The sequence below is a fragment of the Fontibacillus phaseoli genome, assembly GCF_003337355.1.
GTDB classification, from domain to species: Bacteria; Bacillota; Bacilli; order Paenibacillales; family Paenibacillaceae; genus Fontibacillus; species Fontibacillus phaseoli.
In genome coordinates, this window is sequence record NZ_QPJW01000016.1 from 1 (window position 1) to 57,671 (window position 57,671).

A 57,671-nucleotide genomic window follows, 5' to 3' on the forward strand; every position below is an offset into this window, starting at 1 on the left:
AAGACCCCTTGAAGACGACGAGGTTGATAGGCCTGAGGTGGAAGTGCAGCAATGTATGGAGCTGACAGGTACTAATCGGTCGAGGGCTTATCCAATAACTAACACGCAAATTCACGTTTCGTATCCAGTTTTCAGGTGATCAAAACATCTGAACTAAGCTGCATGCCTTTTATAAGGTTTGATATTTTCTCGCAGCGATTTCGAGAAGCGAAAGCTTCGAAAAATCATGTTTGGTGGCGATGGCGGAGGGGTTCCACGCGTACCCATCCCGAACACGACCGTTAAGCCCTCCAGCGCCGATGGTACTTGGACCGAAGGGTCCTGGGAGAGTAGGACGCCGCCAAGCAACGAAGAAAGAGCACCACCGATAACCTCGGTGGTGCTCTTTTGTTATATAAGGTGTCAACAGGTGCCAACTTAACTGGAAAACCTACAGCTAATTTCGAAGAATTAGCTCTTTTGAGACAATTAACTGGAAAACCTGTAGCTAATTCGGAGGGTTTGAGCCATTTTAGAGGAAAAGCGCAAAATTAGATGGAGGTTTTCCATCTAACTTACTCTGGCAGCCGATCTAGGCAAAATTAACTGTAGGAAATCCAGTTAATTAGGCAGATACAAGTGAATTGGTCAGGAGCACGAGAGTTACTCCGAGCTGTGCGTATCGGACAGTACTATACTATACGAAGTAGACAGAGGCGTATCAATTTAGCCAGAAAGGATATTACGGTGCAAAAGGCCACGCCACGCAATGTCCTCAGATGTTTTACATGCAATCCATTCAGTTCAGGGCACGTAGTCGCTTTTATTCGATTTAGATGTTTTGTAGGCGCCCGGAGTTACCACTTGCTATTCAAATGCCCGCCAGACCAGATGCACTAAGTTATCACTCGATCTTAGGTTCATAGTGCTTAGCAGTGACGGCGTGTGATCAGCCGCTTTAGGCGCTCCTCAAGGCGTCCAGGAAGGTCCGAAGGAAGGTTCATGGAACTCCTAAACTCCCTAATCTGATTTGGAGCAATTTATATAAAGTGGCTGACTATAATTTATGAGCATACAGGATCCAGGTAAAGAGCAATATTTGCAAATTGTCACTTCACTTAATGATTGAGGAAGGAGATTGTAGGGTCCTGCATCTTAGATTTGGTTAAAAAATAGTTAAGGAAACGTTAAATCTAAAGGAAAATAAAGAAGAAATTGTAAGGATAAATGTAAACCATTTCTGTCCTGGATTGGTTACAATAGGTTTTGTTACATTACGGTGTATTCGTTGGCTGATCATTAATTTTCAATTTTAATTAAAGCAGAACATCAGTGGAGGAAATCATATGAACCTGAAGATAAGCTTTAGTGCGGGAATTTTAGCGGCAGGACTGTTTTTTGGCGGAGGATGGCTACCGGCGGAATCAAGTTATGTAGCAAGTGGTAAAACGCAACATTCGGTAAGCAATTCGGTAACTTTGCAATTTAACGGGAAGGCGGTACAACTGCAGGGGTTGCTCATGGAAGGGAACACTTGGATTCCTATTGCTTTTTTGAGGGATAATCTTAAGCTGCCGTTTCATTACAATGAACAGAGTAAGACCTATTCTATTGGCCAGGGATACCAAACATTGAATGTATCCATTTATGAGGGAGGCATTACTTCTTATGTGAATGATTATTTTCTATGGGAACAGCAGGCAAAGAACATAAATGGGCGCATATATATTCCTTTTCAATGGGTAAAAAATTATCTAGGCTATGATGGGGAGTGGATTTCTTCAACAAAAGTCTTAAATGTGGTTAAAAGCAAAGAAAACGAACTCACCATTAGTACAGAGGGCTATGATAAGGACAATAATCAAGTCTCTATTCACATCGATTATCCGAAGCTGAGCGGATCGGGAAATTTGGAAGCTGAAAAAGCTATGAACGAGATATTGAAGAAGGACGCCAAGTTGTTTCATGACAGTATCGATAAACGGTTAAACGAACTCGGAGCCGTAGAAGAGGGCAATATGCCATACGAGTTTAAAGGGTCTTACCTTGTGACGTATAATCAAAACGGGGTGCTAAGCCTTGTTACGGAACAATACGAATATTTGGGCGGCGCTCATGGCATGAATATTCGCAAAGGGTATATTTTTTCATTAAAAGACGGGAAGTTGTTGAGCTTGGGAGATTTACTCGGTGAAAATAAGGATTACCTCAAACTGCTGAATAAAAAGCTAAGCGGCAAGCTGAATGCATTGCCGGGGTATTTTGGCGGATTTAAAGGGTTGGGGGATCAGCCTGACTTCTATTTGCAGCCCGGAGGGTTGCGGTTTTTCTTCCAACTGTATGAATATACGCCTTATGCCGCAGGTTTTCCCGAGTTTACGATCGGCTTCAATGAATTATTGCCTAAAGGCAGCAGTCCATTCCAAGCTTTTAAATAAGAGTAATACACTATGAATATAAAAGATTAAGGAGCTATTAAAAGGAATGTAACCTTTTTGTCACCGACAGGCTCAAAACTACCGTTATAATTAAGTGTGGTATCTTTATATAGGTTTTAAGGCCTATCCGCGTTCTATATCAGGAATTGACATCTAGGGATAATAAACGGCGAGAATATAGGTTGGGTAAGGAGGAATACAGCATGCGGCAAAGAGGAATAGGACATTCCTTGTGCTTCATGGGGGTAGTCTTCATGATGTTGTTCATCATTGTAGGCTGTGCTGCTTCTGAGCCTTCCTGGACGACATTTGTCGGTTCAGCGGTAGAGAAGAGTTTCCCTGTTCCTAAAGAAGCAAAGCGAACGGAAACGGCGATGAACAATTCAAAAATGGATTACGTGCATTACTCCTTGTCCGGTCTCCGTGAGAGCGATAGCGTGCCGGAGGCTTACCAGAAGGCTATTACGGAATGGGGCTGGACGGAGAAGAAAGAGGAAAGCGCGGGAACAACCCGGGTTTTCAATAAGGACAAATTGGTTGTACTGCTTACGATCCATGATAATGCCTTCACCGTGTTAGTTCCCAAAATGGAGGAGAAGGCCGTAATTCAAGGTTTGGAGAGCCCATAGTTTTCATAGGATGCCCTCTGCAAGACAAGCACAAGTAAATGTAAAACAGCATATGCCAATGAATCCTTCGAGTAAGGAATCAAAATAGCCTGTCACTTGCAAATATTGCAAGTAACAGGCTATTTTAGTTTCGAAGAAGATGTTAAGCAGAATTGTTGAATCGATATGTAGGGTAAGTTAAGGCATGTAATAAGAGGTATCTTGTTCATTAAACTTGATCATGCCATTTTTGGGTTGTTTTCTTAGACCGGCTAGAATAAAAAATCTTGGAGTAAGGAACCACAAATGCCACAATATTAATGAAATGACGAAGGATACGGGCGACCAGGGAATCAGAATCGCGATAATGCAGCAGCCGATCCAGGCAGCATGAAGATGTACGCTTCGAAACGTACTGTAGCTGACGAATTGATCGGGCAAGTAGCCGATCCAAGGGAGTCGACGGGTAAATCGCCAGCGCTTGCGGTAAGAGTGGCTGATAATAATAAGTACGGACCGGGAAATGACAAAGTGGATCCATAGCACGAGCGGAATCGCGAGCAGGAAAAAGAAAATACTGGTCCAAGAAATAAACACCATCTCTGCAATAAGCCAGATAAATGGGAGTACTAAAAAGCTGTGGATCAACGGTTTCGGCAAGACGATTTTTTTAAGCAGTTTATAGTGGTAAAACGTCGCATTATTTCCGGATTCGGCAGGCATATGAGACTGTATTCCTCCTTGGCTAACGTTGGCGTGAAATGCTTTATTGAAAGAACACCCTGATTACTATATCGGATAAAAGAAAGATTTTTTAAGATATCCGCCGTACAAACACGGAGAGCTTGGAAGCGGCATATATATAAAGTAGGAAAGTGACTATGAAAAGGTTTAAATTAATAGAATCTGTGTCATACTGGTAGTAAAACACACGAGGTGGGATCGTAAATGGATGAACTTACCGAAAACACATGTATTATCTGCGGGGAACCGAAGTCTGAAGGCATTCATATCGTTTCGGAATTCATATGCGACGCTTGCGAGTCGGAAATGGTACACACGGATGTTCAGGAGGATAAATATCATTTTTTTATTCATCGCATGAGGCAGATTTGGGTAGAAAAAAATGCATAAACACGTATGGTGAGGGACCTGATCTATAAATTGGCGGGTCCTTTTATGTTGCCCTTCATAGTTGGAAAGCGTTACAATGAAGCGAAAGACAAGATATCTAAACAAGCCGGAAGGATTTGGATATAGATTGAATGCAGAAAAAGGAGTGAAGGGAAACGAAAAGGCTCCCTTATATGAAGCTTTGCTGCAATACAAGGCGCGGGGAGATGTTTCTTTCCATGTGCCGGGGCATAAGAACGGCATGTCCCATAGGGGGGACCTGGGCGGTGAATTGGCCCAGGTTATGAAGATCGACGTGACGGAAATTACCGGCACGGACGATTTGCACCATCCGGAGGGCGTCATTCGCGAGGCGCAGCAACTCGCAGCGGATGCGTATGGCGCGGAGGAGTCGTTCTTTTTGGTTGGCGGCAGTACCGCCGGCAACCTGGCACTGATTCTGAGCGTGTGCACCGCTCCAGGTGATGTGCTGCTCGTGCAGCGGAACGTGCATAAATCCGTGATCCACGGATTAATGTTGGCGCACGCGCACGCGGTATTCTTGGCGCCGCTGCACGACCCCGGCAGCGGCTTAGCGACCATCCCGTCGGAGGAGACGGTGCGCGAAGCCCTGCGCCGGTATCCCGGCGCCAAGGGGCTGCTCGTCACGCACCCAAATTACTACGGGATGGGAGCCCCGCTATGGCCGCTGGCCACGCTCTGCCACGCGCACGGCGTGCCGCTGCTCGTGGACGAGGCGCACGGCGCCCACTTCGGGCTGCACCCGGCGCTGCCGGAGAGCGCCCTGCAGGCCGGCGCCGACGGCGTCGTGCAGTCCACGCACAAGATGCTGACCGCGCTCACCATGGGCGCGATGCTGCATGTGCAGGGCGGCCTGCTCGACCGCGGCCTGCTGCGGCAGCGGCTGGCGATGGTGCAGAGCTCCAGCCCGTCGTATCCGATCATGGCTTCGCTCGATTTGAGCCGCAGCCTGCTGCAGTCCCGTGGGCCGGCCTTTTTTGAAAGTGCTCTGGCCGCCGTCGGGCAACTGCGCCTCGGTTTGCGACAGCTCCCGCGCTTCGGCCTGCTGACACCGGGCGCACGCGGAGAAGGATCTGCATATGCTATACAAGATCCCTTTAAAGCCGTACTGTATGATGCGACAGGCCGTTGGAGTGGCTACGAGCTGCAGGAGAGGCTGGAAGCGGCCGGCTGCGTTCCTGAAATGAGCGATGAACGCCATGTGGTGTTAGCGCTGAGTCCGGCAACGACGGAAGGGGATATCGGCCGCTTGCTGCGAGCGTTGAAGCAAATGGATTCAGAAAGCGAGGTTTCCCCGGGCCCGGGCAGACCACCAAACCCGCAAAGTAAATTTTCCACGTGGAACATCGATGCGGTTTCAACACCCGTGACCTTCGGTCTCCGCCCTATCATGCCGGAGGACAAGGAGTCGGTTTCACTAGAAAGCAGCGCAGGCCGTTTGGCAGCGGAGATGATTATTCCTTATCCACCGGGCATTCCGCTCTTATATCCGGGCGAAGAGATCAACGAACGCGTTATGGAGCAGTTGTTGGCGCTTCGTCAGGCCCAGGCTAAATGTCAGGGAGCTGCCGATCCCACCTTGAATACCATACAAGTGATAAAGCATAGGAAAGAAAGCAGGGAACGTGTTGAACGCTAAAAGACGAGGGTTATTCATTACATTAGAAGGCGGAGACGGATCGGGAAAGACTTCGATCATCGATGAATTGGGACGAGAGCTGGAAGCGCGCGGGATTCCTTATATCACCACCCGGGAACCGGGAGGTATCCAGATTGCCGAAAGTATTCGCGAGATCATTTTGAATCCGGCGAATACCGAAATGGACGGACGGACGGAGGCTCTCTTATATGCAGCTGCACGCAGACAACATATAGCGGAGAAAGTAGAACCCGCTTTGGCGAAGGGAATTACCGTACTGTGCGACCGTTTTATCGATAGCAGTTTGGCCTACCAAGGGTATGCCCGGGGACTGGGCATAGATGAAGTGCTGTCGATCAATCTGTTCGCCACCGCCGGGAGGTTTCCGGACCTGACCTTTTATATGGATATTGATCCTGAAACCGGACTTTCGCGCATAGCGGCGGGACAGGGCAGGGAAATTAACCGCCTTGATCTTGAGGATCTCTCGTTTCACCATAAGGTAAGGGATGGCTATGCGATCGTCGCAGCCATGTATCCGGAGCGAATCCAGAAGGTGGACGCTTCCAGAACAAAACAAGAGGTAACGGCCGATATTAGAAACCGGCTTGCCGCGGCATTAAAGGATTTTGGACTATGAATGTCAAATAATAAAGAAGTGGTTAAAAATCTATAAGGTAGCTCAAAGGTTATCTTAGGAGTAAACGCTCATTTAAAAAATCGAGGAGGGGCTGCAAATGAAACTGATCGTTGCGATTGTTCAGGATAAGGACAGCAACCGGTTGTCTACCGCACTGGTAAAGGAAAATTTCCGGGCGACCAAATTGGCTAGTACCGGGGGCTTTTTGCGGGCTGGTAACACGACGTTTATGATCGGGGTTGACGACAACCAGGTTGAACCGCTCCTGACTGTTATCCGTAATAGTTGTAAAGTGCGTGAACAGTTGGTTACTCCGGTGACGCCGATGAGCGGCACTACAGATTCGTATTTACCGCTTCCGGTGGAGGTTCAGGTAGGCGGAGCTACCGTATTCGTCCTGCCGGTTGACCGGTTTGAACATTTTTAGGACATTTATATAACAAGATTAATGAAAGAACGGCGGTGATAGCTGTGAAAATAGATCCGGGGTACAGACCGCTGAAAAGCGGTTTGGGAGTGAATGAAAATGCGGCCAAGCCGGTGCAGGCCAAAAGCTTTTCCGATGTCATGCAGCACCATGGCGAACAGGCTACCAAAGAGGAGTTGAATCGGAGATTTAAGGAGATTCAGCTTCAGGGTGACCGGCTGGCCCATTCCATGACCGTCCGGGAACTGAAGGCATACCGCCTGTTGGTCAAAAGATTTCTGGAAGATACCGTTCGCCGCGGGGTTACCATTAAGGAATCCAGGGGTTGGGATCGCCGGGGACGCGGCAAGCGCTATAAGCTGCTGGACGAGGTGGATGCCGCCCTGCTCGCAATGGCGGATGAGTTGTTGGAGACGGAACAGGGGAAGATAGAGCTGTTGCAAAAAATCGGCGAGATTCGGGGCATGCTGATTAATATTTGCTTCTAGCGCCGAACCGTGTATCCCTCCGTATACAGGCATCTTCCGGAAATGTCTTGGAAGAAAGGTAGAAATCGACTATGTCTTTTAAGGAAATTATAGGGCAGGAGGCAGCGAAGCAGCTGTTGCAAAGCGGCCTCCGCCAACATCGCATATCCCATGCCTATATCTTCAGCGGGCCACCGGGAAGCGGGCAGAAAGAGATGGCTATGGCCTTTGTCCAGGCCTTGTACTGTACCGCTGAGGGCGACGATGCCTGTGGCGAATGCCTGGAGTGCCGGAAAGTGTTGCACGGCAATCACCCGGACCTGCATCAAATATCTCCTGACGGAGCTACCATTAAAATTGACCAAATCCGTGATTTGCAGCGGATTTTTTCGTACCGTTCGGAGAGCGGGAACCCAAAGGCTTACATTATTGATCAAGCGGATAAAATGACCGTGCAAGCGGCAAACAGCCTGCTGAAATTTCTGGAAGAGCCTCCATCTCCCGCAGTCGCAATTTTACTTTCCGACAATGGGCGGGCTTTGCTGCCTACTATTCAATCAAGGGCTCAGTGGGTATCGTTTTTGCCGCTGGATCCGGAAGTGATGCTGCAGATGTTAACCGGCGAAGGCTTTCCGGTAGCCCTGTCCCGGCCGGCCGTTCATGTGGCCGCCGGACTGGAGGCATGCCGCGAACTGTTGCGTCAGAATTGGTTTGCAGAAATTAGAAACGTAGTGTTACAATTAGGGAAGGATACCGCTGGCCGTGGCGGCTCTCCTATCGTTACAGCGCAGCAAATTGTATTCAAAACAGGGTTAGGCGAGCATTTGGACATGCTGTTTGACCTTTTCCATTTGTGGTTCAAAGACATGATCCATGCGCTCTATCATAGACATGATCACATCGTTTTCATAGATGAGCTGGATTTTATCGTTAAGCATGCTTTTTCACGCAGCGCGGAGCAGTGGATTGATGCGATGGCGCTTGCGGCAGAGAGCAAGAAGAAACTCCGTCAGCATATGAACGGCCAACTCTGTCTCGAACAGTTCCTGATCGGCATCGGCGGGTAACCGTGATGTCTCAGGCCGAAGTCAAGGCTTCGGGCAGATGAACTTCTCCCGTGCAAGAACATGGGTTTTAAGGAGTCACCAGGTTTTTATAGGTATACAAGGGGGTAAGTTTTTGTACACTGTAGTAGGCGTCCGTTTTAAAAAAGCGGGCAAAATATATTACTTCGATCCGCTGGAGCTTCCTGTTGAGAAGGACCAAAGCGTTATTGTTGAAACGGCGCGCGGGATTGAGTACGGGAAAGTAGTCGTTGGCAAGAAGCAGGTCGGGGAGAACGATGTTGTGCTCCCGCTGAAAAAGGTAATCCGTATTGCCGACGAGTCCGATGCCCGTGTTGTGGAGGAGAACAAGTTTGCGGCAAAAAACGCTTTTGCCACATGTTTAAATAAAATTAAAGACCATGATTTAAAAATGAAGCTGGTTGACGTGGAATTCACGTTTGACCGAAACAAAATCATTTTTTACTTTACGGCAGAGGGTCGGGTCGATTTTCGCGAACTGGTTAAGGATTTGGCCAGTATTTTCCGGACACGGATCGAACTTCGGCAAATCGGCGTCAGGGATGAAGCCAAGATGCTTGGCGGGATCGGTCCCTGTGGACGGGTGCTTTGTTGCTCTTCCTGGCTTGGCGATTTTGAACCGGTGTCGATCAAGATGGCGAAGGACCAGAGCTTATCGCTGAATCCGACCAAAATTTCGGGACTGTGCGGCCGGTTAATGTGCTGCTTGAAATTTGAGCATGATAACTACGAAAGCTCAAAGGAGGAGCTTCCTTCGGTAGGCAAGATGGTTGTCACATCGCTGGGAGACGGGAAAGTGGTTGGTCTGAACGCCGGAGCACGTACGGTTCATGTGCAATTGTTTGAAGTCGGCAAAGTCAAAGAGCTTCCGCTCGACGATGTCGTTTTGAAATAAAAGTTGTTCAAGAAAGACTTTAGAGATGACTCTGGGGTGGGTACTTGGAGAATAAAGATATATTCAACCATATGCAAGCGTTGGAAACACAAATGGGTAAGGTTCACGGCCAATTTAGCACGCTTATGCTGGAGGTCAAGAGGCTGTTAGAAGAAAATCAGCAGCTTCGCCTGGAGAACGAGAAGATGCGCAAAATTCTGAAAGGGGAAAACGCTGAAGGCAAGCCGCCTTTGAGGGCCCCTGTTCAGCCCGCTCCTTTGCTGCTTGAAGGGAATGAAGCCATCGATATCGTTGGGGAAGGTTACGATAATCTGGCGCGTTTGTATCATGAAGGTTTCCATATCTGCAATGTCTATTACGGGCATTTGCGGACGGAAGGCGACTGTTTGTTCTGTTTGTCTTTTTTGAATAAATAACAAACCGTAGGGAGTTTTCCTACGGTTTTTTTTAAGAAATGATACATGGATTGATGCCTATCCTTTCACAGAACGGAAGATCAAATTTGAAGAATAAAGTAAAGATTCAAGAACAAGAGCGGGTGGATGACCTGTTGACCCATGAGCTGGGAATTATCCAGAGCGATGAAGTATTCAGCTTCTCGATGGATGCGGTTTTGCTGGCGCGCTTCGCGTCTGTGCCGAAATACGGTAAAATTCTCGATTTGTGCACCGGAAACGGTGTCATTCCACTGCTGCTTTCCACCCGGACAAAGGCAAAAATCGATGGTATTGAAATACAACCCCGTTTGGCCGATATGGCCCGCCGTAGTGTGGAGATGAATGGGCTTCAAGACCAACTCGCGATTCTTGAGGGAGATCTGCGAGAGCTGGTCAAGAAGACGGGACATGGCGTTTACGACGCGATCACGGTAAATCCTCCGTATATGCCGCTAACCGGCGGGGATTTGAAGATAAATGAGCATCAGGCGATTGCCCGTCATGAGATCCACTGTAGCTTGGAGGAGGTTATTGCTGCGTCCATGAGGCTGGTTCGGCCGGGGGGGAAAGTGTATATGGTACATAAACCGCAACGGCTTGGGGAAATCCTGACCCTGTTCCGCCAATATCGAATGGAGCCCAAAGGGATTCGCTTTGTTCACCCGCGAGCGGGAGCCGAAGCCAATATGGTACTGATCGAGGCGCTGCGTGACGGCAAGCCGGATGTGCGGGTACTGCCTCCGCTGATCGTGTATGATGATCAAGGGAACTACTGTCAGGAAATCATGAACATCTATTATGGACCAAAAGAGGGAAGCGCATGAGTCTAACCATTCAGAAAAGTTTTGAGAAACAGCCGGACGGAGCCTCCGGCAAATTGTATCTTGTCGCTACTCCGATCGGAAATCTGGAGGATATGACGTATCGGGCGGTTCGTACGTTGCAGGAAGCAGACATTATTGCAGCAGAGGACACACGGCAGACCCGCAAACTATTGACGCACTTCGAAATTTCCCCGGGTCAATTGCTCAGTTACCATGAGCATAACAAGACCGCAAGCGGGCCCGAATTAATACGACTTATAATAGAAGGAAAAAATTTGGCCCTAGTCAGCGATGCCGGTTTGCCAGCCATTTCCGATCCCGGCAGTGACCTCGTGAAACTTGCTGTAGAGGCAGGGATTTCAGTCATACCGATCCCTGGAGCTAACGCTGCATTGTCGGCACTCATCGTATCGGGGCTGCCTACCGAGCGGTTTCAATTCATCGGGTTTTTGCCTAGAGAAAATAAAGACAGAGATCATCTGCTTGCCTCGCTGCAAGATGAAGAAAACACACTGCTTATGTATGAATCCCCGCATCGGATAATCAAAACGCTGGAATCGTTGCAGCAAGCCTGGGGAGACCGTAAGGTCGTGCTCGCGCGGGAACTGACGAAACGATATGAGGAAATGGCCAGGGGAACGTTAAGCGAGTGTCTGGGCTGGCTTCAAGAACACCCGCCGCTGGGTGAATATTGCTTGGTTGTTGCCGGGGCTAATCCGGAAGACGTCAAGGAGCGAAGAGATGCCTGGTGGCAATCCTTATCCGTGGAGGAGCATGTGCTTCACTATGAAGAACAAGAAGGAGTTTCCCGTAAAGAGGCGATGAAAAAGGCAGCCGGGGACCGGGGCGTGTCAAAACGGGACATTTATAAAATTATTGCTGTCGATTAACTTAGCGGAAAAAGGCAAAAAAGGGGCCTTCACAGGCTGGGTTCAAGCCTGGAAGGCACCAAGGAGATATGAAAAAGGTTAGAATTAACAGTTTTCGATAAAACTATTATATACTATATTTCTTAATTTGTCACAGGGGTAGGAAGCTCAGTGATACATTCGTGACAAACAATTTTGCCTTTGAAGTAAGTAACGTTCTCCGCATTACCGCAGAAGATACAAGCAGGCTCATATTTTTTCAGCATGATGCGTTCACCATCGACATAAATTTCGAGGGCATCCTTTTCACCAATGCCGAGAGTGCGGCGCAATTCGATAGGAATTACTACACGTCCTAATTCGTCTACTTTTCTTACAATACCTGTTGATTTCATCATAACCGATGATAGCCCCTCTCGCTATAATTTAAAAATGTCATTATTCGACAAACTTCTATCTTTTATGATATTTATAATACCAACCATTGCCAAAACAGTCAACCTATTTATGGTAGAGTTCATTATTATTTCTAATTTTAATTATTGGTGGAACATGATACAACGGTAATTTTGCTGATTTTTTGCCCTTTTTTACGATTCGACATGTTGGAAATGCCTTTAATGACAGGGTTCGACATTATTCGACATTATCCTACTATATCAGTCACAATCTCTCTTTATTCTGCAAAAACAATTTGTAATTAATGAAAGGAGACATCGTCATGCATCTTCAATTGCGGGAAGAAAAAGTTTTTAAAGATCCGGTTCACAATTATGTTCATGTACAGGATGAAATTATCTGGGCTTTGATTAATACCCCCGAATTCCAACGATTGCGGCGAATCCGCCAGCTTGGAACTTCTTATTTAACTTTTCATGGAGCCGAACACAGCCGTTTTTCCCATTCACTTGGTGTATATGAAATTACCCGGCGCATTATTTCTCAATTCGAACGTGCAGATTATGCCGACTGGCCGCAGGAGGAGAGATTGGTTGCTCTTTGTGCAGCCTTGCTTCACGATCTGGGGCACGGTCCGTTTTCCCATTCGATAGAGCAGGCATTTCAAATGCACCATGAGGATTGGACCTGCAAAATTGTGCTTGGAAATACGGAAGTAGGCGCCGTGCTGCGGCGGCTGGGTGAAGATTTTCCGGCAAAAGTGGCAGCTGTCATTCGCAAGGATTATGAACATCCTATCGTGGTAAGTTTGGTCTCCAGTCCGCTCGATGCGGACCGGATGGATTATTTGCTGCGGGACGCTTATTTTACCGGGGTGAATTACGGAACCATCGACATGGATCGCATTTTACGGATGCTCAGACCGTTCCAGGGACGGATTGTGGTGAAGGAATCGGGCATGCATGCGGTGGAGGACTACTTAATGTCCAGATACCAAATGTACTGGCAGGTATATTTTCATCCGGTCACGCGGAGTTCGGAAATTATTTTACGGCAAATCTTCCGCCGGGCGAAGGAACTTCATGCGGGCGGTTACCGTTTTGCTTTTCTTCCGGATCCGCTGCCGGGGCTGTTTAACCGGGATTTGACGGTAGAGGAATACCTGCTTCTTGATGAGGCATTAGTACAAACCGCCTTCATGCAATGGAGAAAAGAACCCGATGGACTGTTAAGTGATCTATGCACCCGTTTTTTAGACAGGAAATTGTATAAATATGTAGAAGTAGAAGTGCTTGATTTGGAAATGATCGACGACATTCGCAGCGCTTTCGAGGCGGCGGGACTCCACCCGGAATATGATCTGGAAATTGATTTTCCAACCGATCTGCCTTATGATGTGTTTCGTCCGGACGGGGAGTTTCAGGACAAGCAGATCCTTCTGCTGGACCGTCAGGAACATTTGCGGGAAATTTCCGAGGTTTCGGATATTGTCCGCTCGATTAGCGGATTGCACCGCGGAAAATATCATTTGTACTATCCCGACAATAAATTGGCGTCGGTGATTCACCGGCTGCCGGCAAATATTGCTGAACTATTTGAACAGGGACAATAAACAGGCACCCAAGGAGGCACAGATATGGAGCTATTTGATACGCACACGCATATGGATGCGCCGCAGTTTGACGGCGACCGGGAGGAAGCGATTCAACGCGCATTGGATCAAGGGGTAACACGGATGATTAACATCGGCTTTAACCGTGAAACGATCCCGACCACCATGAAGCTGGCGGAGTCGCATGACTTCATTTACGCGGCGGTGGGATGGCATCCTCAGGATGCGATCACGATGAAGGAAGAGGATTTGGACTGGATTGCAGAACTTTGCAAGCATGAGAAGGTAGTGGCTATCGGCGAAATCGGGCTGGATTACTATTGGGACACGTCGCCAAAAGAGGTTCAGCATGAAGTGTTCAGAAAACAAATCCGTCTTGCGCGGAAGCTCGGAATGCCGATTTCCATCCATAACCGGGAGGCGCATGAAGATGTGGTTCGCATTCTCCGGGAGGAAAAGGCTAACGAAGTTGGAGGCGTTATGCACTCCTATTCAGGGAGCTGGGAAATTGCCAAAATGTGTCTGGATTTGGGATTCCATTTGTCGTTTGGCGGACCGATCACATTTAAAAATGCAAAACAACCCAAAGAAGTGTTATTCAAGACACCAATGGACCGATTATTGATCGAAACTGACTCCCCGTATTTAACTCCTCATCCATTTCGAGGAAAGCGAAACGAAACGGGACATGTCACTTTAGTCGCAGAGGCTGCAGCCGAACTAAAGGGGGTTTCGGTCGAAGAAATCGCCGAAATTACTACCCGAAATGCACTGGAACGATTTGGAATTCATTGAAATCGGGAGAAAAAGCGGTGAAAAAAAGAGCATTCGCGAAAGATTAATGCTTTTTAACCAAATACACCGAGTTTATTACATTTTTTTAACCATTTATTAAAATAAACGTGGTTGATTCGTCCTTTACAACATGCATCGAAACAGGATAGAATCTTTTCAGTAATCGATTTGGGGTCGTTCATGTGTAGATGACGATTCCGGTTACATGGTTCCATGAACCAGTCTCGCTTAATCTCCAATTCTGGAGAACGGGGGAACCAAATACGTAAACCGGAAATACCGGTTTTGGCGTAATTGATTTCTTTTTGGGTCATTGGGGTGAATTCGAAGGTCATTGCGCCATGAGCGAATGATTGAGAAAGGGCGGCTCTCTGCGTCCTAACCCGACAGCTAACTCCGTAAGCGTACAAAGAGAGGGCAAACTCGTGCATCCTATTACTTCAAGAAACTCGGAAGCCACGAAAGAGAGCCTCTTACTCTTTCTTTTAGGCTTCTTTTGTTTTGAATAAACGTAATAGGGTCATCATACTGTTTTAAACAGGAGGTGACTAGCCGGGCAGACTGGGGCAGGATGCGAAGTGCAGCTCAATTTTGTGCATTTCGTAAAAATGAAATGTAGTCACGTCATACATATCACGAATCGACCTAGACGGCGGGACTATGTAAGGAGGACGGAAGAAATGGGCATTTTCCGCAAAAAGGAATCCCATGAATCACGCTCATCCAGCATGTCTTACGCAATGCGGTGGAAACAAGAACATTTACGTCAAATAGCGGTCATCGGAATTTTGGCCATCGCGGTAGTTCTCATCATCCTGATTTGGTTTTACAGCCAAAACAATAAAAAGATTTACTTGGTTGTTGACGGGCAGAGTCAAAAGACCGTAACCCGTCATTCGCTGGTCAATCAAGGGCTGGAACAGAGGTCCATGGCTTTCGGATCTGAGGATGCGATATTTCAGTCGCTCGCCAGTTCCGTCAAAGACGGAAACCGGATGGTCGTTGTGCGGGCGGTCCCGGTGAAGGTTAGCGTGGACGGCACAATGAAAACACATTTTACGACTCAAGACCGCGTGCATGAAGCGATCGAAGAGCTTGGCGTTGCTTTGGGCAAAGAAGATAAGATTACTCCGGCTTTGGACAGCAAAGTGGCAGCCAACCTGGACATTAAGGTCGTCCGCGTCACCAAGCATAATATCCAGACCAAAGAGAGCGTACCTTTCACGGTTGTGAAAACCTCGGACAATAACCTGCTCAAGGGAAAAACCAAGGTCTTGTCGCAAGGAAACGAAGGGATAGTAGTCCATAACATCGAAAAAGTGTATGAAGACGGAAGCTTCGTGTCGAAGCGCTGGCTCGGTAAAGAGGTTGAAAAGAAAGCCTCTCCTAAAGTGATCGCTGTAGGAACGAAGAAACCGACAGTTGTTGCATCCGCAAGCATATCCCGCAGCGCAAATGCGGTAAATATCAGCGGGCTTGCGACGAAAGGCGGCGTCTCGTTTAAATATAAAAAAGTACTTAAGAACGTGACCCTGACGGCGTATTCCTCGGAGGAAGACGGGATCGGCACGCGAACGGCTTCCGGCACCCGAGTGACGGAAGGCAGAACGATCGCAGTCGACAAGAGCGTCGTTCCGTTGGGTTGGTGGGTCTATATCGAGGGCATCGGCTTCCGCAAGGCTGAAGATACCGGCGGTGCCATTAAGGGCAACAAGATGGACGTGTATTACGACTCTCTGAAATCGGCCGAAAATTTCGGCCGGAAGAAAGGGCGGACCGTATACGTCATCGGCCCAACCAAACCGGAGTTGAACTAACCGGCTGCGTTTACTTTGCGCAGGGAATGATATACTATTAGGATGATGAATAAGACACGGAAAAGAAGAGGAGAATTCCTCTTCTTTTTGTTGTGATACGACCATTTTATTTTGAAAGGTATGGGGTACATGATCAAGGAGGTCATTGTGGTGGAGGGCCGTGACGACACCGTAGCGGTGAAACGGGCGGTGGACGCCGACACCATTGAGACCGGGGGATCGGCGATCAATGAGACGACGCTACGGAAAATCGCGCTCGCGATGGAGCGGCGGGGAGTCATTATTTTCACCGATCCCGACCACGCCGGAGAACGCATCCGCAAAATCGTCGCGAGCCGGGTCCCCGGCTGCAAGCATGCTTTCCTGAACGAGGCCGATGCGACGAAGGGCGATGACATCGGGGTGGAGAACGCCTCACCGGAGGCGATCCGGGAGGCGCTCTCCCGCGTCCGCAGCGAGGTCCCTTTTGAGGCCGACGGAGGTCAGAATCTGATCGACTGGGAGGACTTGATCGCGGCGGGGTTGATCGTTCACCCGGAGGCGTCCGCACGACGGCGGTTCATGGGCGAACGGCTTGGAATAGGGTATTGTAACGGCAAGCAGTTTCATAAGCGGTTGGCCATCTTCCGGATCAGCCGTGAAGAGTTTACGGCCGCGCTGGCTCAATTGGAGAACGAAAGAGGCGAATAACCGATGACCATGAGAGAAGATGTGTCTACACCGCGCCGGACGAAAGAGATTATCCAGCGGCACGGATTTTCATTTAAAAAAAGCCTCGGTCAGAACTTTCTGATCGATCAGAACATCCTTGGCAAAATTGTCGACGCAGCCGGGTTGGATCCCTCCAAAGGGGCGCTGGAGATCGGACCCGGAATCGGAGCCTTGACGGAGAAGCTGGCGCAAACGGCCGGCCATGTGACCGCCGTGGAAATCGATCAGCGCCTCCTGCCTATTTTGGAAGAGGTGCTGGAGCCCTATCCTAATGTACATGTCATTCACGGAGATGTGCTTAAGCTTGATCTGCAGGCTCTATTCGCGTCGGAATTCATCGGGTGCAGCGGCGTTAGCGTGGTGGCCAATTTGCCTTACTACGTCACTACGCCGATCTTGATGAATCTGTTGGAAGCCGGACTTCCTTTGGAGAACATTGTCGTTATGATCCAGAAGGAAGTAGCAGAGCGCATGGCAGCCTCCCCGGGGGGAAAGGAATACGGCAGCCTGAGCATCGCCGTCCAGTATTATAGTAAGCCCGAACTGGTCTGCACCGTGCCTCATAGCGTCTTTATTCCACAGCCTAATGTGGAATCGGCGGTCATCCGTCTGAAGGTGCGCAGCACGCCACCGGTTTCGGTGAAGGATGAAGCCTTTTTCTTCGAAGTAGTACAGGCTTCTTTTGCTCAAAGACGCAAGACGATTTCAAATAATCTCAAGAGCCGGTTTTTCCCGGGGGAAGGCCGGGAACGGCTGGAGTCTCTGCTGGACGATGCCGGAATTGTACCTTCCCGCCGCGCGGAAACGTTAAGCCTGGAGGAATTCGCGGAACTGAGCAATACGCTGCTGGCAGCAGGAATTACTAAATAGACGCTTGTAACCAATCCCTATATTCGCCCATACGATGGGATAGAGGTGATTGATTTGAGTAATTTGGGAGACTTGGTCGTCCGCAAATCTTACGGAGGGGATGTTACTTTCCGGATTGAGAACATCGTGCGGGAGCAGGCCATTATCAAAGGAACGGAATTCCGGCTGCTGGCCGATGCGCCTTTGACCGATCTGGTTAAGGTAAGTCCGAACGCCCCGGGTGAAAAAACGCAGCGAGCACGAATCAAGGCTACCGAATCGCTGCAGAGGTTAGAGAAGGACCGGCTTGAACTGGCGGAACGCAATCAGTCCGCTTTGGGGCGGGAGTTCCATAATCCGGGGGAGACATCCTTTTTTGAAGTTCCGGGTAAGGTGCTTCATTTGGACGGGGATGAGCGATATTTACAGAAAAGCCTCAGCCTGTACGAGAAACTGCGCGTACCCGCTCATGGCTATTACGTGAACGAATCCGCGATGGCAAACGCCTTGTACCGTTTGTTGCCAAGCATCCAGCCGGATATTGTTGTGCTGACCGGTCATGACGGCGTACTGAAGAATCGCCCGTCGGGCGATTTGTACAATTTATCCAGTTATAAAAATTCCAAGCACTTTGTGGAGGCCGTCCAGGCTGCACGGAAGTACGAACGCAATTTTGATGCGCTTACCATCGTTGCTGGCGCGTGCCAGTCTCATTTCGAAGCTTTGTTGCAGGCGGGTGCCAATTTCGCGAGTTCCCCTGCCAGGGTGCTGATACACGCTCTGGACCCGGTCTACATCGCCGCCAAAGCTTCTTTGACGTCCATTCGGGAGACGATACACATTACGGACGTCCTGGGCCATACGATAAGCGGCACGCAGGGAGTGGGCGGAATTGAAACGCGGGGCAGCTACCGGATTGGCCTGCCGAAACTGATGGATTTGTCCGCTTTGAAAGTGGTTCCGTCCATGTAATTTCACAATTCAGGGTGCTTGAGAAGAGTGTCGAAAAAAAACCGTTGACAACCGTTTTTTGCTGCTGATATAATAATCTGTTTTGACTTGACAGGTGACTCCCTTTCTTGTATAATGGACAAAGAAGGAAGGTGGTCACAGGCAATGGCTAAAAATGCGCTGTCAGAAATTAAACACAGTCTCGACGCTCACGTTGGACAGAAGATTATGCTGCGTGCAAACGGAGGTCGCCGAAAGACCGTCGAACGCACCGGTGTATTGGAGGAGACCTATCCTTCGGTCTTTATCGTGAAGTTGGATGAAGAGCAGCAAACCTTTAAGCGTGTGTCTTACAGTTATGCCGATATACTTACCGAATCCGTTGAAGTCATGGTTTGCGACGATAACAACGAAATGCGGCTGTCGTATATTAAACCGTGAATATCATGACGTTGCAGTAAACGGCCTTTGCGTTGAAGCGCAAGGGCCGGTTTTTATTTATAATACGGCGTGCGTGTAGCGTGGACATGGTTCGGCGTATGAACGCCGAAGGAAAGGCGCATACTATGCTTGTTCTTCATCCATGACTTCCTAAAGGAGGAATGGCACATGTCACGCAGAAGACGGAGCGTCATGTCCGAAGATTTGAAAGTCGAGTTGGCGAAGGATCTGGGTTTCTATGATACCGTTCGTAAGGAAGGCTGGGGCGGGATCAAGGCGAAGGATGCGGGAAACATGGTCAAAAGAGCGATCGAGCTTGCTGAGCGGGCCGCATCGAAGCAACCTTAGGCTTGAGGCAACAGGAACAAACAGACTCCCCATAAAGTGGGGAGTCTGTTTGTTTTTGTATAAAGATCAAGTAATATAAAGGGAAGCGGAAGAAGGAATGTCTTCCGTGCATAGACGAACCCTGGAGTTTTTTTTATAATATGTAAGTTAAGACGGATTGAATTTAGCGATACTGAAAGTGGGTGAGCGTCTTGAAAATTTACGAAAAAGCGCCGGCGAAAATTAATCTGATGCTCGATGTTTTACATAAAAGGCCGGACGGCTACCACGAAGTGGAAATGATCATGACGATGGTTGATCTGGCAGACCGGCTGGAAATGAGCGCTCTCCCGCGGGATACGATTATCATCTCAAGTCAGGCCGGATATATTCCGCTTGATGAGAAAAACCTGGCTTTCCAGGCCGCCAAGCTGATTAAGGAACGTTACGACGTTCGCAGCGGTGTATATATTCATTTGGACAAAAAGATTCCCGTTGCCGCCGGACTAGCCGGGGGCAGCAGTGACGCGGCGGCGACGCTCCGCGGATTAAACCGGCTTTGGGGCCTCGGCATCTCGGACGAGGAACTGATGAAGCTTGGTGCGGAGCTCGGCTCGGATGTACCGTTTTGCGTTACGGGGGGAACGGCGCTGGCAACGGGCCGCGGTGAATTGCTGACTCCACTCCAGAATCCGCCCCAGTGCTGGGTGATTCTTGCAAAACTACCGATCAACGTGTCTACCGCAGAAATCTACGGACGGCTTAGAAGCGAAGAAATCCAAAAGCATCCTTCCGCGGCCAAAATGCAAGAGGCTTTGGAACAGGGATCCTTTACCGCCGTTTGTTCGGAGCTCGGGAATGTATTGGAGGACGTTACGCTTCAGCTCTATCCCGATGTCGCACATCTGAAAGAAACGATGATCCGGCTAGGTGCCGATGGCGTTCTGATGTCGGGTAGCGGGCCTACCGTATTCGGACTGGTATCCAAAGAATCGAAGGTTCCCCGGATTTATAATGGGCTGCGCGGATTCTGCAAAGAAGTGTACGCGGTCCGGTTATTAACCTGATCCTAAAGATTGGATTACTTCGAAATTATGTTGTTTATAATAGACAAGCTTGAACAGAGACGTACAAAAATGATATATTTTGATTAAAATATTCGGATTTAGCGAGGGGTACTTCGTGAAAAAACTAAAGAGAAGCGCTCGTTTAGTGGAAATGACGCAGTTTCTGTTGGCTCGTCCGCATCAGTTGATACCGCTCACCACATTTGCACAGCGATACGGAGCTGCCAAGTCTTCCATCAGCGAGGATTTGGCGATTATAAAAGAAGTATTTGAAGATGAGGGAACCGGGGAGCTGCAAACCCTGGCTGGCGCGGCTGGCGGGGTGAAGTACATTCCTAAGATGGGTCGGGAGCAGGCGCTTCATTTCATAGAGCAGTTGTGTGAAAAGCTGGCGGAACCAAACCGGATTTTGCCTGGCGGATATTTGTACATGTCCGACCTGCTCGGCTTGCCGGGCCTGATGAACGAAGCGGGCAAGCTGTTTGCGACCGCTTTTGCCGGCCGGGATATTGATTGCGTCATGACGGTGGAGACGAAAGGGATTCCGTTAGCCTATGCTACCGGGGCGGAACTGAATCTGCCGGTCGTTCTTGTGCGCCGGGACCATCAGGTCACGGAGGGCTCAGCGGTTAGTATTAACTATGTTTCCGGCTCGCATAAAAGCCTGCACACTATGTCTTTGTCGCGGCGTGCGCTGAAAGAGAAGTCAAAAGTGCTGATCGTGGACGACTTCATGAAAGCCGGAGGGACGATTCAAGGAATGGTCGATTTGCTCGCCGAGTTTAACGCCGTGGTTGCCGGAGTCGGCGTGTTGGTGGAATCGGGCGAGGTTGAAACGGAGCAGCGGCTGCTTCGGGATTATGTATCGCTGGCAACTTTAAGAGCGGTAGATGCCAAGGGAAAAGAGATTTCCGTAGAACCGGGGAATTATTTTTCCAGGAAATAGAACTGTAGACCTTGTCGATTGTCTGTAAAACGAACAGAGTTTGCGACGAAACGTGTCGAAAAGCCTATCTATTCAAAAAAATTCCTGATTTTAGGTCATTTTGTTCATGAAAAAAAAAGGATTTCCGTAAGCTATGTGGAATATTACACCAAGTCTCTGATGGAAAAAGGTGGTGAACACATATGCAAATTACGGATGTAAGACTCCGCCGAGTCAGCTCTGAGGGCAGAATGAAAGCGATCGCATCCATTACCATCGATAACGAATTTGTTGTTCATGACATTCGCGTAATCGACGGGAATAATGGAATGTTCGTGGCTATGCCGAGTAAGCGTACTCCTGACGGGGAATTCCGGGACATTGCGCATCCGATCTCTTCGGGTACACGCGAGAAGATCCAAGCCGCAGTCCTGGCGGAGTACGAACGTGCTGCCGAGCAAGAGGAAGTTATTGAAGAAGGGGCTTAAGTCTTAGTTTTGTCTCAACCAATTGGGGTTCGAGAAAAGGGAGCCATGTAACATGGCTCTCTTTTCTTTTTGTCCTAAATGAGATATATTCAGTAATGAGTTCAAGAGAAGGAGGCCGGGGCCTTGAAAAGATTTGCGATTGTTCTTGCCGCAGGTCAGGGGAAGCGCATGAAGTCCAAGCTCTATAAAGTGCTCCATCCTGTTTGCGGCAAACCGATGGTCGGGCACGTCCTGGACACGGTTAAGAAAGTCCAATGTGAGCGCAGTATCGTGGTTGTAGGACACGGTGCCGAAGCGGTCAAGTCTTATCTGGGAACGAATGCCGAGTATGTGCTGCAAGAGCAGCAATTGGGAACCGGTCACGCTGTAAAGCAAGCCGGACCGCTTCTGGGTCAGGAAGAAGGAACAACGATCGTTATTTGCGGCGACACACCTCTGGTGACCGAGGAGACGTTGCAATCGATGCTCGACCTTCATGACCGGCAAGGAGCGGCAGCTACCGTATTAACGGCTTCCATGGATCATCCTCAAGGATATGGAAGGGTCATTCGGGACACCGAAAACGGTTCCGTCGTACGGATCGTCGAGCAGAAGGACTGCTCGCCGGAAGAGGATGCCGTGAAAGAGATTAATACAGGCACTTATTGTTTTAATAATGCGAAATTATTCGCAGCGCTGGAGAAAGTGACCAACAGCAATGCACAACAGGAATATTATTTGACAGATGTCATTGGTATTTTGGTCCGGGAAGGCGAGATCGTCGAAGGATATTTAACTGAAGATAACGCGGAATCGATCGGCGTGAATGACCGGTTGGCGTTATCCGAAGCCGAAGGATTCATGCGCGAGCGAATCAACCGGAAGCATATGCTGGGCGGGGTTACGATTATAGACCCTAGCTCCACCTATATCGGAGCGGACGTTACGATTGGAGCGGATACGGTTATTTATCCGGGGTCCATTCTTTCGGGGCAAACTTCGATCGGGGGAGATTGTGTCATCGGTCCAGCTGCGGAAATTGAAGATAGCCGTATTCATGATGGCGCGAAGGTAAAACAGTCGGTGATCTGCCAGGCGGAAGTCGGCAAAGAAACGACGGTCGGACCTTTCGCCTATTTGCGTCCGGGCTCGAAACTGGGCGATCATGTGAAAGTGGGCGATTTTGTAGAAATCAAGAACGCTTCGCTGGACGATGGCTCCAAAGTTTCCCACTTAAGCTACATCGGGGACGCCAAAGTGGGTAAGAACGTTAATATTGGTTGCGGTGCGATAACCGTCAACTACGATGGATATAATAAGTCCATTACCGAAATCGGAGATGACTCGTTTATCGGCAGCAATGTCAATCTGATTGCACCGTTGAAGATCGGCAAGGGCGCTTATGTCGTCGCGGGATCTACCATTACGCACACCGTTTCCGATAACGATGTGGCGATTGCCCGAACCCGTCAGGAGAACAAGCCGGGATATGCAGACAAGCTTCGCGCCCGCGCGAAGGCCAAGAAGCAAAAAGAACAGGAATCATAAGTTTGATAGTTTGCACAGTAGGAATGACTTTTAACGGATTCAGGATGCAGCGACCATTTCAATGACGAGATAGTTAAACTATCTACACAGCACGGAGGGTATTAAAATTTATGACTTATTGTGATTCTAAACTGAAGATATTCACCTGTAACTCAAATCCCAAGCTGGCACATCAAATCGCCGATTATATCGGAATTCCGATGGGAGACTCGGATACCATGAGCTTCAGTGACGGCGAAATTCAAGTCAAGCTGTCCGAGAGCGTACGTGGTTGCCATGTGTATGTGGTACAGTCCACTTGCGCTCCGGTCAACGACAATCTGATGGAACTCCTCGTGATGGTGGATGCTTTGAAACGGGCTTCGGCCAAGAGCATTAATGTCGTTATTCCATACTATGGCTATGCTCGCCAGGACCGGAAGGCTCGCTCTCGCGATCCGATTACGGCCAAGCTGGTTGCCAACCTGATCGAGAAGGCAGGCGCACACCGTGTCATTACAATGGATTTGCATGCCATGCAGATCCAAGGATTTTTCGACATTCCGGTAGACCATATGCTCGGCGTGCCGATTCTTGCCCAATATTTTCGTTCGAAGCACATTCCGAATCCGGTTGTTGTGTCTCCAGACCATGGCGGGGTAGTCCGTGCCCGTAAGCTGGCCGACTTTTTGAATGCGCCGCTGGCGATTATCGATAAGCGCCGCCCGGAGCCGAATGTCAGTGAAGTGATGAACATCATCGGGAATATCGAAGGAAAAACCGCGATTCTGGTGGACGACATCATCGATACGGCCGGGACGATCGTTCTTGGCGCTAACGCCCTCAAAGAAGGCGGCGTCGAAGAGGTCTATGCCTGCTGTACCCACCCGGTGCTGTCCGGCCCGGCGATGGAACGTCTGGAAAACTCTCCGCTGAAGGAAGTTATTGTCACGGATACTATTCCTATTACGCATCCTAATCCGACCAGCAAGCTGAAAGTATTGTCCGTTGCCCCATTGATGGGCGAGGCCATTATCCGTGTCCACGAGGAACTGTCGATCAGCAAGCTGTTTGAGATTGAATAACGATTTCATCCTACTGCATAACAGGGGTTGCACCTTCTCTTAAGGAGGGCAACCCCTAAGTTCGTATCTTGACTCAACCCTCGGTGACTCAACCCTCCCAAACCCTCCCTTACCGTAAGGGAGGGCCCCCCGAGGGCCTGCTGCCCTAGGGGATCACCCGCAAACTGAGGGAACGTGGGAGAACAAGAGATGCTCCTTTGTCGCTGTCCCCTTTGGGGATGCGCTTGGTTTGGTGCGAGGCACGCTTTTCCCCCTTCGGGTCCGTCTTACTTTTGGCGCACCCTGGCTACCTGGTTGTTGGAGGCACTGCTGCTTTCGGACGCACTCGAGCGGCTTTGGCGGAAGGAGCCGCTTGTCGCCCTTTGGGCACGCTTTACGTTGGCGCGGCTGCGGGGGCGGGGGCGGTAATTCTGTGGGGGAGAGTTACTTTGTGCAAGGAGGGCGCTGTCCCTTTGGGATGCGCTTGGGGTTTGTGCAGAGCGGGCTCCCTTTGGGATGCGCATAGGGCTTGTGCGAAGTCGCTGTCCCTTCGGGATGCGCTTAGAGTGGTGCGAGACTATCATGAGTAGGATTTTGCATGGAACAAGTTGTTTTATTTTGGGTGAAAGTTGGACGGAGAGAAAATTTGGAGCTGGAGAAACGATAGTGTTCGCCTTTGCAGACGGATTATTTCCTTTTAGGAATTAATAAAATCAAATAATCCGGCTTTAACAGCGATCGGAAGCCCAAATTTCTTGGAGTTCCCTTTTTCACCTATTAACTATTGGAGGATTCAAAATGAAATGGATCGTAGGCCTCGGCAATCCGGGGGCCAAGTATGAGAAGACAAGGCACAATATCGGGTTCATGGCGCTGGACGAGTTGGCGCGTAGACATGGCATCGCGATCAAGCAGAGCAAATGCAAGGCGCTGATCGGCGAAGGCGTGCTGCCGGGGGGCAAGGTGGCGCTCATTAAGCCGATGACGTTTATGAATTTATCGGGCGAAGCGGTACGCGCTTTTATGGATTATTATAAAGTCCCGCTGGAGGACATGATCGTCGTTTACGACGACCTCGATACGGAGATCGGGCGCAACCGGCTGCGGTATCAGGGTAGCGCTGGAGGCCATAACGGTATCAAATCGATCATCCAGCATACGGGGACGCAAACCTTCAACCGGATTCGGATGGGGATTTCACGTCCTGAACCGGGTTTTGCTGTTGTCGACTATGTACTTTCGGGATTTGCCAAGAAGGAGGCGCCGCTTTTGCAGCAGTCGATTGAGGCGGCCTGCGACGCATTGGAGTATAGTCTTGATCATACCTTCGAGCAGACGATGGCCAAGTTCAACGGATAGGCGATTTGATGAAGAGCGCAATCACCAGATAAGCGGGATCCGTAACCAGCCTGGCTAAAAGAAGAGGAAGCTGGACATACTGAAGGTTATAATGAATCTTCAGGAGGCATATAGATGGCAATAAATTACGTTTGCCGGCATTGCCGCACGCCTATTGGTAGGATAGAAGACCCTTATGTATCCGAAGCCCAACTAGGCTTCCATTTCTTGACCCCCGAGGAGCGGCAGGATATAATAGCGTATGATTCGAACGGCGAGACTACGGTCAAAGTGACTTGCGATTACTGTAGGGAGGCTCTGGAGCATAACCCTGAGCTGACGTTGCTTACGAATCCCCTGCAATGATCTGCAGCGGAAACGACGACGATATCCCCGGATAACGGGATACAGAGCCTTGGCACGGTTGCTGAGGCTCCTTTTTGGTTGATCTCCGCTGCTTGCAGCAGACGGTGATACTAGGCTCATAGCTTGCGGATAAGGGAAGAAATAATAGCTGTTTACGTATACATCACGATAGAACGTCGCCGGGGCGGCAAAATGCGGCACCCGAAGGTTACGAAAAATGGAACCGGCCCCGCAGGTTGATAATATGATGATTTAGATTTGCAGGAAATTCGCAATAAGAAATAAGAGAGGTGCCTCATTTGTTACAAGCACTCATACAAGCATTCTCCCGGGATTCAGATTTTACCTCCATGATTGCGGGGGTAGACGCCGGAATGAGGGAGCAATTGATTTCCGGTTTATCGGGGTCTTCCCGGCAGGTGGCGCTCGCAGCGCTGTATCAGGAGACCAAGCGGCCTTTACTGGTCGTTACTCATAACATGTTCTCCGCGCAAAAAATATTCGAAGATTTGCAGGAAGCGCTGTCAGCGGAACAAGTGCTACTGTATCCTGCAAACGAACTGGTCGCTGCCGAAGCGGCCGTCTCAAGTCCCGAGACGCTTGCTCAGCGGATTGAGGTGCTTCTGCAATGTTCCCAGGAATTCCGGGGAGTTGTGGTGGTGCCTTATTCGGGCGTGCGCCGGTTTATCCCGACGCCTGAAGCGATGGCCAGCGCCGGATTAACGATTGAATTGGGAGGCACGCTTCAACTGGAGAACTTCCTGACCCGGATGATCGAGCTCGGTTACGAAAGGGTAGAGCGCGTGGAATCCCGGGGGGAGATGAGCATCCGCGGAGGCATTATCGATTTTTATCCGCTAACCTCGGCGCTGGCTTACCGGGTAGAGCTTTTTGACGATGAAGTGGACTCTATCCGCACCTTCGACCCTGCCGACCAGCGTTCCGTGGATCAGATCAAGCAGGTGTTAGTGACGCCTTGCAAAGAGATGATCGCTACCCGGGACCGGTTGGAGCAAGCGGCCCAGGCTGCGGCGGAAAAGCTGGAACAGCAGCTTGAAAAAATGACGGATCGTCAGGCGAAGAACAAATTGCGCGAAGAGGTTTCAAGGGAAATAGAGCTGTTGCGGGAACATGTCTATTTTCCGGAAATCTATAAATATATTTCTTTGATCTATCCAGAAAATAAAACGTTGTACGACTATATGCCTAAAGATACGCTGCTCGTTCTCGACGAGCCCGCCCGCCTGTTGGAGACATCGCGTCAATTGGAGCGGGATGAGTCCGAGTGGAATCTGCATCTGTTCCAGAACGGTAAGAGCCTGCCGGAGCTTCCGCTGGCGCTGGAAGGTGATCGGGTGCTGTATCACCGTCCGTTCCAGACGCTGTTCTTGTCGCTGTTTTTGCGTCAGGTTCCGCATACGCAGCCACAAAACATTTTAAATTTCGTCAGCCGGGCAATGCAGGATTTCCACGGACAAATGAATGTGCTGAAGGCGGAAATGGAACGGTGGAAAAAAAGCGGGGCCCATGTAATCATGCTGGCCAGCACGGAAGAGCGGATGGACCGGATGCGCCGGGTACTCCAGGATTACGGGATCGATGAGCCGACGCTTCTGCAGGGCAATCTGCAGTCGGGTTTTGAGCTTCCTTCCGTTCATCTCGTCGTAATTACCGAAGGCGAAATGTTCTCCCAGAAACAGCGGAAAGCGCGCAAGGTCGGCAAAAGCATGGACAATGCGGAGCGGATCAAGAGCTACACCGAGCTGAAAGTGGGCGATTATGTCGTTCATCAGAACCATGGGATCGGAAAATATTTAGGTATAGGTACGCTGGAAGTCGGAGGCATTCACAAGGATTATATGCATATCCTGTATGCCGGTGGCGATAAATTGTCCGTCCCGATCGAACAGATCGATATGATCCAGAAATACGTCGGTTCGGAAGAAAAAGAGCCGAAGATTTATAAGCTCGGGGGCAATGAATGGACCCGGGTTAAAAATAAGGTGCGAACCTCCGTACAGGACATTGCGGATGATCTCATCAAGCTGTATGCGGACCGTCAGGCTTCGGCTGGCTATGCGTTCGAGAAGGACACGCCGGAACAACAGGAATTCGAAGCGATGTTCCCTTATGAAGAAACCCGGGACCAACTTCGCGCTATCGAAGAAATCAAAAAAAACATGGAGCAGTCCCAGCCGATGGATCGGCTGCTCTGCGGCGATGTCGGCTACGGCAAAACCGAAGTGGCGATTCGAGCCGCGTTCAAGTCGGCCATTGAGGGCAAGCAGGTTGCCGTTCTGGTTCCTACGACGATTTTGGCCCAGCAGCACTATGAGACGTTCCGCGAACGCTTTGCCGGGTATCCGATCAATATCCAGACGCTGAGCCGGTTCCGCAGCCGCAAGGAGCAGAACGAAACGATCAAGGGCGTGCGCCAGGGGACGGTGGATATTGTGATCGGTACTCATCGCCTGTTGTCGCAGGATCTCGTGTTTAAAGATCTCGGCCTATTGATCGTGGATGAGGAACAGCGTTTTGGCGTAACTCATAAGGAGAAGCTGAAGAAGCTGAAAACGAATGTGGACGTGCTGACCTTGACGGCGACACCGATTCCTCGGACGCTGCATATGTCCATGCTTGGCGTCAGAGACTTGTCCGTCATCGAAACGCCGCCGGAGAACCGCTTCCCTGTGCAGACCTACGTGGTGGAACACAGCCAGGCGCTCGTGCGGGAAGCCGTGGAACGGGAAATGGCGCGCGGCGGGCAGATATACTATCTGTATAACCGCGTACAAGGGATTCAAGAGATGGCCGCGCAAATTTCAATGCTCGTCCCCGATGCCAGAGTCGGCATCGGCCATGGACAAATGTCGGAGCAGGAACTGGAAAAGACGATCCTTGATTTCCTTGACGGGGAATACGATGTGCTCGTCAGCACCAGCATCATCGAGACGGGCGTGGATATTCCGAACGTCAATACCTTAATTGTGCACGATGCGGACAAAATGGGGCTTTCCCAGCTCTATCAGCTGCGGGGTCGTGTCGGTCGGTCCAACCGGATCGCCTACGCCTATTTTACGTACCAGCGCGACAAGTCGCTTACGGAGGTAGCCGAGAAGCGCCTTCAGTCGATTAAGGAGTTCACCGAGCTCGGATCGGGCTTTAAAATCGCGATGCGCGATTTGTCCATCCGCGGGGCCGGGAATCTGCTCGGGGCGGAGCAGCACGGGTTTATTGCTTCCGTCGGTTTTGATCTGTATTCGCAGATGCTGGCCGAAGAAATTCAGAAGCGCAAGGTGACCATGCTCGGTGAGACCGTGCCGGACGAGTCGAAATGGAACACCACGATCGACCTTGGCATCGACGCCTATTTACCGTCGGATTACATTTATGATAGTATTCAGAAGATTGAGATCTACAAAAAGACAGCTTCCGCCGCTACCTTCGAGGATGTCGCCGAACTGGAGGACGAGCTGCTGGATCGGTTCGGAGAACTGCCGGAAGCCGTTCAAAATCTGTTATCGGTTGCCCGGGTGAAGCTGTATGGCAAACAATATGGCATCGAATCCATCGCTTTGCGCGGGGAGGAAGTGACCGTGAAGTTTTATGACGGACGGGAACGGGATGTTCTCCCGGCCAAGATTGCGGAAGTTGGAAATCTGTTTGGAAGACGTGTACAATTTAATCAGGGGTCGGTTATGCTGATCCGGATCAAAACCAAGGGAATGGACGATAAAGAAATGATGGGCTTATTGGAGCAGTTCCTGGGAGCCCTGAAGGACTCGTTCAAAGCGAAAGGGGAACTACAAGATGTTTCGAAGTAAAGGGCGTTCTTGGAAGACGCTGCTCATTGCCCTCGTTGCAGTAATGGCTTTTTCCATTATGGCGGGTTGCGGCAAGAAAGAGGATAAGAATGCTTCTGGCGGCGAAGACAAGAGCAAAGTAGTTGCAACCTATGAAGGCGGCGAAATTACGGAGAACGAATTCGACCGGGAACAGCGGATCGTGCTTGCGCTTCAGCCAAACGTTGAACAGTTCATGCAAATGGACGATTTTCGCGACTATCTGATCAAACAAGAGATTGCATATGAATATCTGGAAGCCAAGGCCGACGACAAGATGAAAGAAGAGGGCAAGAAAAAGGCCGAGGAACAATTCGCCGCGATGAAGGAATCGATGGGCGAGGAAGCATTCAAAAGTTTGCTGGACGGACAAAAAATTTCCGAGAAGGAATTCAAAAATTACATGGTTCGGATTTATACCGTCATGGAAAGCGAAAAAGCTAAAATCAGCGACGATGACGTGAAGAAAGAATTTGAAGCGACCAAAGAGGATTACATCACCGCCTCGGTTCGCCATATCCTGATCGGGTTAACCGACAAGGAAGGCAAAGAACGCAGCAAAGAGGACGCGCTGAAGTTGGCCAATGAAGTTAAAGCTAAATTGGATAAAGGCGAGGACTTCGCGGCACTGGTAAAGGAGTATTCTTCCGACGGACAAACCAACATCGATAACGGCGGGCTGTACGCGGACACCCCTGTAAGCAACTGGGTTACCGAGTTTAAGGAAAAAGCGATGACTCTGCCGCTCAATACGATTAGCGAACCCGTGGAAACTACGTTTGGATACCACATCATGCGCGTGGAGAAACGGACCGAGAAGAAATTCGAAGATCTGACGCAAGAGGAGAAGGACCTGATCAAAATGTCGGCCGCTTCTCAAAAGCTGGACGAGTTCATGGCGGGCGATCTGGAGAAGAAAATTATCAAGAAGATCGACTTGCCCAAGGTTGAGCAGAAGGAAGAGGAAGGCGGAACGACGAATCCCGGCTCGACCAATTCCGGGACAAGCGGGGATGCCGATAAGAGCGGAACGGATCCGGGCGGTGATGCCGGAACTTCCGAGAACGGTTCTGGCACAAACAGCAGTACCGGCAACAGCAAATAAACGGGGTAACCTGTTTCATTCGGATTTGCAGTAGCAGCGCGGAGCGATCCGCGCTGTTTTGCTGATCCGAATTTCCGATACGCGCGCAAAACAGCCTGATGGACCCGATAGAAGCCCCACGCTCGTGGGGTTATTTTGTACGCATTCATTTCGTGAAATCTGATGTGCAGAACTGGATAAATTGAATGAATAAGCTGCTGGGAAGGGATGAATACTATGGTCAGAATCACAAGAGCCGAATCCCTCCATTGTATACAAAATAAGCCGCCGGTTAATCAGGAAAAAACGAAGGCCGCGCAACTTTTTTACCGGTAGCGGTGTATTAACATACCGAAGGGTAAATGAATATCCAACTGACAGTAGTTCAATACTTCTTTAGAAAGCGGGGCAACATGTGATATGAAAGCTACTGGAATTGTACGCCGTATTGATGATTTGGGCCGGGTGGTCATTCCGAAGGAGATCAGACGGACACTACGGATCCGTGAAGGGGATCCGCTTGAGATTTTTGTGGACCGCGACGGCGAGGTTATTCTGAAAAAATATTCCCCGATCGGGGAGCTGGGCGATTTTGCCAAGGAATATGCGGAATCGCTTTTCGAGAGCACAGGCCATATTACTTTGATCTCTGACCGTGACACGCTTATTGCGATTGCGGGTGCATCGAAAAAGGAATACTTGGACAAGCAGATCAGCGCACTCTTGGAAACCAGCATGGACAACCGTAAAATTATACTGGAGTCGAATACGGGTATGTATGAGGTTATTAAGGATCATTCCGAGACAATCTCTTCCTTCGTAATCGCTCCGATCATCTCGGGTGGGGACCCGATCGGTGCTGTGGTTCTGTTGAATAAGGATGAATCCGTAAAAATGTCGGAGCTCGAGTCTAAAATGGCGGAAACCGCCGCCGGTTTTTTAGGCAAACAGATGGAGCAATAACAGCAGTAAACTTGATTTGACAAGCACACTCCCGGCGCAGTGGGGCGGCAGAGCCGTCCAGGGCAGGGAGTGTTTTTTTGCTTGGTTTAGCGGATTTTGCGGCGGCATGGCGGGGGCGACGGGTTTCATCATATAATGGAACCTGAATGCAGGACCAATATGAATTCGCAAAGTAGGTAAACTATGAAAGACAATAAAAATGCAGCATCAGGACTGCTTAAGGGAGCGGCCGTCCTTAGCCTCGCTGCTATCGTAAGCAAGCTGCTGGGGACGCTGCAAAAAATTCCGCTGCAAAATATCGGCGGGGACGGCGTTTTTGGAATTTATAATACCGTTTATCCCTTTTATACGATAGTGATCACGCTGGCCACGGCAGGTTTTCCGACCGTGGTATCCAAGTTTGTGGCCGAACAGCAGGCTATGGGGGAGGAACGCGGCAAACGGGCTGTACTGCAGATGGCGTCAATAGTGATGGCCGTGCTGGGAATCATCGGATGCGTCCTCATGTACTTCGGAGCTCCGCAGCTTGCGGCATGGATTGGCAATAGCCATCTGATCCCCGCTTTGCGTAGCGCGGCACCGGCTTTGCTGTTTATTCCGCTTAGCGCGTCCTTGCGGGGATATTTCCAAGGGCTGCAAAATATGATACCGACTGCGGTCTCCCAAGTGACGGAGCAGGGGGTCCGCGTAGCGGTAATGATCGCGTTGCTGTTTTATTTGACGGGAACCGGGGGAACGGAAGCGGTGATTGCGGGCGGAGCGCTCGCGGGCTCGGCAACCGGAGGTGCTGCGGGTCTGGCGGTCATGCTGCTGTACTGGAGAAGCCATCGCAAACAGGAGAAGCGGCGGACGGCGGGACACGGCCATCGGGAGGCGGGCATACCGGCCGACCTCCGTCCTGGCGATGAACCGGCTGCGGAAGCTGGGCTGAAGGCTGACAAGCCCGGCGCGGATGCTGTGCATAATTTGGCAGGAGGCTCGCGCCTAGGCGCCGGGCTCCTCAAGGAAATGCTGCGATACGCAATTCCTATTTGCCTGGCTTCGCTGGCTATTCCGCTGCTTAGCCTGGTCGATACTTTCACGCTGCCGAGGTTGTTGTCTTCGACGATGGACGGGCTCCGCGTTATGACGGAAGTGGGCGTATATAACCGGGGCATACCGCTTGTCCAACTCGTAACGATGCTTGCCTCTTCTTTGTCGGTATTGTTCATTCCGCTCCTGGCGGAAATGAATTTACGCGGCAATCGGGAAGGCATTTCGCGCCAAACCGGTTTTGCTCTGCGTTGGTTCTGGCTCATCGGCCTGGCCTCGTCGGCAGGATTGGCGTTGCTTGCAGGGCCCATTAACGTAATGCTGTACGAAGACGGTATCGGGACGGGCACGTTCGCCTGGGTAGCCTGGACGGCCGCGCCCGGAGCGATGGTGACGATCACCGCCGCGCTGCTGCAGGGGCTTGGCGCCGTGCGCGCACCCGCGGTGCACCTTCTGGCAGCGGCTGTGCTCAAGGCGGCGCTGAACGTGCTGCTTGTGCCGCAGCTCGGCATCACCGGCGCGGCGATCGCCGGCATCGCCGCTTACACCGCCGCCGCAGCGCTGAACTTGGCGCTGCTGCTCCGGCGCGCGGGGCTGCGCCCGCGCCTGCGGGACGCGCTGCTGCGCCCCGCTGCGGCCGCCCTGGCGATGGCGGCCGCCGTGTTGCTGCTGCGCCTTGCCGCAGCCGCCGTGCTGCCGCCGGGCCGTCTGGCGGCCCTGGCGGAGAGCCTGCTCGGCGTAGCGCTCGGCGCAGCCGTGTTTGCGGCCGCCGCGCTGCGGGCGCGCCTGGTCAGCGCGGCGGAGCTTGCCGCTCTGCCGCGGGTCGGCCCGAAGCTGCTGCGCCTGCTTCAGAAGCTGCGGCTGCTGCGCTAGCACGCGGCGATTACGGCCAAGCGCCCTAGCTTACCGCCGGCGCCTAGTGCCTATTCGCCGCCGCTGATCGGATCCCCGTTTTGCGGGACGCCGAAAAGCGGGAACATTTTTGTCATTGGCGCGGGAAGTGGTATAGTAAGGAATGGATTGTTCTATTTTGCCGGTAACGAGACAGGAGCGTGACTTCGAATGGGAGCAGTGATCACCGTTGTTGGACTGGGTTCGGGCGATCCCGACCGTCTGACGCTGGGAAGCTTGAAATTGCTTCAGGAAGCGCAGGAGCGATACGTGCGCACCAAGGACCATCCGGTGGTGGCCTGGCTGGAGGAAAGCGGGGTGACTTTTACCTCGTTTGATGAGGTATACGAGTCCAAAGATGATTTTCCTTCGGTCTACAAGGAGATTGTGGAGCGGTTGATTTCCGCCGCAAAGCCGTCTTCGGGAGAAAAAGCGGTACTCTATGCCGTACCCGGCCATCCGATGGTTGCGGAGGCAACCGTAAAGCTGCTGCGCGAACGTTGTCCGAAAGAGGGAATTGACTTACGCATCACCGGGGGCGAGAGCTTCCTGGATGAAGCTTTTGTCCGGCTTGGCTTTGATCCGATCGAGGGATTTCAACTGCTGGACTCGTCTGAATTGTCCCAGGGAGAGATCGATCCCCGGAGGCATACGCTGATCGGGCAGGTCTACGACGAATTCACCGCCTCGGACGTGAAACTGAGCCTGATGGAGACCTACCCGGACGATTACCCCGTCGTTGTCGGACATGCCCTTGGGGTATCCGGGGAGGAGCAGGTGCTGCGCATTCCGCTTTACGAACTGGACCGCGTCCAGGGTTACGGTAATTTGTCGCTCGTCTACGTACCGGCCAGCCGCGACGAAAGCCTGCGCATTCGCAGTTTTGAGCGGCTGCATGAGATCGTGACGATTCTCCGCAGTCCGGAAGGGTGCCCTTGGGATCGTGAACAGACTCATGAGTCACTCCGCAAAAATCTCATCGAGGAAACTTATGAGGTGCTGGAGACGATCGATGATGACGATCCGGAGCACATGCGGGAAGAGCTGGGTGACCTCCTGCTGCAAATTATGCTGCATTCGCAAATGGAAGAGGAGACCGGCATGTTTACCGCATACGACGTGATCCAGGAGCTTAATGAGAAGCTGCTGTACCGTCATCCTCATGTATTCGGCAATCTGAGCGCCGAGGATGCCGAGGCTGCGCTCCAGAACTGGGAAGCAATGAAAGCGGAGGAGAAGCGTCGTAAAGGAATAGAACCGGAGAAACTTTCCGCCTTGAGTGGGGTACCTCGGGATTTGCCTGCGCTGATGAAGGCCTACAAGCTCCAGAAGAAGGCGGCGAAGGTAGGCTTTGACTGGGATTCTATCGACGGCGTCTGGGCAAAGATCGAGGAGGAACTGGCCGAATTCAAAGAAGCCGTGACTTCAGGTCACCCGGCGGAGGATCAGGCGTTGGAACTGGGCGACGTGCTGTTCTCGATCGTGAATGCCGGCCGCTACATCGGAGTCGATCCCGAGGAGGCGTTATCCTTGACAATCGCGAAATTTGTCAGACGCTTCGGGTATGTGGAAGAGAAGCTTCGCGAAGCCGGAAAAACACCGGGAGACAGCGATCTTACCGAGATGGACGCGCTCTGGGATGAAGCCAAAAGCCTCGAAAGGGAATCCAGATAACTCGAATTTTCACTAAAAAACGGTTTTTTTTGCGAAAAAGCAAAAAAAAGTTGATCTCGGGGCAGGAATTTGGGTTTTAAGACAGAATTATTCATACAAAGATATCCATGCGGCTTACAGCCATATGGGCTGAAGCCGTTAGTCCATCTATTTCTTTTATTATTGGGAGGCATTATTAATGAACAAAACAGATCTTATCAACAACATTTCCAGCAAAAGCGGTTTGACTAAAAAAGACGTTGAAACCGTATTGAACGGCGTCCTCGGCGAAATCACCGATGCTCTTGCTGGCGGCGACAAAGTACAATTGATCGGCTTCGGCACGTTCGAAACTCGCAAACGTTCCGGTCGTACCGGCCGCAACCCGCAAACCGGCAAAACGATCGAAATTCCTGCATCCAACGTTCCAGCTTTCAAAGCGGGCAACAAACTTAAAGAAGCCGTAAAATAATGCGTCTTGATAAATTCCTGAAGGTGTCCCGGTTGATTAAGCGGCGCACGGTGGCGAAGGACGTCTCCGAACAAGGGAGAGTTCTGATCAACGGGCGCGAATCCAAACCGAGCAGCACCGTTAAGGTGGGCGACGAAATTACCGTTCAATTCGGCCAAAAGCTGGTGACGGTTCGCGTCGAACGCCTTGCGGAGACGACTCGCAAGGAAGAGGCTGCCACCCTGTATACCTTGGTCAAGGAAGAACCGATCGCCAAAGACTCCGGTTTAGACTGGAACTAAGGCGTGAGATGAAGCACGCTCCGTTGTTGAAACGGGGCGTGCTTTCTATTGTGCACAGGTTACCTAAATGGGGGATCATCGAGAACGTAGAATCGGAAACAACGTATCCCACCCCTAAACGCGACCCTCCATCGCCCCAACACGCCCAACATGCCCAACACGCCCAACACGCCCAACACGCCCAACACGCCCAACACGCCCAACACGCCCAACACGCCCAACACGCCCAACATGCCCAACACGCCCAACACGCCCAACACGCCCAACACGCCCAACACGCCCAACACGCCCAACATGCTCAACACGCTCAACATGCTCAACATGCTCAACATGCCCAACATGCCCAACACGCTCAACATGCCCAACATGCTCAACACGCTCAACATGCTCAACATGCCCAACACGCTCAACATGCTCAACATGCTCAACATGCCTAACATGCTCAACATGCCCAACACGCTCAACACCCTAACACCCCAACGCCCGCATAACTCTGCCGCCTCGCTAACGGACACGAGGGACCTTATTTGTCTAGAAAACGGTGTTTTTAAAATCTAACGGACACCAGAGACCTTAATCAGGCCTAAAGCGTCATATTTGGGTTCTTTTTCGAAGAATAACGTCCCCTGTGTCCGTTAGCGGCCAAAAGTGCCTGAATCGGTCACTTTAACGGCTCCTGTGTCCGTTAGAGTTAGATGTACTCCCATCCGGTAGGATCAGGTCCAAGGAGGGCCGGTTATATCCGGGATTTTGAACCCGATGGTCAAGGCAGAAGACGATGATTTATACCCCTAATCTTGCGGAGAATACCGTTTTTTGCGGGGGGAGTCAAAAATACCCCTACCCAAATTATTGAAAGATGATAATATATTAATTAACTAACCTCCTTTGCTGTTAAAAAGTACTGCCTGTACTTTCAACCATGCAGCAAGATTCTTCCTACCTGGAGCTTCTCGGTTAACAAACTGCTCCTAGAAAACACCTCAATCTAAAGATTGCATTCTGCAGTCGCACCAACACACCTCTGATCTGATTTTTCAATAATCAGCATTCGTATCACACACTTCTTAATTAATGTTGCCCCTATGCCGCACTATCCGCCCTAGTTGTTATTTGCTTGCACAATTTAGTGAATTTTTTCACAAACGTTTGATTGATTAATTCATCAAGTTTACTGAATTTACTGAGTTCATTGAGTTGCCAGGGTATCAAATTGTCAAGTTACTGGTTTACTGAGTTCGCCGGACTTACCGGTTGTTGAGTTCACTGAATACTTCGTTCACCGACAAGAGTTTGCGGAGTTAACGAGAATACCGAGTTCTATCGATTTCTTGCTGCGATTTTTTTGTATCATGGATCCACTTGGGTATTGTCTTGCTGCTTCTTTGCTTTAGTTTGCCGCTACTATGTTATGTACTTTTGTTTTTACTGTTGTTTTTGCTTTAGGTTCACGCAATTATTCGTGCCGTAGTTTTTGTATGGTTAAGCTCTAGTTTTTTGCCCTGTTTTCGGAACGGTGTTAACACTCCTTTCCACAACCATGTTTTACAACTGTATTTCACGGCTTTGCTTTCTGATCTGCATAACTGCATTCCACACCATTCAGAGTTTTTCGCATTCCGTTTATTCCTTGTTCAAGAGGATGATTGCTGATGAGACAGTTAATCCACAAGCTCTATTCCCGCGGGGGGTTGTCCAGGGATGAAATCGTCTATTTACTGGCCCGTCTTGATGCAGGGGTGCGTAAAGAGCTGTATGGCCTGGCCGACCGGAAACGGCGCGAAAAGTATGGAGACAAGGTTTTTTTGCGCGGTCTGATTGAATTCTCGAGCTATTGCAGGCGGGACTGCCTTTATTGCGGGCTGCGGGCCAGCAACAGGTCGGCGGAGAGGTATCGGCTGAAGCCTCCGGAAATCCTTGATTGCTGCCGGGAAGGGTACGGCCTGGGATATCGGACATTTGTGCTCCAAAGCGGCGAGGATCCTTGGTATACGGAGGAGATTTTGGTAAATCTCATTCAGGAGATTAAGGCCGAGTTTCCCGATACGGCGCTGACTTTATCGATCGGCGAGCGGGAGGATCGGACGTACCAAAGATTGTACGAAGCGGGGGCGGACCGGTTTTTATTGCGACATGAAACCGCTTCCCCAAAACTCTACCAAACTCTTCATCCTTCGATGTCTTTTGACAATCGGCGGAGATGCCTCAAGGTGCTCCAGGAAATCGGATACCAGGTGGGAGCCGGCTTCATGGTTGGTTTGCCGGGGCAGACCGCGGATGATTTAGCGGATGATTTGCTGTATTTGCAAGCTTTACACCCGGACATGATCGGTATTGGCCCGTTTATTCCGCATTCCCGAACTCCTTTAAGCGGGGCGGCGGCCGGTACGATTGAGGATACATTGGCAATGGTCGCCCTGGCGCGCTTGATGGTGCCGGATGCGCTCATTCCCGCAACGACCGCCTTGGGTTCGCTGGATTCAGAGGGGCGGGAGAAGGCTCTGAAGGCTGGAGCCAACATCGTGATGCCGAACTTGTCACCTATTGCAGTCCGCACAAAATATGCCCTGTATAACAACAAGATCTGTACCGGCGACGAGTCGGCGGCTTGCAGGCATTGCCTGGAGCTGCGGATTCATGCGGCCGGCTTTTCCGTGGATATGGGGAGGGGGGATAGCCTGAAATCATTCCAGGTGAAGCGGCTTACGGCTTCACAATCAGCACAATAATCTGTGAAATAAAACACAAAACCCTATACAGAGGAGAAATGGCGAATGAGCAAATGGACCAAAAGTAATCAGCCGGGATTTTTCGAAATCCGGCTGGAATCCATCGGCGGGCTGGGCGCAAATCTGGCCGGGAAAATGCTGGCCGAATCCGGGGTGCTGGGGCTCGGCCTGAATGGAGCCGGCTTTTCATCATATGGCTCGGAAAAGAAAGGATCCCCGGTTAAAAGCTTTATCCGGTTTTGCGGTCCCGACATGGAGATCCGCGACCACAGTCCGATCGAACAGCCGGATGTCATCGGCGTATTTCATGAAGCGCTGCACACGACCGTGCAGGTGCTGAGCGGGTTGAAGCCCGGCGGAGTCGTCCTGGTCAACTCAACCCGCAGCTTTGAGGAGATCCGCAGCGATCTGAACTATCCCCATGGAACGCTGGCCATGGTCGATGCCTTGGGCATCGCCTTGGAGGAGCGAACCAGGGTGAATACCTCGATGCTGGGAGCCTTGTTCCGGATCTGCGATTTCTTGGATCGCGATTCCATGCGGGATGTTATCCGGCGTACCTTTGAAAAAAAATACCCGCAGCTCGTCGAGCCCAATTTGCGGACTTTCGACCGGGGTTATGACGAGGTGCAGTTTGAAACGGTGGAATCTCCCGCCGAAGCGGCTGCGGTATCCTTTTTGCGGCAACAACCTCAGCTTGGTTATGAAACGCAGGAACTGGGCGGAATTATCCGGACACAAGGAAACAGTCTGCTTAAAGATTTAAGCGGCTCCCGTCAGGGATATGTGCCCGAGTTGAATCTGGAATCCTGCATTCATTGCGCCAACTGCGATGCAGCCTGTCCCGATCTATGCTTCGTATGGGAATCCGCGGAGGATAAGTGCGGGAGAAGGCAGATGTTTTTGCAGGGAATCGATTATCAATATTGCAAAGGCTGCTTGAAATGTGTGGAAGTGTGCCCGACCGGGTCGCTGGCTCCCCTCCGGGAAGAGGCCGGATACGCCGACAGCAATCGTGTAGCGCATGTTTTTAATTAAAGCTAAAGCGTAAGGAGGACTTTTCCTATGTCGATCATGGAAGAAGCAGTAACAGCATTAACGACCCCGGAACAAACGGTTGCTTTTGAGTCGGGGAATGAAGCCGCGGCAATGGCGGCAATGCAGATCAATTATCATGTGATGGGTTATTTCCCGATCACGCCGTCGACGGAAATCGCTCAAATTCTCGATCAGAAGAAGGCGCAGGGTCTTCATGATATCCAACTGATCGCCGCGGACGGCGAGCACGGATCGGCGGGCATCTGCTATGGAGCGGCGTTGAGCGGAGCTCGGGTAGTCAATGCGACGAGCGCTAACGGATTTATGTACATGCTGGAACAGATTCCCGTACAATCGGGGACCCGGTTTCCGATGGTGTTAAACCTGGTGACACGCGCTATCAGCGGTCCGCTGGATATTCGCGGCGACCACTCCGATTTGTATTATGCGCTGAACACGGGCTGGCTCATTTTGACGGCCAGCACACCGCAGGCGGTATACGACATGAACATTATCGCATTGAAACTGTCCGAGCATACCGATGTGCGGTTGCCGGTTATTGTCGCTTACGACGGTTTCTTTACTTCCCATCAAAAACGGAAGCTCCATTATTTCCAGGATGGCCGAAGCGTCCGCGCTTTTGTCGGAGAGCAGCCGCCGGCGGGATTCGATAATGTGGCCGATCCGGCCAATCCGATTACGATCGGCGCCCATATGAACGGCGACGACCTGCTGAATAACCATTACCAGCTGCATCTTGCTCAGGAGCAGGCGGCCGGGGTGTATAAGCAGATCGTCCACCAATATGAACAATTGTCCGGACGCAGCTATGAAACGCTGGAGCTGTACTGCATGGACGATGCCGAAGTCGCGCTATTCCTCTTGAATTCGGCGGCGGAATCGGCAAAGGATACGGTCGACAAGTTGCGCGCGGAAGAGATCAAGGCGGGGCTGGTCCGGCCGAATATTATCCGGCCGTTCCCGGCTGAAGAGCTGCGGAATGCGCTGCGCGGCGTCAAAGCGCTGCTTGTCGGCGAGCGGGCCGACTCTTACGGCGGACAGGGCGCCAATATGACGCATGAGGTGCGCTCCGCCTTGAAGCTGGACCCGGATAATTCCACGATCGTGCTCTCCCGGGTGTTTGGGCTGGGAGGCAAGGATTTTTATCCGGATGATGCGGATGCTTTCTTCCGCCTGGCCTTAGAGGCCGTTGAAAAGGGCCGTGCAGAGGTGCCTTTTGACTATTACGGCCAAGTGCCGGGGGAGGAAGATAAACGGCTTCAACCGGTGTTGACTCCGCGCCATGGCGATGCCTATAAGAGCGGTCTGATCCAAATTACGCCGAACGAGGCGACCGGCAAGCTCAAAGTGAAGCTGCCGCCGCTGCGCAGCCTCACAGTCAAACCGAAGCGGCTGGCTCCGGGACACGGCGCTTGCCCGGGCTGTAGCGCCATCTCTTCCCTGGAGCTGTTCTATAAAGGGATCGAGGGGGATGTCGTTACCCTCGTGCAAACCGGCTGCGCTTATGTCGTTACCGCCGGTTATCCGTACACGTCCCATAAACAGACTTTCGTTCACAACCTGTTCCAAAACGGGGCGGCGACGGTGTCGGGGATGGTTGAAGCTTTTTGGGAGCGGAAACGGCGCGGCGAAATTGAAGTGTCCGATGATGTAACCTTCATTATGGTGACGGGCGACGGCGGCATGGATATCGGGATGGGCCCGTCCATCGGGGCGGCGCTGCGCAACCATCGTATGATTATTTTGGAGTATGACAATGAGGGTTATATGAATACCGGCTCCCAGTTGTCCTATTCCACGCCGCTCGGACATCAGACGAGTACGTCCGGCGTAGGCAAGAAGCAGAAGGGCAAGGCGTTCCATCATAAGGACACGCCGCAGATTATGGCCGCAACGAATATCCCGTATGTATTTACGGCGGTGGAGTCCATGCCGCAGGATTTGATTATGAAGGCCGCCAAGGCGCAGTGGTACGCGCAGAATGAGGGCATGGTTTACGGTAAAGTGTTGAGCACCTGTCCGCTAAACTGGCGCTCCGAAGATCACCTGGGCGGCACCATCCTGAAAGCGGCGGTAGACTCGTGCTTCTTCCCGCTGTATGAGGTGGAGCATGGCGTAACCACGATTACGTACGATCCGGAAGCGAAGAACAACCGGATCCCGGTGTCGGAGTGGCTGGAGATGATGGGCAAGACAAAGCACATGCTTGCCGATGAAGAACTGCTGGGCGCTTTCGAGGAAGAGATCGACAAGCGCTGGGAACGTCTCAAGCTGAAGCATGAATCCCCGCTCCTGTAAGGGAATCAGGGATTTTTGAAAGGGGAGAATTTCATCTATGGAGGATACTTGCTGCGGTCAGGGAAAGGTGAACAAGGAACGGCTGGATCAGGTCCGGGAGGTCATCGCCCAGTTTCGGATGCTTCAGGGGGCACTGATTCCCGTTCTGCATGAAATCCAGGATATATTCGGTTATTTACCGGAGGAAGCGCTCCAAATCGTATCCGAAGAGCTGGAGTTGCCGATGGCGGAAATATACGGGGTAGCGACGTTTTACTCTTTCTTCTCGCTGGAACCGAAAGGGGAGTACGTGATCCGGGTCTGCATGGGTACAGCCTGCTATATCAAGGGAGCGCAGGCTGTGCTGGACCGGCTGGCCCAGGAACTCGAAATTCCGGTGCAGGGGACTACGCCTGACGGCAAATTCACGCTGGATGCCACCCGCTGCCTCGGGGCCTGCGGTCTCGCTCCGGTCATGACGATCGGCGAGAAAGTGTATGGCCGCTTAACACCGAACGAAATTCCGAAAATCCTGAAATCGATGCGTACGCCCGCCCATACGCATTAAGGAGGAAACGACATGAAAACATTAGTGGATCTGGAAAGCATACGCACATCTGCGCTGAGCCGGCTTGTCAGGCGGCAGCTCGGCAAGGTGGAGGAGGACAACGTCGGCATTGCTCAGCGGTCCGTCATGATTTGCGGCGGTACGGGCTGCGTTTCATCGGATTCGATGATCATCGTCGATGCATTTCATCAGGAAGTAGCCAGTCAGGGGATTGAAGATCAGATCGACATCGTGCGTACCGGCTGTTTTGGACTTTGTGAATTGGGGCCCGTGGTTATCGTTTACCCGGAGGAGGTCTTTTATAGCCGTGTCACCGTGGAGGATGTTGCGGAAATCGTTGAAGATCATTTATTGAAGGGGCAGATTGTAGAGCGGCTGGTTTATGAGGCTTCTATCGAGGACGGGGAGATTTTGCCGCTGCAACAGGTTGATTTTTTCCGCAAGCAGATGCGGATTGCTCTTCGCAACTGCGGAACGATCGATCCGGAGGAGATCGACGAGTATATCGCCATGAGCGGATACAAAGGGTTGCATAATGTGCTGACCATGATGCAACCGGGCGAAGTTATCCGCACGGTGAAAGAAGCCGGGCTCCGGGGCCGCGGAGGCGGGGGCTTTCCGACCGGGGTGAAGTGGGAAACCGCGGCCAAACAGAATAATCCGCAAAAATATATTATCTGCAATGCCGATGAAGGCGACCCCGGCGCATTTATGGACCGCTCCATTCTGGAAGGCGACCCGCATTCGGTACTGGAGGGAATGGCGATTGCCGGTTATGCGATCGGGGCGGACCAGGGCTTCATCTATGTGCGGGCCGAATATCCAATTGCGGTAAGGCGGATTCAACTCGCCATCAAGCAGGCACGGGAGTATGGGTTGCTCGGAGCCAATCTGTTCGGCAGTGACTTTTCTTTTGATGTCAGCGTGCGTCTCGGGGCCGGTGCCTTCGTGTGCGGGGAAGAAACCGCGCTGATGAATTCGGTGGAGGGCAAACGGGGAATGCCCAATCCGAAGCCGCCGTTTCCGGCGGTCAGCGGCCTGTGGGAGAAGCCAACGGTCATAAACAACGTGGAGACGTTGGCCAATATCCCGCAGGTGATGCTCAAAGGGTCCGCATGGTATGCCGGTATCGGCACGGACAAGAGCAAAGGGACCAAGGTGTTTGCGCTCGGCGGCAAAGTGGTCAACACCGGGCTGGTGGAGGTGCCCATGGGCATCACGCTGCGCGAGGTTATTTTTGAGATCGGCGGCGGAATTCCCGGCGGCAAGGCCTTCAAGGCGGTGCAGACCGGGGGGCCGTCCGGCGGTTGCCTCACCAGCGAGCATCTGGATCGCAAGATCGATTATGATACCTTGCTCAGCCTCGGTTCGATGATGGGCTCGGGCGGCATGCTGGTGATGGATGAGGAGACCTGCATGGTTGACGTGGCCCGCTATTATCTCGATTTTACACGCGATGAGTCCTGCGGCAAATGCGTTCCTTGCCGGATCGGCACCAAGCGGCTGCTCGAAATTTTGGAGAGAATTACAGAAGGTAAAGGAACGATGGAAGATCTTGACGTGCTGGATGAATTGTCCGTGCAAATCAAGGCGGCCTCCCTTTGCGGTTTGGGGCAAACCGCTCCGAATCCGGTGCTGTCCACGCTCAAATATTTCCGAGATGAGTATGTGGCGCATGTGGTCGACAAAAAATGCCCGTCCGGTGTTTGCCGTTCCCTAATCTCGTTCGTGATCCGGGCCGAGAAGTGCAGAGGCTGCGGGCTGTGCGCGCGCAAATGTCCGGTAAACGCCATTACGGGCAAGATCAAGGAGCCGTATCTCATCGATCCGGAGCTGTGCATTAAATGCGGGATTTGCTTTGACAGCTGTAAATTTGCCGCCATCTATAAAAGCTAAAGGTGTGAGGAGATCAAGATGGATACCGTAAAATTATGGATCGACAATATCGAAACGGAAGTGCCCCAAGGAACGACGGTTCTCCAGGCAGCCCGCGAGCTGGGCGTGTATATTCCCACCCTTTGCCACATGCAGGGGGTCAGTCATTCGTCCAATTGCCGCGTCTGTCTGGTAGAGTCGGGCCCCCGATTGATCGCATCTTGTACCTTGGCGGCGGAAGAAGGTATGCAAATCCGGACCAATACCCAGAAGGTGCGGGATGCGCGGAAGACGACGGTGGAGCTGATCCTGTCGGATCATAACCAAGAGTGCCCTTCCTGTTCGCGAAGCGGTACTTGCGAGTTGCAGGATGTCTCCAGGCAGGTCGGCGTTCGCCACGTACGTTATACGGGAAAAAAATCGCACAGTCACGTCGATTTTTCTTCTCCTGCCATTATGAGGGATACGTCAAAGTGCATTCTTTGCGGACGGTGCGTAGCGGTGTGCAATCTACAGTCCGTCGGGGCCATCGGGTTTATGAATCGCGGTTTTGACACGACCATCGGCCCGGCGATGGGCAAACCGATAGGCGAAAGCGTTTGCGTAAACTGCGGCCAATGCATTATGGCTTGTCCGGTTGGAGCACTGCAGGAGCGGGAAAATATGAACGATGTCTGGCAGGCCATCGCCGATCCCAACAAGTTCGTCGTGGTTCAGGCCGCTCCGGCGGTAAGGGTCGCGCTCGGCGAAGAGTTCGGCATGCCGGTCGGTACCCGGGTGACCGGCAAAATGGTTGCCGCGCTCCGGCGGATCGGGTTCGACAAGGTGTTCGACACGGATTTCGGTGCCGACGTGACCATCATGGAGGAAGGCAACGAGCTGCTGCAACGGTTGGAAACCGGCGAACGGCTGCCGCTCATGACCTCCTGTTGCCCGGGCTGGGTGAAATTCGTCGAGCATTTTTTCCCGGATATGATGGATAACCTCTCCAGTTGCAAATCCCCTCACGAGATGGAGGGGGCGCTCATCAAGAGTTATTTTGCGCAGATGATGGACATCGATCCCGAGCGGATCGTGGTCGTTTCGATCATGCCTTGTACGGCAAAGAAATATGAAGGGCAGCGTGAAGAATTGTCGCACGCGGAACGGCAGGATGTGGACTATGTCCTGACGACCAGAGAACTGGCCTGGATGATCAAGGAAGCGGGAATCGATTTCGCTCGTCTGCGTGGGGAGGATTTCGACAATCCGTTTGGCGAGGCGTCCGGAGCCGGAGTCATTTTCGGGGCAACGGGTGGAGTGGCTGAAGCCGCCTTGCGTACGGTGTTTGAGCTGGTTGCCGGAGAAGAGCTGGACACCGTCGAGTATACCGCCGTGCGCGGAATGGAGGGGATCAAGGAAACGGCGGTCATGCTGCCTAACGGGAAAATGATTCGTACTGCCGTCGCACACGGTCTTGGCAACGCCAGAAAACTCATGAACATGATCGCCAAAGGAGAGCGAAACTACGAGTTCATCGAAGTGATGGCCTGTCCGGGCGGTTGCATCTGCGGCGGCGGCCAGCCTCTGCTCCAGGCCGATCTCAGGGGCAAGGTCAATGTAAAAGCGGAGCGGGCGAAAGCGATCTATGACGAGGACGAGGCGTCGCCGATCCGCAAATCGCACCGCAATCCGCACATCCTTCGAGTGTATGCGGAGTTCCTGGAGCGGCCGAACAGTTCCAAGAGCCACACTTATCTGCATACGCATTACAAAGTGCGCTCCCGTTATTAACGGGAGCCACGTTCTATAAATAGCGGGTTCACTCTATTAATCAGCAGGAGGGATTGGGATGAGCAAAGCAGCACCTCATGAGGAACTTGCCGAATTTATACGGGAGGAAGAGATCGAGGCATGTCTTGCCTTCGGCGACTCGGCGGCCCGCGATCCGGATTTGGTCCGGTGTATCCTGGAGAAGGCGAGGGCATCCAAAGGGTTAAGTCCGATGGAGGCCGCCGTGCTGCTTCATGTGGACGAGGAGCAAATCCTGGATGAAATCTTCACCGCGGCCCGCGAAGTGAAGGAGCGGATTTACGGAAACCGGATCGTTCTGTTCGCTCCCTTATATGTCAGCAACTACTGCGTGAATAACTGTGAGTACTGCGGATACAAGCACTCGAACAGCGAGCTTCGCCGGAGGCGTTTGGACCGGGAAGAGCTGATTCGGGAGGTGGAAGTACTCCAGCGGCTGGGACATAAGCGTCTTGTTTTGGAAGCCGGAGAGGATCCGCTCAACTGTTCGATCGAATATGTTCTCGAATGCATGGAGACAATCTATTCGGTCAAGGTGGACAATGGCAGCATCCGCCGTATTAACGTCAATATTGCTGCGACTACCGTGGATAATTACCGCAAGCTGGGCGAGGTCGGAATCGGAACGTACATCCTGTTTCAAGAAACCTATCACCGCCCTACTTACCGCAAGCTTCATGCCCAAGGACCCAAGGGCGATTACGACTGGCATACGACGGCGATGGACCGGGCCATGCGGGCCGGCATCGATGATGTGGGCGTCGGTGTCCTATACGGATTGTACGAGCATAAGTACGAGACCGTAGCCATGCTGCTTCATGCCAATCATCTGGAGGAAACGTTCGGATGCGGACCGCATACCGTCTCCGTGCCCCGCCTAAGATCAGCCGAAGGGGTCGATCTGGAACGTTTCCCCTATCTGGTGAGCGACAGGGAATTCAAAAAAATCGTGGCCGTGCTGCGCCTTTCCGTCCCTTACGCCGGAATGATTCTGTCCACCCGCGAGGATACGGAATTCCGCGATGAGGTCATTAAGCTCGGTATCTCGCAGATCAGCGCGGGCTCATGCACCGGAGTCGGCGGGTATATGAACACGTATGAGGAGAAGGGTACGGCAGGGGACACTCCGCAATTCGAGGTGGGAGATCAGCGTTCCCCGCTGGAGATGATCAAGGCGCTGTGCCGGGATGGCTATATCCCCAGCTATTGTACGGCGTGTTACCGCGAAGGCAGAACCGGCGACCGATTTATGCGTCTTGCCAAATCGGGCCAGATCCACAACGTCTGCCATCCGAATTCGCTGCTGACCTTGCAGGAATATCTGCTGGACTATGGCGACGAAGAGGCCCGGGAAATCGGCCGGGCCGTGATTGAACAAAATCTCGACCGGATTCCGAAGGCCGCGGCGCGGAAGGTTACTCTAGACCGGCTGGCACGGATTGAAGCCGGGGAGCGCGACTTAAGGTTCTAGCCAAGTCCGTCGGGGATGACCCTATATGCTGTTTTCAATAAAAAAACCGTCCAGGGATGAAGCTATTCATTCGTCGGACGGTTCTTTTATTAAACGGGTGATAACTATACGGGCGAGTCCGCCGATTCCTCCCATGCCATGACAGCCGACGGGAATAAATCTATCGCACGCGGGAAGATGCCGTGCACATAAGCGATCAGAACGCCATAATTGACGATCGGCACTTGAGCTGCCTTGGATTCCTGGATGCGATGCAGCATTGCCTTTCGGTTAAGCATGCATGCTCCGCAGTGGACAATTAAAGCGTAGCGGCTCAAATCCGGAGGATAGCCGTATCCGGCGGCATGCTCGATATGGAGCTGTCTTCCGGTCAACTGCCTTAACCAACGCGGGATTTTGACCGTGCCGATATCGTCCGATTGCTGGTGGTGCGTGCAGGCTTCAGCGATTAGTACGGAATCCCCGTCCTGTAAGTTTTCGATGGCGCGGGCACCTCTGACAAGTTCATTCAGCTCCCCTTTATGACGGGCAAACAGGATCGAGAAGGAAGTGAGCGGAACATCCTTCGGGGTATCGGCGGCTACTTTGAGAAAAGCTTGCGAGTCCGTAATCACGAGCCGCGGTTTGCGACCCAGATGGCCCAGGGTTTCCTTTAGTTCGTGTTCCTTGGTCACGATCGCGACGGCATCGCTCTCCAACACGTCGCGGATGCACTGCTGCTGAGGCAGAATCAGCCTGCCTTTGGGCGCTGCCTTATCGATTGGAATGACCATGACGACAAAGTCGCCGGGCGATATCAGATCGCCGACAATGCGGAATCGTTCGTTATCGTGAGGGAGGGCATCAATGATGGCTTGCTTCAACCCGGCGACTCCGTCTCCCGACAACGCATTGAAAGGAACCGACTTGACTCCGTACATGGCTTCAATTCCGCTTTGGATCTTGTGAACGTTCTCTACCGTATCGCTTTTGTTGATCACGCTGATGACGGGAATGCCCTTGAATCTAAGCTCGGCAAGCAGCTCTACGTAAAAATCGTCCGCCCCCGCCGCAGCATCGGCGACCAGCAGAGCCAGGTCGGTGCGGCCTATGATTTCCCGGGTTTTTTGCATGCGTTGCTCGCCAAGCAATCCTTCGTCGTCCAGCCCGGCCGTGTCGATCAGAATGACCGGGCCTAGCGGCAACAGTTCCATCGCTTTATATACCGGATCGGTCGTCGTCCCTTTAACAGGGGAAACTACGGCAAGCTCCTGTCCCGTCAGCGCGTTGATGACACTCGATTTCCCCACATTGCTCCGGCCAAAAATGGCGATATGAATTCGTTCACCGCGCGGCGTGGATGATGTGCTCATATGCCTTCCCCCCTTATATGCCGGGAATTCCCGGTTTGGTGATTTGGAGCGGACTCAGGATGCGGCGAACCTGATCGTCGGTCAGCAGACCGCGTTCCAGAACGAGGGTTTCGACCGTTTTGCCCTCGTTTTGAGCCGTTTTGGCAATTTCCGAAGCCAGCTCATAGCCCAGATGAGGGACAAGCGCCGTTGCCAACACGGTGGATTGCTGCAAGTGCTTCTCGCACTGCTCTTTGTTTACCGTTATGCCGCGAATGCAGCGTTGTTCAAAGAGTTGTACGGCATGAGTAAGGATCTCCAGCGATTCGAGCAGGGACTCGGCGATAAGCGGAGAGAACGCATTTAATTCAAGCTGTCCGCCCGCGGCGGCCCATGCAATCGCCGAGTCGTTCGCAATAACCCGCATGGCGACGAGCCCGGCCATTTCGGCCATGACCGGATTGACCTTTCCCGCCATGACCGACGAACCGGCCTGCACGGCCGGCAGCCGATATTCACCAAGGCCTCCGGCCGGACCGGAGGCCAGCAACCGCAAATCGTTGGCGATCTTGAGCAGGTTTACCGCCGCCGCTTTCAACAGCCCGGAGACTTCGACGAAGACATCCATATTCTGCGTCGGGTCGATCGGAAATTCGCTGCGGCATAGGCCCATACCGGTCAAATCCTGCAGCACTTCCGTCACCTGATAAATATAGGCCCGGGGAGCCCCTAATCCCGTTCCGATCGCGGTACCGCCGAGATGGATCTCGCGCAGCCGTTCTTCCGCTTTATAGAGCCGCCAGCGATCGCGGGCCACGGCTTTGGCGTAGGCGCCGAATTCCTGTCCGGCCATCATCGGCAGGGCGTCCATCAGTTGCGTTCTGCCGAGCTTCAAGATATCTGCGAATTCCTGCTCTTTTCGCTGCAACGCTTCCTGCAAGGAGGCAAAGGCTTCGCTCAGCGGCCGGAGAAGTGAGATTGCGGCGATTCGCAGAGCGGTAGGATACACATCGTTCGTGGATTGACAGCAATTCACGTGATCCAGGGGATGGACGAGGGAGTAATCCCCTTTTTGCCCGCCTAATAATTCGATCGCCCGATTGGCGACAACTTCGTTTACGTTCATGTGGGTGGAAGTGCCCGCTCCGCCTTGTAACGCGTCGACTAGAAATTGGTCCGTCAAGGCTCCGCCGAGGATCTCGTCACAGGCCAGGATAATGGCCCGGGAGACAGGGGCGGGAATCAGGGTCAGCTTACCGGTCGTCATCGCCGCTGCCTTTTTGATGATAACAATGGAGGAGAACAGGTGCCGGTTGGCGGCCCTTTCGCTTACGGGGAAGTTTTCTAAGGCCCGGGCTGTATGAATACCGTAATAGGCGTCTAACGGGACCGCTTTTTCTCCTAACGGGTCGGTTTCGATACGGTAGCTTTGTTGCTGGTCAGAATGTAATGCATTTCCTTTGCTCATATAGGTGCGCCCCTATCCTGCAATTGGAATGTATTTCCTTTATGGTAAAAGAATGCGGTTTCCTCTACAGTAAAATTGATCACTGAAACAAAGTTATTTCGCTTTCCGGTGCAGTAAGGTTCTAAAGGGAATGTACCTTCCATAAGCTAGTTGTAAGAAGGAGGGGTACATGCCATGGTCGAACAGGGAAAGGGGAAACGCCAGGAGTTGCACTTGATGCAAAGAAAGCTGTTGGAGATCTCGGGTGTCCTGAACGTGGAGAGCTTTGATAGCGAGGAATTTCTACTTCAGACTGAACTGGGGCACTTGACGATCCGGGGCCAAAATTTACATATCAAAAATCTCAATTTGGAGCAGGGACTTGTCAGTATTGAGGGCCTCGTGAATTCCTTGTCTTATTTGGATCCGGGTTCGCACTCTTCCGGTAAAGGTCTGCTTGGAAAGCTGTTCCGATGAATTTACAATTGCAGTGGGTGACTCTTCTGTGGATGTTCGCATGCGGGGGAATCTTGGGGATCGCCTTTGACAGCTACCGTGTCGTATCGGGACAGCTCCGTTTTCCCCGCTGGAGTGTACATATTCTGGACCTGTTGTATTGGATTGCCGCTTCACTCTTCGTGTTCCGCACCCTATACCGGGTCAACCAGGGAGAACTCCGGTTTTATGTCTTTCTCGGATTGTTTATAGGCGTTTGGATTCATTTTTTGTTTCTCAGTGTTATAACCGAGCGTTTTGTGGTAAATTTAATTAAGGTAGTTCAAAAGATTTACAGAATAGCCATTAGAATAATGCAACTTGCGGTGCTTGCACCGCTGAAATGGCTGTTAAAAAGCATACGAATGCTGCTGGGCTTTGTCTGGATCGTAGTATTTTTTATGGGGAGGGTCACACTGTCCCCGATTTGGAAACTTCTGATCTGGGCCACAAGACCTATCTGGAAGTCTCTGCGTTTGCCGGACAGGCTTCGCTCTGTTCGAAATTATTTTGCAAGATTGTGGAAAGCCTGGTTCAGCAAAGAATAACGGAGTGGAGGTGCCTTGATGCGCGATGGAACGGCGAAATTGAATAAGAATGATCAGACTGCCGCTAAATCGGTCGGGGCACGCCGACGGCTTCGGTTATGGATGAGCTTTATGGTAATATTCATTGGCTGGGCAGGTTATACTTACATCGCCCAATCGGGAGAGATCGGGGACAAATCCCATCAACTGGCGGAGCGGCAAGCTTCCAAAGAGGATACGGAGCAGAGTTTAAACCAATTAAAATATGAGTTAAACCGTCTTAAAGATCCTGAATATATCGGTCAAATTGCCATGAAGAAATACGGACTTTACAAACCGGGTGAAATTCCGGTGCACGTATCGGAGTCTGAACCCGCAAATGACTGACCCCATGCGGGATATACGGCTGTTGACCTTGTTTGACTCATTATGTATAATCAAATCACCGCAGTCATGATTTCGAGGCCTGGCTGTATATTTTTAAGGGAGGATCATTTTATTTTATGTCAATTGAAGTGGGCACCAAGTTAGAAGGAAAAGTGACAGGCATCACGCATTTCGGAGCATTTGTGGATCTGTCAGGAGGTGTCACGGGTCTCGTTCACATCTCGGAGATCGCAGACAATTATGTTAAAGATGTCAATGATCATCTGAAGATCGGCGATATGGTTACCGTCAAAGTAATCAATGTCGACAAGGACGGCAAGATCGGACTTTCCATTAAGCAAGCCGTTGATAAACCGGTAGAGGCTACAACAAGACCGTCTCGCGCACCACGTAGCGATCGTCCGGGAGGTAGAGACGGAGATCGTCCTGGCGGCGGATTTAACCGGGATCGGGGAGGACGTCCTTTTAAGCCGCAACCGAACAAGGCTTCATTTGAAGATAAAGTTTCCCGTTTCCTTAAGGACAGTGAAGAGCGCATTTCTTCGCTGAAGAAGAACACGGAAGGCAAACGCGGAGGACGCGGAGCCAAACGCATGTAATCTCCTAATTTTATAATGAAACCCACCGTAGGCAACCTATTGCCTGCGGTTTTTTGTTTTTCGCGGACATTTTCCTTCAAATTCTTTTTTTGTCGTCTGAGCACTTCAGGCGACAGGTTATTACGCAATCCACGCCTCACTTTGGATGAATTGGCAGAAAATGTTTACTTGGATTCCTCGGTTTTGTACGAACATAGGCACGCATATGGAGTCTCATTCTCATGGGGGGCCTGTGTTCGTGATGTTTCGTGAGGCCCTCTCAATTTGTCGGAAAATTCTTTATCCCAGGTTCCGGTATATGACAAACTTTCCGTCCGGCCCCTCCTATAATGGGACATACCTTACAAAAATGGAAAAGGCGGTGCCAGGTAATGGAGAAGTGGAACGTGATCCCATTTCCAGGGATGAAGAAGGCGAAGGGGCAGATCAGAAGATTTCGATGGAACGGGTGGAAGCAGCTCCCGATCGTTATCAACGTCAGCAGATTGTTTGCGGCGAGCAAGTGGACAGGCCTGTTCCTGTTGATGAGTTTTTTGCTCGGAAAAGCGACCATACTTGACGAGTTTTCTCCTTTTGCGGCCGCTTTTTTTGCGGTCATGATGTTTATGCGGCGTGATATCGCCGTGGTGACGGGAGCGGTTATGGTTGCCGGGGCCATGTTCATTTCCGGCCATCACGCTGCCGTGATTGCGGCGGAGTTGACCATTTTCTTTCTCATTCATAAGGGATTGGAATCGTTTGAGCACGCTGACGTATCTTATGCGCCGCTTATGGTTTTTACGAGCACCTTTCTTGCATTATTGTTTGCGGCAGTGATCGGTCCGTCACTTACCTGGTATGTTTTTGTAATGACCGTTATGGACGCGGTGCTGAGCTTTGTGCTGACTTTGGTATTTATTCAAGCCGTTCCGGTCTTTACTTACCGAAAACGGAATTACCAGCTGCGCACCGAGGAAATCGTATGTCTAGTTATATTGCTGGCTTCGGTCATGACCGGTTCAGTCGGCTGGGAAATTTCCGGATTATCGATTGAACATATTTTAACGAGATATTTAATTCTTATATTTGCTCTAGTCGGGGGCGCTACGCTCGGGGCTTCGGTAGGCGTCGTAACCGGTCTGATCCTGAGCTTGGCCGATACCTCGGCTCTCTATCAAATGAGCCTGCTCGCCTTTTCGGGCATGTTGGCAGGGATGCTGCGGGAAGGGCGGAAATGGGCCGTCGGCTTCGGAATGCTGCTGGGATCGTCGATTCTGTCCATCTATTTGACGGGCTCCGCCGAAGTAATGTCATCTACATGGGAAAGCTGCGTGGCCGTACTGCTCTTTTTATTGACCCCGGGCAGCGTTGTCTCTGCTATCGCCAAATATATCCCCGGCACGCAGGATCATACCAAAACGCAGCATGAATACGCCAAACGTATGCGTGAAGTAACTGCAGGCCGGGTATCGCAATTCTCTCAAGTCTTCAAACAGTTGTCCCGCAGTTTTGGACAAATAGCCAGTTCCGGGGAGATTGCCAAGCGGAGTGAGGAAGTGGATCATTTCATGAATGCAGTCACCTCCGGCGCTTGCGCGACCTGTTTCCGCCGGAATGCGTGCTGGGACGGAAAATTTTATCAAACCTATAAATATATGACCGAAATGATGACGGCCGTGGAAGAGAATCCGGATCTGTCTAAGGAGGAACTGCCGGCCAAATGGAACAAAATTTGCGCGAAAACCGATCAGGTCCTGTCGGTTATGAAACACGAATACAATCTTTATCAACATGATATGCACTGGAAACGGCAAATATACGACAGCCGGCTGCTGGTAGCGGAGCAACTGTCAGGGGTATCGCAGGTGATGGAGGATCTGGCGAAAGAGATTCAGCGCGAGGGACAAGCCATGTATAAGCAGGAAGAGCAGATTCGCGATGCTTTGGAAAAAATGGGCCTGTCCATTCACAGCATCGATATCGTCAACCTGGATCATGGCAATGTGGAAATCGAAGTCGTTCATGCTTATACCCGCGGCTTTGATGAATGCCGGAAAATTATCGCGCCGCTGCTGTCCGACATCCTTGGCGAGCATATCGCGGTGATCAGCGATTCGTTGCCGGCGGGACGCGACGGTCTGGCTACAGTGACATTTGGCTCAGCTAAAACCTATGTGATCATGACTGGAGTAGCTGGGACGGCCAAGGGCGGGGATCTGTTGTCGGGAGACAGCTTCAGCGCCATGGAACTGGGGAACGGAACGTATGCGGTTGCCATTAGCGATGGCATGGGCAACGGGGAGCGCGCCCGATTGGAGAGCAGTACCGCGCTGAATATTTTGGAGCAGTTGCTGCAATCCGGGATGGATGAGACGCTGGCGATCAAGTCGGTGAATTCGATATTAATGCTGCGTTCGCCGGATGAGATCTACGCAACCGTAGACATGGCGCTGATTGATGAATACTCGGCCCGGACCACGTTTTTGAAAATCGGCTCCACTCCCAGCTTTATCAAGCGGGGCCAGGAAGTCATTCAGGTGTCGGCCAGCAATTTGCCGATCGGAATCATTCAGGATATCGAAGTGGATTTGGTCACGGTGCAATTGTACCCGGGCGATACGCTGATCATGATGACCGACGGGATTTATGATGCACCCGGTTATGCGGTAAACAAGGAGTTGTGGATTAAACGTCTGATTCAGGAGATTCAGTCGGATGACCCCCAGGAAATTGCCGATTGTCTGCTTGAATCGGTCATCCGTTATCAGAAAAATGTGATCCAGGACGATATGACGGTCGCCGTAGCAAAAGTGGATCATTTCATGCCGCAATGGTCGACGCTGCATATCCCGGGCATTACTCCTCTGGAACGACCCCGGACGGTCAGCTAGGAAATAGGGAGTTGTCAAAATATAAAAATCGGGACGTTAGTCATAATTTAGACAAAATATTGTATATTTTTACATGGGAATGTTTTGAAGTATGTAGTAAAATATACCCTATCGTTCATGTTATACACCAAATATGGCACTATTTCTCAAATTTTAAATATATTTTTGGCAAAACTGCCGAAAGGCAGTGACGCAAAGCTATAGGGACTAATTCCTGTTACGGGAAATGTCAGCCAGTTGCCTGAAAAAACGGTAGCCTATAGTATCTCTACTTTAGGTTATCTTTTTTTTGCCCAAAAATCGGGCAAATCTTAATTTTTTCGGAAAGGGGTAGAGCATCAGAACTTGTTGACTATACCAAACATACATCCTATTCATATTAACAGACGGAAAGAGGAGACTTAAGAAATGAAGTTGGCACAAAGATTAGGCGGATTCCGCCGTTGGAGTATTGTAACGAAAAATATGATTTTGACCAGTGCCTCTATCCTAATGACCGGCGTGATTCTGATTGCATCCAGCTACTATTTTCAGGGCGGAGTTTTGAGGAATCAATTGGAGTCGGATTCACAGAAGGTGATGGAAGCCTGGAGCACCAAGGTTACGCCTGCTGAAGCCTCCGAGGCGATGAAAAATACGGACCGCAATTCTCCGGTTCAGCAAAAATTGACGAAGATCTTCGACGATTTATCCGCTACGCATCCGGATGTCGCGCAAGGTTATATTTTCGGTTCGAAAGTTACTGACAATAGTACGCAGATGATTGCATTCCCGACGGCGATTTTGGATATGTTCGAGGGAGAAGGCCTTCATTTGGGGGATATGCTTGGACAACCCTCCTTCCATGTAAAGGGCGTCCAGGAAATGTTGAAAACAAAGCAGATCACCTTTACCAAGCCTTACAAGGATGACTATGGTACTTGGCTGACCGTGCTTTATCCGTTCCAGAATGAAAATGGGGAAGTATTAGCTTATATGGGGATGGACTTTGACGCCAGCGTTATCTTGAGCGGGCAGCAGGATCTGTTAAAATATACTTCTTTAGCTTTGATTATCATTTTACTGGTAATTCTCACATTCCAATATATAACGTTGAGACGGACTTTCGCTCCCGTCAAAGATCTGATGAACGCGCTGGAGAAGCTTAGCCAGGGTGATTTTAGTATGCAGTTAAAAACGAACCAAAGCGAACTGGGCAAGGTCAACGAGAAATTTAATTCCACGGTGACGAATATTAAGGAACTGGTTACTACCATCAAGAACGTATCGTCCCAATCGGCCGAGCAGGCACGCGTCCTGTTCACGGCTTCGGAGGAAAACCATCAGACTTCTACCAATATCACCAATCATATTGAAGAGATCTCGGATAAAGTGTCGCAGCAAAGCAAGTCGATTGCGGAGAGCGTAACTTCCCTGGAGGAGATCAATTCCGGAGTATCGACGATTGCCGGAAGTACCTCCTCGCTGTCGGAAGCATCCTTGCAAATGAAGGAGCAGTCTGAACTGGGCGGAGATAATATCGGCAAAGTGATGAAACAGATGGATTCGATCCACCAGTCGGTACAAAATTCCGTGTCTTCGATTGAGCAATTGCAGAAACGTTCGGGCGAAATCGAGGAGATCGTTCAAGTCATTACGCAAATCTCTGCGCAAACGCACCTCCTGTCCCTGAACGCAAGCATTGAAGCAGCCAGAGCCGGCGAAGAAGGACGGGGATTTGCGGTTGTAGCCAACCAGGTGAAAAAACTGGCAGAAGAGTCCGGCAAATCGGCGGAGAAGATCGCAGATCTCGTTCATTACATTCAAAAGGAAACATTGACTGCAGTGAATGCCATTACTGACGGACAAAGAAATGTCGAAGCAGGCATCGATATCGTGAAAGAAACGGGAGAGCTTTTCTATAATATA

General features: G+C 51.3%; 53 protein-coding genes, 2 rRNA genes and 2 riboswitches (1 of these 57 running past the window's edge). Of the genes, 51 read left to right on the forward strand and 4 right to left on the reverse strand.

All coding sequences use genetic code 11. The features are described from left to right. From DFP94_RS22810 to DFP94_RS22825, 4 genes are all read left to right on the forward strand, one after another. A 23S ribosomal RNA gene (locus DFP94_RS22810) occupies positions 1 to 95 on the forward strand; the annotation flags it as partial. Between the two features lie 134 nt (positions 96 to 229). Next, a 5S ribosomal RNA gene (rrf, locus tag DFP94_RS22815) occupies positions 230 to 346 on the forward strand. A gap of 979 nt (positions 347 to 1,325) precedes the next feature. Further along, positions 1,326 to 2,417: a PdaC/SigV domain-containing protein gene (locus DFP94_RS22820; RefSeq protein WP_114498785.1), complete on the forward strand. Its 1,092-nt coding sequence runs from the start codon at positions 1,326 to 1,328 to the stop codon at positions 2,415 to 2,417. 203 nt (positions 2,418 to 2,620) lie between these two features. Next, positions 2,621 to 3,046, forward strand: a complete 426-nt coding sequence (locus tag DFP94_RS22825; protein WP_114498786.1) for a hypothetical protein — start codon at positions 2,621 to 2,623, stop codon at positions 3,044 to 3,046. A 177-nt stretch (positions 3,047 to 3,223) separates the two neighbouring features. On the opposite strand, the gene DFP94_RS22830 is transcribed toward DFP94_RS22825, so the two are convergent. After that, on the reverse strand, positions 3,224 to 3,748 hold the full coding sequence (locus DFP94_RS22830; protein WP_114498787.1) for a hypothetical protein: 525 nt from the start codon (positions 3,746 to 3,748) through the stop codon (positions 3,224 to 3,226). Between the two features lie 225 nt (positions 3,749 to 3,973). Here DFP94_RS22830 and DFP94_RS22835 point away from each other — a divergent pair, with 225 nt between their 5' ends. From DFP94_RS22835 to rsmI, 10 genes are all read left to right on the forward strand, one after another. Beyond that, entirely contained in the window at positions 3,974 to 4,159 is a 186-nt protein-coding gene (locus tag DFP94_RS22835; protein WP_114498788.1) for a sigma factor G inhibitor Gin, read from the forward strand. 61 nt (positions 4,160 to 4,220) lie between these two features. Beyond that, a complete protein-coding gene (locus DFP94_RS22840; protein ID WP_245955070.1) occupies positions 4,221 to 5,819 on the forward strand; it encodes an aminotransferase class I/II-fold pyridoxal phosphate-dependent enzyme in 1,599 nt (532 codons plus the stop codon). Next, positions 5,809 to 6,459 (forward strand): dTMP kinase, encoded by a 651-nt coding sequence (gene tmk / locus DFP94_RS22845; protein WP_114498790.1) that lies wholly within the window; start codon positions 5,809 to 5,811, stop codon positions 6,457 to 6,459. The genes DFP94_RS22840 and tmk overlap by 11 nt, the downstream gene beginning before the upstream one ends. Before the next feature lie 97 nt (positions 6,460 to 6,556). Beyond that, a complete protein-coding gene (locus DFP94_RS22850; RefSeq protein WP_114498791.1) occupies positions 6,557 to 6,886 on the forward strand; it encodes a cyclic-di-AMP receptor in 330 nt (109 codons plus the stop codon). A 44-nt stretch (positions 6,887 to 6,930) separates the two neighbouring features. After that, the gene (locus tag DFP94_RS22855; protein WP_114498792.1) at positions 6,931 to 7,374 is read left to right on the forward strand and encodes a YaaR family protein; all 444 of its coding nucleotides are present in this window, start codon (positions 6,931 to 6,933) and stop codon (positions 7,372 to 7,374) included. Positions 7,375 to 7,445: 71 nt separating this feature from the next. After that, complete coding sequence (gene holB / locus DFP94_RS22860; RefSeq protein WP_114498793.1) at positions 7,446 to 8,420, forward strand: DNA polymerase III subunit delta'; 975 nt, start codon at positions 7,446 to 7,448, stop codon at positions 8,418 to 8,420. 112 nt (positions 8,421 to 8,532) lie between these two features. Further along, positions 8,533 to 9,333: a PSP1 domain-containing protein gene (locus tag DFP94_RS22865; RefSeq protein WP_114498794.1), complete on the forward strand. Its 801-nt coding sequence runs from the start codon at positions 8,533 to 8,535 to the stop codon at positions 9,331 to 9,333. A gap of 44 nt (positions 9,334 to 9,377) precedes the next feature. Further along, positions 9,378 to 9,749, forward strand: coding sequence for an initiation-control protein YabA (locus DFP94_RS22870; protein ID WP_114498795.1), 372 nt, complete (start codon positions 9,378 to 9,380; stop codon positions 9,747 to 9,749). 86 nt (positions 9,750 to 9,835) lie between these two features. Beyond that, on the forward strand, positions 9,836 to 10,594 hold the full coding sequence (locus DFP94_RS22875) for a tRNA1(Val) (adenine(37)-N6)-methyltransferase (RefSeq protein ID WP_245955072.1): 759 nt from the start codon (positions 9,836 to 9,838) through the stop codon (positions 10,592 to 10,594). After that, positions 10,591 to 11,484 (forward strand): 16S rRNA (cytidine(1402)-2'-O)-methyltransferase, encoded by an 894-nt coding sequence (gene rsmI, locus DFP94_RS22880; RefSeq protein ID WP_114498796.1) that lies wholly within the window; start codon positions 10,591 to 10,593, stop codon positions 11,482 to 11,484. Before DFP94_RS22875 ends, rsmI begins: the two co-directional genes overlap by 4 nt. Positions 11,485 to 11,606: 122 nt before the next feature. Here rsmI and DFP94_RS22885 read toward each other — a convergent pair whose 3' ends face one another. Continuing rightward, positions 11,607 to 11,861: an AbrB/MazE/SpoVT family DNA-binding domain-containing protein gene (locus DFP94_RS22885; protein ID WP_009226360.1), complete on the reverse strand. Its 255-nt coding sequence runs from the start codon at positions 11,859 to 11,861 to the stop codon at positions 11,607 to 11,609. A 323-nt stretch (positions 11,862 to 12,184) separates the two neighbouring features. On the opposite strand from DFP94_RS22885, the gene DFP94_RS22890 reads away from it, so the two are divergent. From DFP94_RS22890 to hydG, 31 genes are all read left to right on the forward strand, one after another. Further along, entirely contained in the window at positions 12,185 to 13,474 is a 1,290-nt protein-coding gene (locus tag DFP94_RS22890; RefSeq protein ID WP_114498797.1) for an HD domain-containing protein, read from the forward strand. Between the two features lie 24 nt (positions 13,475 to 13,498). After that, positions 13,499 to 14,269, forward strand: a complete 771-nt coding sequence (locus DFP94_RS22895; RefSeq protein WP_114498798.1) for a TatD family hydrolase — start codon at positions 13,499 to 13,501, stop codon at positions 14,267 to 14,269. Positions 14,270 to 14,484: 215 nt separating this feature from the next. Next, positions 14,485 to 14,690: riboswitch (cyclic di-AMP (ydaO/yuaA leader) on the forward strand. 259 nt (positions 14,691 to 14,949) lie between these two features. After that, positions 14,950 to 16,086: a resuscitation-promoting factor gene (locus DFP94_RS22900; RefSeq protein ID WP_114498799.1), complete on the forward strand. Its 1,137-nt coding sequence runs from the start codon at positions 14,950 to 14,952 to the stop codon at positions 16,084 to 16,086. A 129-nt stretch (positions 16,087 to 16,215) separates the two neighbouring features. Further along, on the forward strand, positions 16,216 to 16,776 hold the full coding sequence (gene rnmV / locus DFP94_RS22905) for a ribonuclease M5 (RefSeq protein ID WP_114498800.1): 561 nt from the start codon (positions 16,216 to 16,218) through the stop codon (positions 16,774 to 16,776). Positions 16,777 to 16,779: 3 nt separating this feature from the next. After that, positions 16,780 to 17,667, forward strand: a complete 888-nt coding sequence (gene rsmA, locus DFP94_RS22910) for a 16S rRNA (adenine(1518)-N(6)/adenine(1519)-N(6))-dimethyltransferase RsmA (RefSeq protein WP_114498801.1) — start codon at positions 16,780 to 16,782, stop codon at positions 17,665 to 17,667. A 54-nt stretch (positions 17,668 to 17,721) separates the two neighbouring features. Then, positions 17,722 to 18,618 carry a sporulation peptidase YabG gene (gene yabG / locus DFP94_RS22915; protein ID WP_114498802.1) on the forward strand — a complete coding sequence of 299 codons (897 nt, stop codon included), beginning with the start codon at positions 17,722 to 17,724 and terminating at the stop codon, positions 18,616 to 18,618. Positions 18,619 to 18,762: 144 nt separating this feature from the next. Further along, positions 18,763 to 19,038, forward strand: a complete 276-nt coding sequence (gene veg, locus DFP94_RS22920; protein WP_114498803.1) for a biofilm formation stimulator Veg — start codon at positions 18,763 to 18,765, stop codon at positions 19,036 to 19,038. 168 nt (positions 19,039 to 19,206) lie between these two features. Then, complete coding sequence (locus DFP94_RS22925; protein ID WP_114498804.1) at positions 19,207 to 19,386, forward strand: alpha/beta-type small acid-soluble spore protein; 180 nt, start codon at positions 19,207 to 19,209, stop codon at positions 19,384 to 19,386. 191 nt (positions 19,387 to 19,577) lie between these two features. Then, entirely contained in the window at positions 19,578 to 20,432 is an 855-nt protein-coding gene (ispE, locus tag DFP94_RS22930; protein ID WP_114498805.1) for a 4-(cytidine 5'-diphospho)-2-C-methyl-D-erythritol kinase, read from the forward strand. Positions 20,433 to 20,547: 115 nt separating this feature from the next. Beyond that, a complete protein-coding gene (gene purR / locus DFP94_RS22935) occupies positions 20,548 to 21,378 on the forward strand; it encodes a pur operon repressor (protein ID WP_114498806.1) in 831 nt (276 codons plus the stop codon). A 182-nt stretch (positions 21,379 to 21,560) separates the two neighbouring features. Next, positions 21,561 to 21,845, forward strand: a complete 285-nt coding sequence (gene spoVG, locus DFP94_RS22940) for a septation regulator SpoVG (protein WP_055105386.1) — start codon at positions 21,561 to 21,563, stop codon at positions 21,843 to 21,845. A gap of 123 nt (positions 21,846 to 21,968) precedes the next feature. Further along, on the forward strand, positions 21,969 to 23,372 hold the full coding sequence (glmU, locus tag DFP94_RS22945; RefSeq protein WP_114498807.1) for a bifunctional UDP-N-acetylglucosamine diphosphorylase/glucosamine-1-phosphate N-acetyltransferase GlmU: 1,404 nt from the start codon (positions 21,969 to 21,971) through the stop codon (positions 23,370 to 23,372). A 110-nt stretch (positions 23,373 to 23,482) separates the two neighbouring features. Beyond that, positions 23,483 to 24,436 (forward strand): ribose-phosphate diphosphokinase, encoded by a 954-nt coding sequence (locus DFP94_RS22950; RefSeq protein WP_114498808.1) that lies wholly within the window; start codon positions 23,483 to 23,485, stop codon positions 24,434 to 24,436. Between the two features lie 189 nt (positions 24,437 to 24,625). Then, entirely contained in the window at positions 24,626 to 24,844 is a 219-nt protein-coding gene (locus DFP94_RS25305) for a hypothetical protein (RefSeq protein ID WP_147273881.1), read from the forward strand. A 369-nt stretch (positions 24,845 to 25,213) separates the two neighbouring features. Then, positions 25,214 to 25,774, forward strand: coding sequence for an aminoacyl-tRNA hydrolase (gene pth / locus DFP94_RS22960; protein ID WP_114498810.1), 561 nt, complete (start codon positions 25,214 to 25,216; stop codon positions 25,772 to 25,774). A 114-nt stretch (positions 25,775 to 25,888) separates the two neighbouring features. Next, on the forward strand, positions 25,889 to 26,119 hold the full coding sequence (fin, locus tag DFP94_RS22965) for an anti-sigma-F factor Fin (RefSeq protein WP_114498811.1): 231 nt from the start codon (positions 25,889 to 25,891) through the stop codon (positions 26,117 to 26,119). A 299-nt stretch (positions 26,120 to 26,418) separates the two neighbouring features. Continuing rightward, the gene (gene mfd / locus DFP94_RS22970; RefSeq protein WP_114498812.1) at positions 26,419 to 29,943 is read left to right on the forward strand and encodes a transcription-repair coupling factor; all 3,525 of its coding nucleotides are present in this window, start codon (positions 26,419 to 26,421) and stop codon (positions 29,941 to 29,943) included. Beyond that, a complete protein-coding gene (locus tag DFP94_RS22975) occupies positions 29,930 to 31,066 on the forward strand; it encodes a peptidylprolyl isomerase (RefSeq protein ID WP_114498813.1) in 1,137 nt (378 codons plus the stop codon). Before mfd ends, DFP94_RS22975 begins: the two co-directional genes overlap by 14 nt. A 399-nt stretch (positions 31,067 to 31,465) precedes the next feature. Next, on the forward strand, positions 31,466 to 32,008 hold the full coding sequence (gene spoVT, locus DFP94_RS22980; RefSeq protein ID WP_114498814.1) for a stage V sporulation protein T: 543 nt from the start codon (positions 31,466 to 31,468) through the stop codon (positions 32,006 to 32,008). Positions 32,009 to 32,191: 183 nt separating this feature from the next. Then, entirely contained in the window at positions 32,192 to 33,913 is a 1,722-nt protein-coding gene (locus DFP94_RS22985; RefSeq protein WP_114498815.1) for a putative polysaccharide biosynthesis protein, read from the forward strand. Positions 33,914 to 34,102: 189 nt separating this feature from the next. Then, on the forward strand, positions 34,103 to 35,605 hold the full coding sequence (gene yabN / locus DFP94_RS22990) for a bifunctional methyltransferase/pyrophosphohydrolase YabN (RefSeq protein ID WP_114498816.1): 1,503 nt from the start codon (positions 34,103 to 34,105) through the stop codon (positions 35,603 to 35,605). Between the two features lie 178 nt (positions 35,606 to 35,783). Next, on the forward strand, positions 35,784 to 36,056 hold the full coding sequence (locus DFP94_RS22995) for an HU family DNA-binding protein (protein ID WP_044482598.1): 273 nt from the start codon (positions 35,784 to 35,786) through the stop codon (positions 36,054 to 36,056). Continuing rightward, the gene (locus DFP94_RS23000; protein ID WP_114498817.1) at positions 36,056 to 36,337 is read left to right on the forward strand and encodes an RNA-binding S4 domain-containing protein; all 282 of its coding nucleotides are present in this window, start codon (positions 36,056 to 36,058) and stop codon (positions 36,335 to 36,337) included. Before DFP94_RS22995 ends, DFP94_RS23000 begins: the two co-directional genes overlap by 1 nt. A gap of 150 nt (positions 36,338 to 36,487) precedes the next feature. After that, positions 36,488 to 36,895 (forward strand): hypothetical protein, encoded by a 408-nt coding sequence (locus tag DFP94_RS25795; RefSeq protein WP_220270933.1) that lies wholly within the window; start codon positions 36,488 to 36,490, stop codon positions 36,893 to 36,895. Between the two features lie 1,094 nt (positions 36,896 to 37,989). Further along, the gene (gene hydE / locus DFP94_RS23010) at positions 37,990 to 39,066 is read left to right on the forward strand and encodes a [FeFe] hydrogenase H-cluster radical SAM maturase HydE (protein ID WP_114498818.1); all 1,077 of its coding nucleotides are present in this window, start codon (positions 37,990 to 37,992) and stop codon (positions 39,064 to 39,066) included. A gap of 45 nt (positions 39,067 to 39,111) precedes the next feature. Beyond that, entirely contained in the window at positions 39,112 to 40,104 is a 993-nt protein-coding gene (locus DFP94_RS23015) for a 2-oxoacid:acceptor oxidoreductase family protein (RefSeq protein WP_114498819.1), read from the forward strand. A 27-nt stretch (positions 40,105 to 40,131) separates the two neighbouring features. Continuing rightward, positions 40,132 to 42,423: a thiamine pyrophosphate-dependent enzyme gene (locus DFP94_RS23020; protein ID WP_114498820.1), complete on the forward strand. Its 2,292-nt coding sequence runs from the start codon at positions 40,132 to 40,134 to the stop codon at positions 42,421 to 42,423. Positions 42,424 to 42,460: 37 nt separating this feature from the next. Continuing rightward, positions 42,461 to 42,970 carry an NADH-quinone oxidoreductase subunit NuoE gene (gene nuoE, locus DFP94_RS23025; RefSeq protein WP_114498821.1) on the forward strand — a complete coding sequence of 170 codons (510 nt, stop codon included), beginning with the start codon at positions 42,461 to 42,463 and terminating at the stop codon, positions 42,968 to 42,970. Positions 42,971 to 42,982: 12 nt separating this feature from the next. Then, a complete protein-coding gene (nuoF, locus tag DFP94_RS23030) occupies positions 42,983 to 44,866 on the forward strand; it encodes an NADH-quinone oxidoreductase subunit NuoF (RefSeq protein WP_220270934.1) in 1,884 nt (627 codons plus the stop codon). A gap of 18 nt (positions 44,867 to 44,884) precedes the next feature. After that, complete coding sequence (locus tag DFP94_RS23035) at positions 44,885 to 46,618, forward strand: NADH-dependent [FeFe] hydrogenase, group A6 (protein ID WP_114498822.1); 1,734 nt, start codon at positions 44,885 to 44,887, stop codon at positions 46,616 to 46,618. 58 nt (positions 46,619 to 46,676) lie between these two features. After that, the gene (hydG, locus tag DFP94_RS23040) at positions 46,677 to 48,107 is read left to right on the forward strand and encodes a [FeFe] hydrogenase H-cluster radical SAM maturase HydG (RefSeq protein WP_114498823.1); all 1,431 of its coding nucleotides are present in this window, start codon (positions 46,677 to 46,679) and stop codon (positions 48,105 to 48,107) included. A gap of 104 nt (positions 48,108 to 48,211) precedes the next feature. Here hydG and hydF read toward each other — a convergent pair whose 3' ends face one another. Both hydF and DFP94_RS23050 read right to left on the reverse strand, forming a co-directional pair. Next, entirely contained in the window at positions 48,212 to 49,459 is a 1,248-nt protein-coding gene (hydF, locus tag DFP94_RS23045; protein WP_114498824.1) for a [FeFe] hydrogenase H-cluster maturation GTPase HydF, read from the reverse strand. Between the two features lie 13 nt (positions 49,460 to 49,472). Continuing rightward, entirely contained in the window at positions 49,473 to 50,906 is a 1,434-nt protein-coding gene (locus tag DFP94_RS23050) for an aspartate ammonia-lyase (RefSeq protein WP_114498825.1), read from the reverse strand. A 174-nt stretch (positions 50,907 to 51,080) separates the two neighbouring features. On the opposite strand from DFP94_RS23050, the gene yabP reads away from it, so the two are divergent. From yabP to DFP94_RS23080, 6 genes are all read left to right on the forward strand, one after another. After that, positions 51,081 to 51,362 carry a sporulation protein YabP gene (yabP, locus tag DFP94_RS23055; protein WP_114498826.1) on the forward strand — a complete coding sequence of 94 codons (282 nt, stop codon included), beginning with the start codon at positions 51,081 to 51,083 and terminating at the stop codon, positions 51,360 to 51,362. Beyond that, positions 51,359 to 51,928 (forward strand): spore cortex biosynthesis protein YabQ, encoded by a 570-nt coding sequence (gene yabQ / locus DFP94_RS23060; RefSeq protein ID WP_114498827.1) that lies wholly within the window; start codon positions 51,359 to 51,361, stop codon positions 51,926 to 51,928. Before yabP ends, yabQ begins: the two co-directional genes overlap by 4 nt. Positions 51,929 to 51,946: 18 nt before the next feature. Further along, positions 51,947 to 52,294: an FtsB family cell division protein gene (locus DFP94_RS23065; RefSeq protein WP_114498828.1), complete on the forward strand. Its 348-nt coding sequence runs from the start codon at positions 51,947 to 51,949 to the stop codon at positions 52,292 to 52,294. A 116-nt stretch (positions 52,295 to 52,410) separates the two neighbouring features. Next, the gene (locus DFP94_RS23070) at positions 52,411 to 52,893 is read left to right on the forward strand and encodes a S1 domain-containing RNA-binding protein (RefSeq protein ID WP_114498829.1); all 483 of its coding nucleotides are present in this window, start codon (positions 52,411 to 52,413) and stop codon (positions 52,891 to 52,893) included. 371 nt (positions 52,894 to 53,264) lie between these two features. Beyond that, positions 53,265 to 55,763 carry a stage II sporulation protein E gene (spoIIE, locus tag DFP94_RS23075; RefSeq protein WP_114498830.1) on the forward strand — a complete coding sequence of 833 codons (2,499 nt, stop codon included), beginning with the start codon at positions 53,265 to 53,267 and terminating at the stop codon, positions 55,761 to 55,763. 157 nt (positions 55,764 to 55,920) lie between these two features. After that, positions 55,921 to 56,008: riboswitch (cyclic di-GMP riboswitch) on the forward strand. 163 nt (positions 56,009 to 56,171) lie between these two features. After that, positions 56,172 to 57,671, forward strand: partial view of a methyl-accepting chemotaxis protein gene (locus tag DFP94_RS23080; protein WP_114498831.1) — the 5' portion only. The gene runs 261 nt beyond the window's last position; only the first 1,500 of its 1,761 coding nucleotides appear in the window; it begins with the start codon at positions 56,172 to 56,174; the stop codon falls past the right edge of the window.

Bases quoted from the DNA above. Each gene is read 5' to 3' on its own strand.
- DFP94_RS22850 (WP_114498791.1), top strand. From the start codon at position 6,557: ATGAAACTGATCGTTGCGATTGTTCAGGATAAGGACAGCAACCGGTTG.
- DFP94_RS23015 (WP_114498819.1), top strand. From the start codon at position 39,112: ATGAGCAAATGGACCAAAAGTAATCAGCCGGGATTTTTCGAAATCCGG.
- holB (WP_114498793.1), top strand. From the start codon at position 7,446: ATGTCTTTTAAGGAAATTATAGGGCAGGAGGCAGCGAAGCAGCTGTTG.
- nuoF (WP_220270934.1), top strand. From the start codon at position 42,983: ATGAAAACATTAGTGGATCTGGAAAGCATACGCACATCTGCGCTGAGC.
- DFP94_RS23035 (WP_114498822.1), top strand. From the start codon at position 44,885: ATGGATACCGTAAAATTATGGATCGACAATATCGAAACGGAAGTGCCC.
- spoVG (WP_055105386.1), top strand. From the start codon at position 21,561: ATGCAAATTACGGATGTAAGACTCCGCCGAGTCAGCTCTGAGGGCAGA.
- rsmA (WP_114498801.1), top strand. From the start codon at position 16,780: ATGACCATGAGAGAAGATGTGTCTACACCGCGCCGGACGAAAGAGATT.
- rnmV (WP_114498800.1), top strand. From the start codon at position 16,216: ATGATCAAGGAGGTCATTGTGGTGGAGGGCCGTGACGACACCGTAGCG.
- hydG (WP_114498823.1), top strand. From the start codon at position 46,677: ATGAGCAAAGCAGCACCTCATGAGGAACTTGCCGAATTTATACGGGAG.
- yabP (WP_114498826.1), top strand. From the start codon at position 51,081: ATGGTCGAACAGGGAAAGGGGAAACGCCAGGAGTTGCACTTGATGCAA.
- DFP94_RS22825 (WP_114498786.1), top strand. From the start codon at position 2,621: ATGCGGCAAAGAGGAATAGGACATTCCTTGTGCTTCATGGGGGTAGTC.
- DFP94_RS22835 (WP_114498788.1), top strand. From the start codon at position 3,974: ATGGATGAACTTACCGAAAACACATGTATTATCTGCGGGGAACCGAAG.
- DFP94_RS23000 (WP_114498817.1), top strand. From the start codon at position 36,056: ATGCGTCTTGATAAATTCCTGAAGGTGTCCCGGTTGATTAAGCGGCGC.
- rsmI (WP_114498796.1), top strand. From the start codon at position 10,591: ATGAGTCTAACCATTCAGAAAAGTTTTGAGAAACAGCCGGACGGAGCC.
- DFP94_RS25795 (WP_220270933.1), top strand. From the start codon at position 36,488: ATGCCCAACACGCCCAACACGCCCAACACGCCCAACACGCCCAACACG.
- pth (WP_114498810.1), top strand. From the start codon at position 25,214: ATGAAATGGATCGTAGGCCTCGGCAATCCGGGGGCCAAGTATGAGAAG.
- DFP94_RS23065 (WP_114498828.1), top strand. From the start codon at position 51,947: ATGCGCGATGGAACGGCGAAATTGAATAAGAATGATCAGACTGCCGCT.
- DFP94_RS22830 (WP_114498787.1), bottom strand. From the start codon at position 3,748: ATGCCTGCCGAATCCGGAAATAATGCGACGTTTTACCACTATAAACTG.
- veg (WP_114498803.1), top strand. From the start codon at position 18,763: ATGGCTAAAAATGCGCTGTCAGAAATTAAACACAGTCTCGACGCTCAC.
- hydF (WP_114498824.1), bottom strand. From the start codon at position 49,459: ATGAGCACATCATCCACGCCGCGCGGTGAACGAATTCATATCGCCATT.
- spoIIE (WP_114498830.1), top strand. From the start codon at position 53,265: ATGGAGAAGTGGAACGTGATCCCATTTCCAGGGATGAAGAAGGCGAAG.
- DFP94_RS25305 (WP_147273881.1), top strand. From the start codon at position 24,626: ATGCTCCTTTGTCGCTGTCCCCTTTGGGGATGCGCTTGGTTTGGTGCG.
- DFP94_RS22925 (WP_114498804.1), top strand. From the start codon at position 19,207: ATGTCACGCAGAAGACGGAGCGTCATGTCCGAAGATTTGAAAGTCGAG.
- spoVT (WP_114498814.1), top strand. From the start codon at position 31,466: ATGAAAGCTACTGGAATTGTACGCCGTATTGATGATTTGGGCCGGGTG.
- nuoE (WP_114498821.1), top strand. From the start codon at position 42,461: ATGGAGGATACTTGCTGCGGTCAGGGAAAGGTGAACAAGGAACGGCTG.
- DFP94_RS22820 (WP_114498785.1), top strand. From the start codon at position 1,326: ATGAACCTGAAGATAAGCTTTAGTGCGGGAATTTTAGCGGCAGGACTG.
- DFP94_RS22895 (WP_114498798.1), top strand. From the start codon at position 13,499: ATGGAGCTATTTGATACGCACACGCATATGGATGCGCCGCAGTTTGAC.
- DFP94_RS22900 (WP_114498799.1), top strand. From the start codon at position 14,950: ATGGGCATTTTCCGCAAAAAGGAATCCCATGAATCACGCTCATCCAGC.
- DFP94_RS23050 (WP_114498825.1), bottom strand. From the start codon at position 50,906: ATGAGCAAAGGAAATGCATTACATTCTGACCAGCAACAAAGCTACCGT.
- DFP94_RS22890 (WP_114498797.1), top strand. From the start codon at position 12,185: ATGCATCTTCAATTGCGGGAAGAAAAAGTTTTTAAAGATCCGGTTCAC.
- DFP94_RS22995 (WP_044482598.1), top strand. From the start codon at position 35,784: ATGAACAAAACAGATCTTATCAACAACATTTCCAGCAAAAGCGGTTTG.
- DFP94_RS22985 (WP_114498815.1), top strand. From the start codon at position 32,192: ATGAAAGACAATAAAAATGCAGCATCAGGACTGCTTAAGGGAGCGGCC.
- hydE (WP_114498818.1), top strand. From the start codon at position 37,990: ATGAGACAGTTAATCCACAAGCTCTATTCCCGCGGGGGGTTGTCCAGG.
- DFP94_RS22885 (WP_009226360.1), bottom strand. From the start codon at position 11,861: ATGATGAAATCAACAGGTATTGTAAGAAAAGTAGACGAATTAGGACGT.
- DFP94_RS23020 (WP_114498820.1), top strand. From the start codon at position 40,132: ATGTCGATCATGGAAGAAGCAGTAACAGCATTAACGACCCCGGAACAA.
- DFP94_RS22950 (WP_114498808.1), top strand. From the start codon at position 23,483: ATGACTTATTGTGATTCTAAACTGAAGATATTCACCTGTAACTCAAAT.
- DFP94_RS23070 (WP_114498829.1), top strand. From the start codon at position 52,411: ATGTCAATTGAAGTGGGCACCAAGTTAGAAGGAAAAGTGACAGGCATC.
- yabQ (WP_114498827.1), top strand. From the start codon at position 51,359: ATGAATTTACAATTGCAGTGGGTGACTCTTCTGTGGATGTTCGCATGC.
- yabN (WP_114498816.1), top strand. From the start codon at position 34,103: ATGGGAGCAGTGATCACCGTTGTTGGACTGGGTTCGGGCGATCCCGAC.
- fin (WP_114498811.1), top strand. From the start codon at position 25,889: ATGGCAATAAATTACGTTTGCCGGCATTGCCGCACGCCTATTGGTAGG.
- DFP94_RS22975 (WP_114498813.1), top strand. From the start codon at position 29,930: ATGTTTCGAAGTAAAGGGCGTTCTTGGAAGACGCTGCTCATTGCCCTC.